The 57,671-nt window shown below is 34.0% G+C and carries 49 protein-coding genes, 2 pseudogenes and 1 riboswitch (1 of these 52 running past the window's edge); of the genes and pseudogenes, 34 read left to right on the forward strand and 17 right to left on the reverse strand.

The window, feature by feature from the left end; genetic code table 11:
* Positions 1-182 precede the first annotated feature (182 nt).
* The 6 genes from HNS40_RS08700 (at position 183) to HNS40_RS08725 (ending at position 6,441) form a co-directional block, all read left to right on the forward strand.
* Positions 183-965, forward strand: coding sequence for a mechanosensitive ion channel family protein (locus HNS40_RS08700; protein WP_216664165.1), 783 nt, complete (start codon positions 183-185; stop codon positions 963-965).
* Between the two features lie 145 nt (positions 966-1,110).
* On the forward strand, positions 1,111-1,884 hold the full coding sequence (locus tag HNS40_RS08705) for a radical SAM protein (RefSeq protein WP_172279761.1): 774 nt from the start codon (positions 1,111-1,113) through the stop codon (positions 1,882-1,884).
* Between the two features lie 145 nt (positions 1,885-2,029).
* A complete protein-coding gene (locus tag HNS40_RS08710; protein WP_172279763.1) occupies positions 2,030-3,016 on the forward strand; it encodes a hypothetical protein in 987 nt (328 codons plus the stop codon).
* Between the two features lie 84 nt (positions 3,017-3,100).
* Positions 3,101-4,084: a bile acid:sodium symporter family protein gene (locus HNS40_RS08715; protein ID WP_172279765.1), complete on the forward strand. Its 984-nt coding sequence runs from the start codon at positions 3,101-3,103 to the stop codon at positions 4,082-4,084.
* 2 nt (positions 4,085-4,086) lie between these two features.
* The gene (locus HNS40_RS08720; protein ID WP_172279767.1) at positions 4,087-5,412 is read left to right on the forward strand and encodes a 1-acyl-sn-glycerol-3-phosphate acyltransferase; all 1,326 of its coding nucleotides are present in this window, start codon (positions 4,087-4,089) and stop codon (positions 5,410-5,412) included.
* A gap of 105 nt (positions 5,413-5,517) precedes the next feature.
* Positions 5,518-6,441, forward strand: a complete 924-nt coding sequence (locus HNS40_RS08725) for a ribonuclease Z (RefSeq protein WP_172279769.1) — start codon at positions 5,518-5,520, stop codon at positions 6,439-6,441.
* Between the two features lies 1 nt (position 6,442).
* Here HNS40_RS08725 and HNS40_RS08730 read toward each other — a convergent pair whose 3' ends face one another.
* Positions 6,443-6,859, reverse strand: coding sequence for a transposase (locus tag HNS40_RS08730; RefSeq protein ID WP_172279771.1), 417 nt, complete (start codon positions 6,857-6,859; stop codon positions 6,443-6,445).
* Between the two features lie 141 nt (positions 6,860-7,000).
* On the opposite strand from HNS40_RS08730, the gene trxA (HNS40_RS08735) reads away from it, so the two are divergent.
* The 5 genes and pseudogenes from trxA (HNS40_RS08735) to HNS40_RS08755 all read left to right on the forward strand — a co-directional run bounded on the left by trxA (HNS40_RS08735) (position 7,001) and on the right by HNS40_RS08755 (position 10,889).
* Positions 7,001-7,522: a thioredoxin gene (trxA, locus tag HNS40_RS08735; protein WP_172279773.1), complete on the forward strand. Its 522-nt coding sequence runs from the start codon at positions 7,001-7,003 to the stop codon at positions 7,520-7,522.
* A 67-nt stretch (positions 7,523-7,589) separates the two neighbouring features.
* Positions 7,590-7,946: pseudogene (gene trxA, locus HNS40_RS08740) on the forward strand (thioredoxin); the annotation flags it as partial.
* A gap of 76 nt (positions 7,947-8,022) precedes the next feature.
* On the forward strand, positions 8,023-8,649 hold the full coding sequence (locus HNS40_RS08745; RefSeq protein WP_172279777.1) for a WbqC family protein: 627 nt from the start codon (positions 8,023-8,025) through the stop codon (positions 8,647-8,649).
* A gap of 67 nt (positions 8,650-8,716) precedes the next feature.
* Positions 8,717-10,192: a hypothetical protein gene (locus HNS40_RS08750; RefSeq protein ID WP_172279779.1), complete on the forward strand. Its 1,476-nt coding sequence runs from the start codon at positions 8,717-8,719 to the stop codon at positions 10,190-10,192.
* A gap of 4 nt (positions 10,193-10,196) precedes the next feature.
* On the forward strand, positions 10,197-10,889 hold the full coding sequence (locus HNS40_RS08755) for a DUF554 domain-containing protein (protein WP_172279781.1): 693 nt from the start codon (positions 10,197-10,199) through the stop codon (positions 10,887-10,889).
* Positions 10,890-10,942: 53 nt separating this feature from the next.
* Here HNS40_RS08755 and HNS40_RS08760 read toward each other — a convergent pair whose 3' ends face one another.
* The 4 genes from HNS40_RS08760 to HNS40_RS08775 all read right to left on the reverse strand — a co-directional run bounded on the left by HNS40_RS08760 (position 10,943) and on the right by HNS40_RS08775 (position 18,165).
* Positions 10,943-11,224, reverse strand: coding sequence for a Dabb family protein (locus HNS40_RS08760; RefSeq protein WP_216663760.1), 282 nt, complete (start codon positions 11,222-11,224; stop codon positions 10,943-10,945).
* Between the two features lie 2 nt (positions 11,225-11,226).
* A complete protein-coding gene (gene miaA / locus HNS40_RS08765) occupies positions 11,227-12,159 on the reverse strand; it encodes a tRNA (adenosine(37)-N6)-dimethylallyltransferase MiaA (protein WP_172279785.1) in 933 nt (310 codons plus the stop codon).
* A gap of 3 nt (positions 12,160-12,162) precedes the next feature.
* Positions 12,163-13,584 carry an HD domain-containing protein gene (locus tag HNS40_RS08770; RefSeq protein WP_172279787.1) on the reverse strand — a complete coding sequence of 474 codons (1,422 nt, stop codon included), beginning with the start codon at positions 13,582-13,584 and terminating at the stop codon, positions 12,163-12,165.
* Between the two features lie 81 nt (positions 13,585-13,665).
* Positions 13,666-18,165, reverse strand: coding sequence for a translocation/assembly module TamB domain-containing protein (locus HNS40_RS08775; protein ID WP_172279789.1), 4,500 nt, complete (start codon positions 18,163-18,165; stop codon positions 13,666-13,668).
* A gap of 93 nt (positions 18,166-18,258) precedes the next feature.
* Between HNS40_RS08775 and tsaD the strand changes: the two genes are divergently transcribed.
* Positions 18,259-19,278 carry a tRNA (adenosine(37)-N6)-threonylcarbamoyltransferase complex transferase subunit TsaD gene (gene tsaD / locus HNS40_RS08780; RefSeq protein WP_172279791.1) on the forward strand — a complete coding sequence of 340 codons (1,020 nt, stop codon included), beginning with the start codon at positions 18,259-18,261 and terminating at the stop codon, positions 19,276-19,278.
* 94 nt (positions 19,279-19,372) lie between these two features.
* Positions 19,373-19,831, forward strand: a complete 459-nt coding sequence (locus HNS40_RS08785) for a low molecular weight protein-tyrosine-phosphatase (protein WP_216663789.1) — start codon at positions 19,373-19,375, stop codon at positions 19,829-19,831.
* Positions 19,832-20,375: 544 nt separating this feature from the next.
* On the opposite strand, the gene HNS40_RS08790 is transcribed toward HNS40_RS08785, so the two are convergent.
* Both HNS40_RS08790 and glmM read right to left on the reverse strand, forming a co-directional pair.
* Positions 20,376-21,125, reverse strand: a complete 750-nt coding sequence (locus tag HNS40_RS08790; RefSeq protein ID WP_172279793.1) for a DUF3575 domain-containing protein — start codon at positions 21,123-21,125, stop codon at positions 20,376-20,378.
* A gap of 90 nt (positions 21,126-21,215) precedes the next feature.
* Positions 21,216-22,610, reverse strand: coding sequence for a phosphoglucosamine mutase (gene glmM, locus HNS40_RS08795; RefSeq protein WP_172279795.1), 1,395 nt, complete (start codon positions 22,608-22,610; stop codon positions 21,216-21,218).
* A 100-nt stretch (positions 22,611-22,710) separates the two neighbouring features.
* Between glmM and HNS40_RS08800 the strand changes: the two genes are divergently transcribed.
* Together HNS40_RS08800 and HNS40_RS08805 are read left to right on the forward strand one after the other, a co-directional pair.
* Entirely contained in the window at positions 22,711-24,120 is a 1,410-nt protein-coding gene (locus HNS40_RS08800; RefSeq protein WP_172279797.1) for a tetratricopeptide repeat protein, read from the forward strand.
* Positions 24,121-24,183: 63 nt separating this feature from the next.
* Positions 24,184-25,089 carry a DUF368 domain-containing protein gene (locus HNS40_RS08805; RefSeq protein WP_172279799.1) on the forward strand — a complete coding sequence of 302 codons (906 nt, stop codon included), beginning with the start codon at positions 24,184-24,186 and terminating at the stop codon, positions 25,087-25,089.
* Positions 25,090-25,212: 123 nt separating this feature from the next.
* Here the strand turns inward: HNS40_RS08805 and HNS40_RS08810 are convergent.
* The 5 genes and pseudogenes from HNS40_RS08810 to HNS40_RS08830 all read right to left on the reverse strand — a co-directional run bounded on the left by HNS40_RS08810 (position 25,213) and on the right by HNS40_RS08830 (position 29,599).
* A pseudogene (locus HNS40_RS08810) lies at positions 25,213-25,778 on the reverse strand (YdeI family protein).
* 161 nt (positions 25,779-25,939) lie between these two features.
* A complete protein-coding gene (locus HNS40_RS08815; protein ID WP_172279801.1) occupies positions 25,940-26,494 on the reverse strand; it encodes a hypothetical protein in 555 nt (184 codons plus the stop codon).
* 202 nt (positions 26,495-26,696) lie between these two features.
* Positions 26,697-27,482, reverse strand: a complete 786-nt coding sequence (locus HNS40_RS08820) for a prolyl oligopeptidase family serine peptidase (RefSeq protein WP_172279803.1) — start codon at positions 27,480-27,482, stop codon at positions 26,697-26,699.
* 62 nt (positions 27,483-27,544) lie between these two features.
* Entirely contained in the window at positions 27,545-28,486 is a 942-nt protein-coding gene (pip, locus tag HNS40_RS08825; RefSeq protein ID WP_172279805.1) for a prolyl aminopeptidase, read from the reverse strand.
* Between the two features lie 297 nt (positions 28,487-28,783).
* Positions 28,784-29,599: a hypothetical protein gene (locus HNS40_RS08830; RefSeq protein ID WP_172279807.1), complete on the reverse strand. Its 816-nt coding sequence runs from the start codon at positions 29,597-29,599 to the stop codon at positions 28,784-28,786.
* A 277-nt stretch (positions 29,600-29,876) separates the two neighbouring features.
* Between HNS40_RS08830 and HNS40_RS08835 the strand changes: the two genes are divergently transcribed.
* From HNS40_RS08835 to HNS40_RS08910, 16 genes are all read left to right on the forward strand, one after another.
* A complete protein-coding gene (locus HNS40_RS08835) occupies positions 29,877-31,364 on the forward strand; it encodes a DUF5723 family protein (protein ID WP_172279809.1) in 1,488 nt (495 codons plus the stop codon).
* 175 nt (positions 31,365-31,539) lie between these two features.
* Positions 31,540-32,091, forward strand: coding sequence for a DUF4251 domain-containing protein (locus HNS40_RS08840; RefSeq protein WP_172279811.1), 552 nt, complete (start codon positions 31,540-31,542; stop codon positions 32,089-32,091).
* 157 nt (positions 32,092-32,248) lie between these two features.
* Positions 32,249-32,448, forward strand: a riboswitch (cobalamin riboswitch).
* A gap of 103 nt (positions 32,449-32,551) precedes the next feature.
* Positions 32,552-33,820: a T9SS type A sorting domain-containing protein gene (locus HNS40_RS08845; RefSeq protein ID WP_172279813.1), complete on the forward strand. Its 1,269-nt coding sequence runs from the start codon at positions 32,552-32,554 to the stop codon at positions 33,818-33,820.
* A 187-nt stretch (positions 33,821-34,007) separates the two neighbouring features.
* The gene (locus tag HNS40_RS08850) at positions 34,008-34,310 is read left to right on the forward strand and encodes a hypothetical protein (protein ID WP_172279815.1); all 303 of its coding nucleotides are present in this window, start codon (positions 34,008-34,010) and stop codon (positions 34,308-34,310) included.
* Between the two features lie 8 nt (positions 34,311-34,318).
* The gene (locus HNS40_RS08855; RefSeq protein ID WP_172279817.1) at positions 34,319-34,684 is read left to right on the forward strand and encodes a response regulator; all 366 of its coding nucleotides are present in this window, start codon (positions 34,319-34,321) and stop codon (positions 34,682-34,684) included.
* Between the two features lie 16 nt (positions 34,685-34,700).
* On the forward strand, positions 34,701-36,875 hold the full coding sequence (locus tag HNS40_RS08860; protein ID WP_172279819.1) for a chemotaxis protein CheA: 2,175 nt from the start codon (positions 34,701-34,703) through the stop codon (positions 36,873-36,875).
* A 4-nt stretch (positions 36,876-36,879) separates the two neighbouring features.
* Positions 36,880-37,323 carry a chemotaxis protein CheW gene (locus HNS40_RS08865; RefSeq protein WP_172279821.1) on the forward strand — a complete coding sequence of 148 codons (444 nt, stop codon included), beginning with the start codon at positions 36,880-36,882 and terminating at the stop codon, positions 37,321-37,323.
* 27 nt (positions 37,324-37,350) lie between these two features.
* Positions 37,351-39,009, forward strand: a complete 1,659-nt coding sequence (locus HNS40_RS08870; RefSeq protein ID WP_172279823.1) for a methyl-accepting chemotaxis protein — start codon at positions 37,351-37,353, stop codon at positions 39,007-39,009.
* Positions 39,010-39,051: 42 nt separating this feature from the next.
* Positions 39,052-39,873, forward strand: coding sequence for a protein-glutamate O-methyltransferase CheR (locus tag HNS40_RS08875; RefSeq protein ID WP_172279896.1), 822 nt, complete (start codon positions 39,052-39,054; stop codon positions 39,871-39,873).
* A 1-nt stretch (position 39,874) separates the two neighbouring features.
* Positions 39,875-40,726, forward strand: a complete 852-nt coding sequence (locus HNS40_RS08880; RefSeq protein ID WP_172279825.1) for a sensor histidine kinase KdpD — start codon at positions 39,875-39,877, stop codon at positions 40,724-40,726.
* Positions 40,726-41,196, forward strand: coding sequence for a chemotaxis protein CheD (locus HNS40_RS08885; RefSeq protein ID WP_172279827.1), 471 nt, complete (start codon positions 40,726-40,728; stop codon positions 41,194-41,196). Before HNS40_RS08880 ends, HNS40_RS08885 begins: the two co-directional genes overlap by 1 nt.
* A 1-nt stretch (position 41,197) precedes the next feature.
* Complete coding sequence (locus HNS40_RS08890) at positions 41,198-42,265, forward strand: chemotaxis response regulator protein-glutamate methylesterase (protein WP_172279829.1); 1,068 nt, start codon at positions 41,198-41,200, stop codon at positions 42,263-42,265.
* Positions 42,265-43,794 (forward strand): response regulator, encoded by a 1,530-nt coding sequence (locus HNS40_RS08895; RefSeq protein WP_172279831.1) that lies wholly within the window; start codon positions 42,265-42,267, stop codon positions 43,792-43,794. Before HNS40_RS08890 ends, HNS40_RS08895 begins: the two co-directional genes overlap by 1 nt.
* 205 nt (positions 43,795-43,999) lie before the next feature.
* Entirely contained in the window at positions 44,000-46,000 is a 2,001-nt protein-coding gene (locus HNS40_RS08900; protein WP_172279833.1) for a tetratricopeptide repeat protein, read from the forward strand.
* A 4-nt stretch (positions 46,001-46,004) separates the two neighbouring features.
* Complete coding sequence (locus HNS40_RS08905; protein ID WP_172279835.1) at positions 46,005-46,628, forward strand: nitroreductase family protein; 624 nt, start codon at positions 46,005-46,007, stop codon at positions 46,626-46,628.
* 10 nt (positions 46,629-46,638) lie between these two features.
* Positions 46,639-47,643 carry a M28 family peptidase gene (locus tag HNS40_RS08910; RefSeq protein WP_172279837.1) on the forward strand — a complete coding sequence of 335 codons (1,005 nt, stop codon included), beginning with the start codon at positions 46,639-46,641 and terminating at the stop codon, positions 47,641-47,643.
* A 120-nt stretch (positions 47,644-47,763) separates the two neighbouring features.
* Here the strand turns inward: HNS40_RS08910 and HNS40_RS08915 are convergent, their stop codons facing one another.
* On the reverse strand, positions 47,764-49,104 hold the full coding sequence (locus tag HNS40_RS08915; protein ID WP_172279839.1) for a PhoH family protein: 1,341 nt from the start codon (positions 49,102-49,104) through the stop codon (positions 47,764-47,766).
* Between the two features lie 663 nt (positions 49,105-49,767).
* Here HNS40_RS08915 and HNS40_RS08920 point away from each other — a divergent pair.
* From HNS40_RS08920 to HNS40_RS08930, 3 genes are all read left to right on the forward strand, one after another.
* Positions 49,768-50,130 carry a VF530 family DNA-binding protein gene (locus tag HNS40_RS08920; RefSeq protein ID WP_172279841.1) on the forward strand — a complete coding sequence of 121 codons (363 nt, stop codon included), beginning with the start codon at positions 49,768-49,770 and terminating at the stop codon, positions 50,128-50,130.
* Positions 50,131-50,382: 252 nt separating this feature from the next.
* Positions 50,383-51,009 (forward strand): class I SAM-dependent methyltransferase, encoded by a 627-nt coding sequence (locus HNS40_RS08925; protein ID WP_172279843.1) that lies wholly within the window; start codon positions 50,383-50,385, stop codon positions 51,007-51,009.
* 93 nt (positions 51,010-51,102) lie between these two features.
* Positions 51,103-51,816, forward strand: a complete 714-nt coding sequence (locus tag HNS40_RS08930) for a pseudouridine synthase (protein WP_216663712.1) — start codon at positions 51,103-51,105, stop codon at positions 51,814-51,816.
* Between the two features lie 94 nt (positions 51,817-51,910).
* On the opposite strand, the gene HNS40_RS08935 is transcribed toward HNS40_RS08930, so the two are convergent.
* The 4 genes from HNS40_RS08935 to HNS40_RS08950 all read right to left on the reverse strand — a co-directional run.
* Positions 51,911-54,709 carry a T9SS-dependent choice-of-anchor J family protein gene (locus HNS40_RS08935; RefSeq protein ID WP_172279845.1) on the reverse strand — a complete coding sequence of 933 codons (2,799 nt, stop codon included), beginning with the start codon at positions 54,707-54,709 and terminating at the stop codon, positions 51,911-51,913.
* A 376-nt stretch (positions 54,710-55,085) separates the two neighbouring features.
* A complete protein-coding gene (locus tag HNS40_RS08940; protein ID WP_172279847.1) occupies positions 55,086-55,625 on the reverse strand; it encodes a peroxiredoxin in 540 nt (179 codons plus the stop codon).
* 21 nt (positions 55,626-55,646) lie between these two features.
* Complete coding sequence (locus HNS40_RS08945) at positions 55,647-57,074, reverse strand: TlpA family protein disulfide reductase (protein ID WP_172279849.1); 1,428 nt, start codon at positions 57,072-57,074, stop codon at positions 55,647-55,649.
* Positions 57,075-57,087: 13 nt separating this feature from the next.
* A protein-coding gene (locus tag HNS40_RS08950; protein WP_172279851.1) for a DUF1684 domain-containing protein crosses the window boundary here: on the reverse strand, positions 57,088-57,671 show its 3' portion. The gene runs 28 nt beyond the window's last position; 584 of the gene's 612 nt are visible here — the last part of the coding sequence; its start codon lies beyond the right edge, outside the window; its stop codon occupies positions 57,088-57,090.

Here is a 57,671-nt window from a genome sequence, read left to right on the forward strand (position 1 = left end):
CTTCTTTTGTTGTAAATCTTTCTTTAAACGTCTGTCTATCAATGTTTTTTAGTATCCTCATCGTTCCTGAATTTGAATACAATTTACAAAATAATATACTCATATACAACTATTTGTGAACTAAATGGGTAACCCTATTAAATAATATTGACATTAATAAGATTAATGACCAAGCTATGACAATGGTTATGGAATATGGACCTAAATTACTTTTGGCTTTTGTAACCTTAATGATTGGTCTTTGGATCATTAAAAAATTAGTTGCTGTAGCCTCTAAAGGAATGAATAAAGGAGATACAGATCAAACTCTGGCTCCATTTGTAATCAATCTTATCAGTTGGGTCTTAAAGATTCTTTTATTCTTGAGCGTAGCTTCAATGATAGGAATAGAAACAACTTCATTTATTGCTATATTCTCAGCAGCTACTTTAGCTATTGGTTTAGCATTACAAGGAAGTCTTTCAAACTTTGCGGGAGGTATTATTCTGCTTATTTTTAAACCTTACAAGGTAACAGATCTTATTGAAGCCCAAGGACATTTAGGTGTGGTAAAAGAAATTCAGATTTTCAATACCATCCTCTTAAATCCTCAAAATAAAACCATCATCGTACCAAATGGAGCAGTGGCTGGAAATAGCATCATTAACTATACCACCGAAGGTAAGTTAAGAGTAGACTTAAGTGCTGGTATTTCTTACGAATCAAATATTAAAGATGCTAAAGATGTATTAATGAAGGTTCTTCAAGACCATCCAAAGGTTTTAAAAGACCCAGCTCCTTTTGTTGGAGTTAGCGAATTAGGAGATAGCTCCGTTAATTTTGCTGTTCGTCCTTGGGCAAATGTAGCAGATTATTGGGATGTATATTTCGGAATCAATGAAAAAATAAAATTAGCTCTTGATGAGGCAGGAATTACTATTCCTTTCCCACAAATGGATGTTCATTTTGATAAAGATACGAAGTAATAATAGGAACTGGAAAATTGAAGCTAGAAGTTAAAAAGACTTTAGTTTTAAATAATCTCAGACTTTCACAAATAATTATATAAAGAAGCCTTCACAATAATGTGTTGGCTTCTTTGTTTTTCTTTACTTTGCAAAAAAATATAACATGGGAACTTTTCTTTTTAACGAAATCATATTTGGTCCTGTCTCTAGCAGAAGATTAGGGGTTTCTTTGGGCATTAATTTATTGCCTACCGATTATAAATTTTGCACTTTTAATTGTGTTTATTGTGAATGTGGTTGGACCTTAAAAGCGGACAAAAAAATAAAACTACCTACAACTGAAGAAGTAAAAAATGAACTTGAAAAAGTATTGGAAGAATATGCTGATCAAGGTAAGGAAATCAATTCCATTACCTTTGCAGGAAATGGAGAGCCTACTATTCATCCAGATTTTGCCCAAGTAATTGATGATACTATAGAACTCAGAAACCTATGGATGCCAGAAGCTAACATCTCGGTACTTTCTAATGCTTCTCAGCTCAACAAAACAAAAGTTACTGACGCTTTAAAAAAGATTGACCAGAATATTCTAAAACTCGATGCAGGAACAGAAGAAACTTATCGATTGATCAATATGGCTCAGGAGCATTTGAAGTTTGACAAAATTGTGGATTACTTAAAAAGCTTCCAAGGAAACCTGATTATTCAAACTCTTTTTATAAGAGGAAGTCATAATGGTAAGAGCTTTGACAACACTACTGAGGAAGAAGTAAATGCTTGGCTTCAACTATTAAAAGAAATACAACCTGAATCAGTGATGTTGTATCCAATTGAAAGAGACACTCCTGCTGAAAGCTTAGAAAAAGTTAGTCAAGAAACGCTAGAACGAATAGCAGCCAAAGTAGAAGCCATTGGAATTAAAACTGATGTTTATTAATAATCAATGAGTGGGTTTATGAATAAATTAAGGATATAAAGAAGGATTTAATGAATGAATTGGTAAATGAAGGAGAGAGTGATTTCAGTCTGTTCTATCCTTCTATCACCAATACATCCAGTAATTAAAACAAAATATTGAGTGCATGAAAAAAGTACTTATTGAATCCTATCAATGTGAGAATATTGGAAAAACTATTGCCGCATTAGATTTTAAGGAAAGCTTTTTAGAAAGAGACTTTTTAACTATTAATGTATCTGATGAGCTCAAAACAGCCATGTATTATTATGCAGTTGGAATTTGCCACCAGACTTATCACTTGGCAAATCCAGAACTGAATCTATATGGTTGGGATTTTTTAGAATATGGATTTATTGATATTGCCAAAAACAGACCTCAACTTTTAGAAGCTGATTATCTCGTCCAACTTTCCACTGCTCAGCTCGCTAAAGAAATCCGTCCTTTCTTCGCTCCTCAAAACATTGCAGAACAATGTACACTTGATAATATTGAAGAAAGATGTAGTTTTTGGATTCATATGGCAGAACTTATAAAAGACTCTGGTTTATCACATTTAGAGTATATTCAAAAATCGAATGGAGTTCCTAACTATTTCTATAAAAAGCTAAAACATACCGTGGCTTATTCTGATCATTTACAAAAGAAAACAAGTTTTTTAATGAAACTCTTAGAGGATGCAAAATTGATACAGTTCTCTAATCATCAAGATTTGATTCCGATAATGGATTATCACATGCAAAGGGTATTGTTGCGAACAGGATGTGTAGAAGTTTTAGATAATGACTTAAAATTTGCTTTACAAAACAAGCTAAGATTGCAAAATGAACAAGAATTAAGAGTAGCCTGTATTTCTGCCATGAAACAGATAGCCCAACACTCTGGCTACTCAGTTTTTAAGATGAATGATGTTTTTTACACAATGGGACGTTCTTGTTGTAACCAAGAAGCTCTCTGTCAAAAAGGGAGTTGCGAAAAAGCACCTTGTACATTGGCATTAGCAGTAGAACTTGATCAGCACCAACAATGTATTTTTGAAGCCTGTTGCAAAGGGAAAAACGACGAAGACTATCGAAAATACTGGCAACCCCAAGTTAATACTCATTATTACTAACACTTGGGATTTGCTTAGCATTAGTAACTCATCATCAATTTATTTTTTTTTGCTATCTTGCATCTGTTTTTAGACCTAATATTTATGACAGAATCACTCGAAGCACTAGATCACATCCGATTAAACTTTAGTCCTTCAAGCCTTCATGCACTCAACATTGCCATTGGTTTTGTTATGTTTGGTGTGGCTTTGGAGATAAAACTCAAGAGCTTTAAAGAAATCCTATATTCCCCAAAACCAGCTATTATTGGTGTTATCTCACAGTTTTTACTTTTACCCGCACTTACCTTTTTGCTCATCATTTTACTCAAAGACTATTTATCACCTAGTATGGCTCTAGGAATGGTTTTGGTGGCGGCTTGTCCTGGTGGCAATGTTTCAAACTTTATATCCTCATTGGCCAAAGGAAATATTGCACTATCAGTGAGTTTAACTGCAATTGCAACTGTTTCTGCTATTATATTTACTCCTCTAAATTTTGCTTTTTGGGGTGGTATGGTCATCAACTTCTTTGAAAACCATAACGCAGGAAATCTAATCAGACCATTGGAAATAGATATTTTTCAAGTCTTCCAAACCATATTTATCATTTTAGGATTACCTTTATTTATGGGGATTTTAATCAATCATAAATTCCCTGATTTCACTAACAAGATTACGGGAACTATTAAAAAGCTTTCCATTATCATATTTACAGCTATTATCATTTTAGCACTAGCCAAAAACTTTTCTCATTTTACCAATTCTATACAATACATCTTTATCATCGTCCTTATCCATAATGCTTTAGCTTTAACCAGCGGTTATGGATTAGCTAGTATATTCAAGCTTTCAAAGCCAAATAGACGCAGTGTAAGTATTGAAACAGGAATTCAAAACTCGGGATTAGCTTTGGTATTAATCTTTAATCCCAAAATATTTCCTCCAGAATTAGAATTAGGTGGAATGGCCATCATTGCTGCCTGGTGGGGAATTTGGCATATGATCGCAGGCTTGACCCTTGCAAGCGTATGGGGAACTTCGTTTACTTTTTTCGGTTTGAGAAAACCTTTACTAAATAAAGACTAAGAATGGGTATCAATAAAGTTGACCAAAAATCCTTTAGATATAAACTCCTCTGGAATACTATCAAATTCTGGCATGAACTATATTATCATCAAAAGATAGAAATCACCAACCAAGACCGGGTTCCTGCTGAAGGAGCTATAGTTTTTACGCCCAATCATCAAAATGCTTTGATGGATGCCTTGGCTTTACTGTTCTCGGTAAAAAGGACAGTGGTTTTTCTGGCTAGAGCTGATATTTTCAAGAAAAAATCTGTTGCTGAAATACTATATTTCCTTAGAATCTTACCCGTTTATCGCCCGCGAGATGGACAGGGAGAAGTAAAAAAGAATTTAGAAACTTTCAAGAAAACTAGCGAAGTATTGCAGAAGAACCTCGGTATTACTATTTTCCCAGAAGGTACACATACTGATAAGCAAAGCCTTCTTCCTCTAAAGAAAGGATTTGCTAAAATTGCCATGCAAACAGAAGAAGCTAATGATTTCAAACTTGGAATTCAGTTAATTCCTGTAGGAATAAGTTATAGCAATTACACCCAATGTCAGAGCACTTTATCTATCAACTTTGGCCATCCCATTCATTTAGCTGACTATTATGAGGAATACAAAAAGAAGCCTGCTATTGCTTTAAATCAGATAAGAGATAAAATGAGTGAATCATTAAAAGAAAATATGATTCATATAGAAGATGATGAGAACTATAATGCAGTAGAATACCTAATGACCGCCTATGCCAAAGAAATCCCCTTTCCACAAAAAGGTACAAGTAGAATTTTAGTTGGGCAAGTTTTCTTAAATAAGCTCGAGTCATTGAGCGAATCTCAATCAGAAAAATTTGAAGAATTGATTAAAAACACCAATGACTTTCTTAAGCTATCTTCTAAATTCAATAAAAGACAAAAAGCTTTGTGGCCTAAATATAGTATCACAAAACTATTATTAAATACCTTAAGGTTTATCATTTTATTACCTTTACTATTACCTTCTGCACTTTTACACTTACCCACTCAATTACTCTCGCACCTACCCTCTAAATTTATTGGAGACGAACAGTTTCATAGTACTTTTAGATTTGTACTGGCTTTCATTATTCTACCTATCACCTTTACTATTGAGGCTATTCTTCTAAATATTTTTTATGATGACTTCTCTTTATTTTATTTTTTCATAGCTTATTCAATATCCCTAATATTCATCTTGCTCAATGTAAATTGGCTCAGAAATTATTATGGAATTTTTAAAATCTTCATCTTTAAAATGTTTAATTCTAAAAAAGCTGAAGGCATAGAAAAACTAATCAATAGCATTAAATTGTTAATTCAAGAGTTGTAGCAGAGCTAAATTACAGTAATACAAAATAATTAACATTTTCAAACAATTTTATAAAGGCTTAAAGTAAATGAAATGCATACTTTTGTGAACACATTCGCATAAACTATGGAAAATTTTTCGGTTACCATTTTAGGAAGCAGCTCTGCCTCACCCACTTCTAGGAGAAATACCAGTAGTCAATTGGTCAATTTCTATCAGAGGTATTATCTGGTAGATTGTGGAGAAGGAACTCAAATTCAACTGCGCCGTAATCGACTTAAAATGTCCAAAATCAACCACATTTTCATCAGTCATTTGCATGGAGATCATTTCTTTGGATTAGTAGGTCTTATAAGCAGTTTAAATCTTTTTGGCAGAACAAAAGAACTTCATATTTATTCCGACCTAAGAATTAAAGAAATTATAGATATACAATTGGAAATATCAGAAACAGCACTTCAATTTGAAATCATATACCATCCGATCAATTTGAAAGAAAAAGAATTGATTTTTGAAGACAAGAAATTAGAAATTTATAGTTTTCCTCTAGAACATAGAGTACCAACTTGTGGTTTCTTATTTCAAGAAAAAAAATCCTTCCCAAATATCAAAAAAACCATCATTAAAAAGTACAAGCCAAGTATCGATGAAATTAATAAAATAAGGTCAGGTGAAGATTATATACTCGATGATGGAACTGTTCTCCCGAATGACGAAATCACAAATGAAGCTCCTGCTCCTCGCTCCTATGCCTATTGTTCCGACACCAAGTATTTCGAAAACTTACACCACTATTTTAAGGGGGTAGAATTGCTTTATGCAGAGTGTACTTTTATGAAAGACCTACAAGAAGTCGCTACTAATAAATTCCATATGACAACAGAGGACTCCAGCAAATTGGCTAAAGAGTCTGATGCTCAAAAATTAATGGTTGGACATTTTTCGGCCCGATATAGAGATTTAACGGAGTTTAAAGATGAAATGGAAACACTTCACCCTGGAACTATTTTGGTTAACGATAATGATACTATAAATATAAGAGAAGATTAGATTATTTATTGAACTCTACCTTACGAAATACATTCAATTCACCTTTTCCATCAATACATTCCGTTATTTTTTTCTTAAATTTCCAACAAGTCATTTGACGAATTTCCATTATCCGACTGATTTCATGGGAAGAAATGTCAGGTTTCTGACAAACTAAAAATGCTAATTTAAAAGCTTCGGGAAGAGAAATCTTACAACCATGAAAAGCGGTATTTGCAGTAGCCGATTCTTGAGTTTTACATTTGGTACAGCGTCGAGAATATGCTTGTCTTCCATCGCAACTATTTGTATGCCCGCACTTTTTACAGACAAATCCTTCTGACCATTTTTGCTCAGACAGATAAGCTAAACAAGCTTCCTTTGTGGAAAAATGCTTATCAAACTGCTCATGACTCATGTTTTTAAAAGTTGGCATCATAATACTGACATATTGTCGGCAAAATTAATAAAAAAAATCATGGCATCATAATTGAACTAAGAAAAAAGTGGTATTAAAGCGATTTAAAATAATTTTAGTATTTTTGCAAAAACTTAAAAAAACAACAAAAACATATTGATAATGAAGAAAGTAGGAATATTTGCTCTTGCAGCACTTTTTGGATTCGTGAGTATAAGCTGTGATAGCACGGCAGCAGAAAAAAATAGTAATGGTGAAACTCTAAATATTGATGCCAAACCAACAAATCCTTCTCCTGAAGACCATAAAGTAATCGTTTTAGACGAAACTGCATTTAAAGAAAAAGTTTGGAATTATGATGCCAATCCTGATGAATGGCTATTCAAAGGCGATATTCCTGCTGTGGTAGATTTTTATGCAGATTGGTGTGGCCCTTGTAAAAAGATAGCTCCAATTATGGAAAAACTAGCTAAGGAATATGATGGCAAAATTGTTATTTATAAAATAAATACAGATCATAATAGAGAATTGTCATCAGTTTTTGGAATCAGAAGTATCCCTTCTATATTATTTATCCCAAAAGAAGGCCAACCTGCTATGCAAGCCGGTGCAATGAGTGAGCAACAATATAAAGATATTTTTGAAGACTTCTTATTAGGAAATAAGAAAGAAGAAACAAAATAATAGTCTGAAAGAAGACTAAATAAATAAGAAAATAAATTATAAAAAATATAAACAATAAGTAATGGAACATTTAACAAAAGAAACATTTTTAGCCAAAGTATTTAATTTCGAAGAAAATAAAGAATGGAAATTCGAAGGTGATAAACCTTGTATTATAGATTTTTATGCTGATTGGTGTCAGCCATGTAAAGTTCTTTCTCCAATCTTGGATGAATTAAGTAAAGAATACGAAGGGAAAATTGATATCTATAAAGTAGATACAGAAGCTGAACAAGAATTAGCTGGAGCTTTTGGAATCAGAAGCATCCCTTCTATCCTATTTTGCCCTGCTGATGGACAACCACAAATGGCTCAAGGAGCTCTTCCTAAGGAATCTTTAATACAAGCCATTAACGATGTATTATTGAAAAAGACTGAAGCATAAGACTTTAAGATTTTAAAATATATTTGTATATAAGAGATGTGGCTATTAATTTCGCCACATCTTTTTTATTTGATTTATGAACGTATTATCCACAGCATATTTTCCACCCATAATCTGGATGGCCTATCTTCATCAAAAGAAAAACATTTCTATTGATGCCAAAGAAACCTATCCCAAACAAACCTATCGTAATCGTTGCCAAATAGCAACAGCAACTGGGATCATGAATCTTTCAGTTCCAGTAAAAAAGCCCAATGGCAATCAAACCATCACTGAAAATATTGGATTTGAAGATCAACAAAAATGGCAATGGCAACATTGGAAAAGCATAAAGACTGCCTACGACTCCTCCCCCTTCTTTCTTTACTACCAAGATGATATAGAGGAGCTTCTTAAAAAAAAATATTCAAGCTTGATTGAGTTAAACGAGACTATTATAAAAGACTTAACCAGTTTAATGAATCTGGATATAGAAATAAAGTATACCCATGACTTTGCTCCCATAGAAAGTGGAAAAGTAGATTTACGCTTCGATATTCATCCAAAGAAAGATTTAAAAATAAAATTCCCTAAATACTACCAAACCTTCGATGATAAATTGGGCTTCATCCCCAACCTTTCCATCCTTGACTTGCTCTTTAATTTAGGCCCTGAAAGTATACTATATTTAGAAAGTATTAATCTCGATGAAATAGACAAATAAAATCGGCCTCTACACAATAAACAAAGGCTTTTCACGTATAAAGAATAAGATTAACTTTGCTCCAATTATGAAGACAAAAAAAACACTCAATATATTTATGATAAGTGCCTTATTAGCTCTTGTTATATTCACTTCCTGCAGAAAAGATGAAACCATTAGTTCGGATCCATCTTACAAACTAAGTTTTTCAACAGATTCAGTCTTGTTTGATACAGTATTCACCACAATGGGTTCTGTTACAAAGAGACTTATGGTATACAACCCCAATGAGAATAGTGTTGTCATAAGCCGAGTAAAATTAGCTGGGGGTAGTAATTCGCCATATAATATAAATATTGATGGAGCTTCTGGAACTTCAGTCAGTAATATAGAAATAGGCGGAAATGATAGCATATACGTCTTCGTCAGGGTAACGGTAGATCCTGTAAATGACAATCTACCTCTAGTAGTGAAGGATTCAGTGATATTTGAGACCAATGGAAATGTACAAGATGTAGATTTGGTAGCTTGGGGACAAGATGCACATTTTATTGTTGCTGATCAACACTTAAATGGCCTTCCTCCTTTTTCATACATTGCAAAAGAAGGTGAAAATATACATTGGACCAATGACAAACCCTATGTGATTGTTGGTTATGGTGTAGTTGATTCTGCTGCTTCATTAACTATAGATGCTGGTTGTAAAATTCACTTCTATAATAATGCTGGGATGTGGATTTATAGATATGGAGCCATACAAGTGAATGGGAGTTTAGAAGAACCTGTCATGTTTCAAGGCCTTCGTTTAGAGCAAGAATACCAAGATGTTCCAGCTCAATGGGATAGGATATGGATTAATGAAAGCGATGTAAACTCTGAATTTAATTATGCCATTATTAAAAATGGAACTATCGGAATTCAAGCAGAAACACTAAGAACTGGATTAGGCAATACATTAGTTCTGAATAACACTCAGATTTTAAATATGCAAGGCTGGGGCATTTTTACACGATTCTATCAGATAGAAGGTAATAATGTGATAGTAGCCAATGCAGGAAGTAGCCTTTTGAATTTGACTACTGGTGGCTCTTATCAGTTTAAGAACTCCACTTTTGCCAATTATTGGGGATATGATGTGAGAAAAGACCCATTACTACATATTTCAGACTATTTCATTCTACAAAATGGCAATGAGCAATTGGTTTATACCGGTGATTTAGAGAATGCTTATTTCGGTGATTGTATTTTTTATGGAAGCCTAGAAAATGAAATTCTTCTTGACAAATATCCTGAAAGTACTTCCCTATTCAATTATAACTTCGATTATAGCCTTCTAAAAACACCTAATACCAACGACGAATACTTCACCAATTGTATTTTCAATAAGGATCCCATATTCGTAAACTCAAATGTTAACGATTATCATATTGATTCTCTTTCTCCTGTAAAAGCACTAGGAATACCTATGGGAAACACCATTGATTTAGATGGCATAGAAAGAGGTGAAACACCCGATTTAGGTGCTTATCAGTGGGTACCTGTAGCCGATGAGAAACTTTGGTAATAATATGACTGGAACCTTAGTAAATATAATTGCAATCATTATTGGAAGTAGTATTGGATTACTTATCCACAAAAGCCTTCCAGATAGATTGGTGAAAGTCACTTTCCAGATCATGGGCTTGTTCACCTTGGTTTTAGGAATGAAGATGGCCTTAGAAAGTCAAAATCTCTTGGTCTTGGTTTTTAGCTTAATTCTAGGCGGAATTGCTGGGACAGCATTAAAAATTGATGATTATGTACAAAGCCTTAGTGACAAATTAAGCGCTAAAGTGGGCGGAAAAAACGAGGATTTCTCTAAAGGATTGATCACTTCATTTTTACTCTTCTGTGTTGGCTCCATGACCATTATTGGTGCCTTGGAGGAGGGCATGAACGGAGACCCTCAACTTTTATTGATTAAATCTCTTATGGATGGATTTTCGAGTATAGCACTCACTGTGGCTTTTGGTTTAGGGGTAATGTTTTCTGTGATTCCTCTGCTTATCTTCCAAGGTGGACTCACCTTATTGGCAGCTTGGCTGGGCTCCTTTCTTCCTGAGATCTATATTATAGAAATAAGTGCGGTAGGAGGACTTATTTTACTCGCTCTTGGACTCAATCTTCTTGAAATTACCAAAGTTAAAATCGTAGACTTATTGCCAGCACTCTTATTCGCTCCTCTGATTCTCTGGTTATATGGCTTTATGCCTTCTTTTTAATATAATGATTGAATACTTTATTGTGACAATTGTTGAATATTCGAATTCTCGCATTAAACCCAATAATCAACTACTCTAGATTCTTCTACTACTTCTTTGATATAAGCTAGAACCTCGAGATGCTCGGGATGCACTCTATATTCCTCCAGTCCTGCTTCATCTTTAAAGCTGGAGCTCAAAACTATATCCATTGCTGCTGGACGAGTAGAAAAGTTTAATCCCACTTCCATTTTCTGCAACGCAGGAATGTGATTCTGTAAGTCGTTTAAAAGCGATGCTAGTTTTTCTAATCTTTCCTGTTTTAGTTCAGCATCTACTGCTTTTAATTTCATCATGACTATATGTTGGAGCATGAGATTGTATTTTTAAGATGAGTAAATAATTTTTCTTTTGCGGCTAAATCATCCATATCCAACCATTCAATATCTTCATTTTTGGTGAACCAAGTCATCTGGCGCTTAGCATATCTTCTGCTATTGGTTTTTACTTTATCCACAGCCCACTCGTAGGTCTCCTCTCCATCTAACCATTTAAAAAACTCACGATATCCAACTGTATTCAATGCATTTAAATCTTTCCGAGGATATAATTGTTTGACCTCCTCTAAAAGCCCTTCAGTAATCATTAAATCTACTCTAAGGTTGATTCTATCGTAAAGTTTGGCCCTATCCTGCTTTAAACCAATCCATTTTATATCAAACCCGCGTTTCTTCTTGGTTCCAAGTCTTAACTTAGAATACTTATCTCCAGTAGTTAAACATACTTCTAAAGCTCTTTTTATCCGGTTTGGATTTTGCAAATCTACTTGCTTATAAAACTCAGGATCATATTTTCTAAGCAACATCCTCAATCCTTCAACTCCATCGTTTTGAAAAACCTCCTCTAAATATGTTCTGGTTTCTTCTGATGGATCAGGTAATTCATCTATACCATAAGCCAATGCATTTAAATATAAGCCAGAGCCTCCTACCGCAATTAACACATCTTGCTTCTCAAAAAGCTTGTGGATTTTAGTAAGAGCTTCCATTTCGTATTTATGAACATTATAAGGCTCTGCGATGCTGATATTCTGAATAAAATGATGAGGAGCTCCTGCTAATTCTTCAGAGGAGGGTACGGCTGTACCAATACACATTTCTTTATAAAACTGTCGTGAATCAGCAGAGATGATTTCAGTTGAAAAAAGTTGAGCGAGTTCTATAGCAAAACGAGTTTTACCCACTGCTGTAGGTCCAGCAATAATGAGGAGCTGTTTCTGAGGAGCTTTCATGGTTTATTTCTTCTTTAAGCCTAATTCCTCAGCCTTTTGAATCATAAACTGAAAAGCGGCTTCATATTCATTGGGAATATCACCATCAAGAATAGCCTCTCTAATGGCATTTTTGATAATTCCAACCTCACGGCAAGGTTTTATATCAAAGGTTTCCATAATCAAGTCCCCATCCACCGGAGGCTGCCAGTTTCTCATTTTATCTTTCTCTTCTATCTCTACCAGCTTTTGTCGCACTATCTGAAAATTATTCAAATATCTCTTTACTTTCTCATGATTCTTTGAAGTAATATCAGCCTCACAAAGTGTCATTAAATCATCAATATCATCACCAGCATCAAATAAAAGGCGTCGTACAGCAGAATCTGTCACAATTTCTTGAGATAAAACTATAGGTCGTAAATGAAGTCGCACCAATTTCTGAACATACTTCATCTTTTCATTCAATGGTAATTTAAGCTGTGCAAAGATTTTCGGAACCATTTTAGCGCCCAGAAATTCATGCCCATGGAAAGTCCAACCATTTCCTTTCTCAAATCTTTTTGTGGCGGGTTTGGCTATATCATGCAATACAGCAGCCCAGCGCAACCACAAATCATTGGTATTGGGAACGATATTATCTAAGACTTGTAATGTGTGATAGAAGTTATCTTTATGACCAACCTTATTCTTGATATCCACACCTTTGAGCAATAACAATTGCGGAAAGATATATTTCAACAAGCCACTCTTATCTAATAGTTTAAAACCAACGGAAGGTTTATCAGCCATAATGATTTTATTCATCTCATCCATCACCCTTTCTTTAGATACAATCTTTATTCTTTCCGCATTTCGAATAATAGAATTAAAAGATTCCTCTTCTATTCTAAATCCCAATTGGGTAGCAAATCTAATGGCTCGCATCATTCTTAAAGGATCATCAGAATAGGTTACATCTGGTTCGAGAGGCGTTCTTAGGATTTTATTCTCTAAATCGGAGATTCCATTAAAAGGATCTACCAATTCACCATAATTTTCTTCACTTAAGCGAAAAGCCATGGCATTTATAGTAAAGTCTCTACGGTTCTGATCATCAATAAGTGTACCGTCTTCCACGATGGGTTTTCGGCTATCCCTTCGATAACTCTCTCGTCGAGCTCCCACAAACTCCACCACCAATTTCTTAGAATCGTCTTGGTATTTAAACATGGCGGTTCCAAAGTTTTTAAAGACTTTGACTTTAATGTCCTCCCCTATTTCTTTAGCTGTGGCTTCTGCCAGTTCTATTCCGCTTCCGATTACGGTAATATCTACATCTTCTGAAGGTCGACCTAAATAAAGATCGCGGACAAATCCTCCAATTACGAAGGCTTCTACATTTAACTGAGAAGCCGATTTTGCAATGGTTTTAAAGATGCTATGTTCGAGTTGTTGATGAACCACTTGATATCTGTATTAATATAATTTGCAAAAGTAAGAAACATTGGGGATTGATTTCGTATAGATTCTATAATAGAATCCTAATTATTGAGGAGTTTCCTTTACTCCATCCTCCTCATTTTTCACGGCATTCAATTCCGCTTTATTCTTTTCTTCTTCTTGCTTTTTTCTTTCTCTTCGCTTCTGATTTTGAAACAGCTCTTCTAAATTATTAAATTCTTTGCGATAGAATATACCAACTCCCTGAGTATAAGGCGAAGTATTATCCAATAAGTCAACAGTGTTGGTTCTGTTAAAAGCTTTCAGTCTAAGTCTACCGTCTTTAGTGATTTTTACCTCCACATTGATATCTCCCACTATACTGGAAGTATTTGCTGTATTGGGATTATCCTGCACATTCTGATAGCCAAAATTCCCATCTATAGTTACGCGTTCATCAAATAACTGCGTACTTAATGCAACTTCTACTTCTTCATTGGTCAAATCCCCTCCAGGCCGATAATTAATACCAATGTCCACATCTTTACTAATTTGCGACAACCAGTTACTTACCTGATTAGCAACAATTTGCAAGGATGTCCCACCTACAGTATTGGCTAAATCACTATTCCCAGTTCCAGTTGTAAAACTAAAAGTATTGAGTACTAAAAGCGACAGCATCTGCTGTGACATTTCAGAAGGATTCGTTGTGTCAATCTTAGTAAAAACATATTGTTTTACTTCCTCAGTAGAATTCGGAAGGTCGAACCTAAATTTCACATTTGGATTCATAATAGGACCAGTAAGCCCAATCATACAATCCACAGGAACTCTATTTCTATAGGAGGAATCTTGATCTAAGCCCAAACTATTTAGGCTAGTTTTTACCGTATATTTTGCGGTCATCCCCAAGGTACCATTATATGGGTCACCAGTCCAGCTAATGGTTCCTCCTTCATTGAGTACAAATCTACGATTCAACAAGTTTCGAATTTTAAAGAAGAATACCCCATTCGACACTCTATAATCACCTGACATTCTAAAATTTCCAGTTCTAGAAAGGTTCATGTTTAAATCGCCAGAACCTTGAGCCTGTATGAGGCCCAACTGTGAAGGAAGTGAAATATTCACATTAGCCTCCGGAGTAATAGATAAATCCATATTCAAAGAAAATGATGACAACTTTGGCTTAAATTGTTTTGCATTTTGGGCCTCTGTGGTATCTTTACTATTTTTGAAAACAATAAAGCTATTATCAGAAACGCCAAGAGATGTATTTATAGGAATACTGATATTGGTTCCGTTTTTTGAGGTAGCATCTATATCTAAAAATACATTGTCGAATGGTCCACTTATGGCAATTTCACCATCCACTATAGCTTTTCCATAAAACAACTCATTCATTCCTTTTGAAGTGTTTAATGCCACAAAATTGATAGGCTTCACTTTTAAATTAACTCCAAAATTACGAAGCCGTTCATGACTTAGTCCGCCTTGTAATACTGCCTTATTACCCACCGTATCAAATAAAACCACTTCGTTAAAGCCTAGCATTTCATTGTCCAAATTCAAAGTTCCGGATAATGAGTACAAAGTATTTAGGTATTTGATTCTAAATTGAGTACGTGCTAAATCTAAACGTCCAGATAAGTTTGGTTTTAAAAAATTTCCTTTCAACCTAATTTCACCAGTAGCTCTTCCTTCCAAATCAGATACAAATTCTTTTAAAAAAGGATTTAGAAAATTAATGCTAAGGTTATGAACAGACACATCCATATCTATCTGATTATCTATCTCTTCTGGATAATAGAAACCTTCTAGATAAAGAGGCTTAAAACTTCCTTTGCTACCTTGCTTTTCCAAGTTGATATTTAAAAACACAGATCGATCTGTATTCCACGTAGATTTGATTTCAGCATCTCCTAAATGCTCCTCGTTTAAAGTAAAGTCGACTAATTTCAAGTTGGCTAAGAAATTGATATTATTATAAACATCTATCAATTCGAAGCTTCCCGTTAAAAAGCCTTTAAATGCGAGTCCTGCTTGAGCGGTGAGAATATTAAGAGTAGAAATATTAAAGTTCTTAAATTGCATTAAAAAGCTCTCATCTAGGGTATCAGAGATAGCACCATTTATTAATACGCTTTGGTGGGCAGACCGAAACTCTAAGCTATCGAATACCAAATCATTATCAATCAATGTCAAATGACCATTATTGGTGGTACTCCAAACTGAATCATAAATCACCATATCTGCATTTTCTAGAAAAACATCAATTTTATCCGTATTTTTCAAAGCAGCTAAACCATTAATTTTACCCTTATTCAATGCTTCTGTATTTAAATTATACCAATTGATATTAAAAAAGGCACTGTCTTGATTCAGCTTTACGTTTAATAATAATTGATCTAGTCCTAATTTAAGAGTATCTGATTCTGAGGGTTCTTTTAAAACCAATTCATTTACATAAGCCATGGCAAAGACATTTTCGGTATCTGAATAAAGGTTAAATGTTGGGCTTACAAAACGAATATCATTTACTTTTAACTCACTAGAAGAGGTTTGAATATTAATAATTTGATTTTCGGAGGAGAAAGAACCTTTTAAATTAATACTATCTTTAATATATAATTGTGGAACAAATAAATCCGTTAATACCTGAGTATTAGAAACAGTGAAATCAAAATCAAAATCTTCTTTTATCAACTCATCAAACTCCTCTTCAACTATCTCGAAATCTGACATATAATTTCTTGTAAACTTCTCAAAGGCTTGAGGAAACCTAGCTAAATTATATACCCCATATAAACCTCCATTCAAGAAATCAGAGCTCACTTTAATAGATTTAGCCTCCTCTAAATCTTCATCTATTTTAGAGATTACATAAAGACTATCCATAGAATAATTCTCACCTAGATAATAAAAATCAGTTGAATCAATATTTATATTCCCAAGGAAGGAATCTATTTCATTACCAGTAAAACTCATATGTATATTAGTCGATAAACTGGCAGACGTATCTATCGAGATTAAACCCAGCTGAGCTAGTTTTACATGTCTGAGTTGGGCATCAAAATCAAAAACAGGATGAAGAGAATCGAAATTTATCAAACCTCTAAAATCTGTCTTTATTAATTCATCAGTAATATGGAAAGCACCTTCAAACTGATTTTCCTTTACAAATGCATCAATAAAAATAGTCTGTAATTCATTACCTCGAAAGCTCAAACTATCTACTCTACCAGTAACATTTGACTCAACAGTAGCTAAGTTTAAGCCTTTTCCTCGAAGTTTAAAATCAAAATTGATCTTACCAAAATCGGATTCTAATTCAATAAACTGACCTAATTGGAAATTTCGTGCAGAAAAATCACCTTTATAATAAACGATTTTTTCTTCTGTATTATTTGTAAACTGAAGGTCTGTAGCCAAAAACCCCATGCCTGAATACAAGTCTATTTTGGATACAAAATCGTTATAAAAACCTGTAAAACGACCTTTTATTCTAATATCACCTAACTTTTCAATTTCTTGAGGAATACTACTTAACTTCTCGCCATTTGGCAAGTTGAAACTTTGAAGGTCTTTTAAATCTGTCGATAAATCTTGAATCTTTAGTTTAATAAATGTCTCATAAATATTTGGTAGGCCTGTCATTTGGAGGTTGCCCTTAAATGAAGTGGAAGTTCCAAAAGACAGCTTCAGATTCTCTCCTTTCATATTCCGTATTGGTCCTTTCACGCGCCCCTGCAGACGAAATAGGTTGTTCATCCCACGAGTTTCTGGAGCAAAATATGCAATATCCAACATGTTGATTTGTGAAGGATGAACATTGGCCTCTATAACTACCCCATTGATAAAATCTAGATAAGCTATCCAGCTTGGATAAATAAATTTTAAATCAAGATGCGCATTAGAACGCGGCGTCAGTAGATGAGCATCTTCTATGATGAGATGGGTAGAGCTTACAGTAGCTTGGCCATCCAAGTTAGTGAGCACAACGCCACTTCTATCCTTTGCACTCAAGTGCAAAACATGCCCTATTATACTATCATCAACGATATGGATATCTTCAATTTCTATATTGATTTGAGATATATCGAGGTGCTGATAATCCATATAAGGTAATGTTTTTATAGTATCCTCCTCAACTCTATACACAAAACGAGAATTTTCTATTCTAATATGGTCTAAACCAATTTGAATGGGATTTCGTGCAATTGTGTCTGCTATTTCAATTTTCGAAATCGAATCCTTATCATCTACTTCACTTTGAAAGAGCCTATTAATATTTAATCCATCGTCTTCTTTATATTGAACGAGGTTAACAAATGCGCTATCAATAAAAATATCGTTGATTGGAATTTCTGATAAAAAAGGTCGGAAAATATTATAGTCAAAATAAATCTGCTTGGCAGTAATCATAGGATTGCTTTGATGATCATTAATATAAACATCATTCAAACGTACTTTAAAGAAGGAAGTAATATGTACTTTATCAATCCACACCGAAACACCAAGCTTCTCACTTAAAAAAGAGGAACCTGCATTGGCAATAAAAGATTGCACTCTAGTATTCTGTAGTACAGCCAATAACAGCCCCATACTAAGAATAAATATTAGGATAATCCTAAGTAGTACATATATAATTCTCTTAACCAATGAAAGAATGTATTAATTTTGCCAAAATTTTATAACATGAGTACATACATTTTAGGTATTGAGTCATCTTGTGATGACACATCCGCGAGCGTCATCAAAGACGATGTGATATTGTCCAATATCATTGCCAATCAAGAAGTTCATCACAAATATGGTGGTGTAGTTCCAGAATTAGCTTCACGTTCGCATCAGCAAAATATCATACCTGTGATAGATCATGCACTTAAGGAAGCAAATATAAATAAAAATCAGCTCAGTGCTATCGCTTTTACAAGAGGTCCAGGCCTTTTGGGGAGTTTACTAGTTGGAACCTCTTTTGCCAAGTCTTTTGCCCTTGGATTAGACATCCCATTGATTGAAGTTGACCACTTACAAGCACATATTTTAGCTCATTTTGCTCAAAAACCAGAACTAAGAATTGATGTTCCAGAATTCCCTTTCCTATGTTTAACAGTATCTGGAGGACATACTCAAATAGTTAGAGTGGATGATTATTTCAAAATGACTATTTTAGGACAAACCATTGATGATGCAGCAGGAGAAGCATTTGACAAAACGGCTAAAATTATGAGCTTAGGATATCCTGGAGGACCAGTTATAGATAAATTAGCAAAAATTGGGGATTCAAAAAAGTTTTCTTTTCCTTTTCCACGAATTCCTGAACTAAATTATAGCTTTAGTGGTCTTAAAACTTCAGTTTTATATTTCTTAAGGGATGAATTAAAAAAAGATGATGACTTTATAGAGAAAAACAAAGCTGATATTGCCGCTAGTGTTCAATATAGCATCATTGAGATATTAATGAAAAAACTGGTATTGGCATCAAAGCAAACAGGGATTAAACAGATTGCAGTTGCTGGTGGCGTTAGTGCAAATAGTGGTTTGAGAGCTGCCATTAAAAATGGTGAAGAAAAGTTTGGATGGAAAACATTTATTCCAGCATTTGAATTTACTACTGATAATGCAGCAATGATAGCCATTTCTGGATTATTCAAATTTCAACAAGGAAAATTTACTGATCAGAAGGCAACTCCATATGCTAGATCCAATTTTTAAAGCATAAATCGTTTGCAAAGAATGCTCGAATTGTAATAGACTTTGATAGCGTCAACATCCCACACTCTAACAGAATTACTAAAACCCAAAACAGATGAAGATTTTAATGGTATGCTTAGGAAATATCTGCCGTTCCCCAATGGCAGAAGGTATTATGCGAGATAAGATTAGTGAGTATGATATTGAAGCTCAGGTAGACAGCTGTGGAACGGCAAACTACCATGTTGGCGAATCTCCCGACCATCGTGCTCAAAAAACCTTAAAACAACATCAAAGCGATATTTCTATGCTTCGTGGGCGACAGTTTCAGGTGAACGATTTTGACAAATTCGACCTGATCTTCACTATGGATGAAAGCAATTATACAAATATCAAAGCTTTGGCCAGAAATGAGCAAGACGAAGAGAAAGTGGAAATGATTATGAACATGGCTTATCCTAATGAAAATATTCCAGTTCCGGATCCCTATTATGGAGGTATTAATGGTTTTGAAGAAGTTTACCAGATGTTGACTTTGGCTTGTGATCAAATTGCAATAGGTATTAAAAATTAAAGGTGTGAAATATCACACCTTTAAACACAAACCATAATTAACCAAAAAATATTAATATAAATTAATGCTCAAATATACATTCAAATCCTATATGAGTCAAGGAAAAACATTAAATTTTCTTAATAAATATTTACAAAACTTATAAAATACTAGTGTTTAATAGGTCTACATAAGTATTATTTTTTATCACCCTCTATTTTTGTAATTATTTTAGCCCTAAGTACTTATAAAATATTTTCCTATCTCCATAAAGCTTTAGAAATAATTTAGCTTTGTGATTAGACTTTCGTAATTTTTTTTGAATAAACCAGGAGTTTAGGAAATCTCTGATATAGAAAAAGGCGCAAATGAACCTATTTGCGCCTCAATACAAACCATATTTAACCAAAAAATTTAATATGCAGCAAAATTAGGAAATATGAGCATACAAAAAAACCCTTTTTCCATTTTTTCAACAAAATAGAATCAGTCTAATAAAAATATTTTGCAACCAATTGATATTATAACATTTACAATATTTGCAAACGTTTGTTTTTTTTATTTCTTAAAAATGAAATCCAACCATAATCACATACCTAAATCCTACTCCTGGAGCATCGAAACGCCCACCCTTATTTATAGCATCAATATCTACAAATGTTTTCATCCAGGGATACTTTTCCTTAATCCGCTCCTTTATATAATCATAAGCTTCCGATTCCTCATCAATCTCTATTTCCCCAGAAACCTTTACCATTCCATAATAATAGGTAAAACTAGGTCCTATTAATATCATATCGAGTGTTAACCTTTCCCAAAAAACAAATTGATAACCCAATTCAAAACCCAAACTAGTCATTGAAAAAGCAGCATCTATGTCAAAATCGTTTTTAATGACATCAGAATTACCAAAATGCACATTATTCCCAAAAGCATAGCGATAGTAGGTCATATACGGGCCAATATATACTCCATCAGGGGCTTGCCTAGCATTTCTTTTCGATAAATAAAATCGATAATCTAAAGAGGTAGTAAAGCCCAAGCGATTGCCTTTACCAGTGGTAATAACATCATTTGATTTATCAGAAAGAAACTGTGGAAATAGCAAAAGTCCCAAATTAACCGACATACTTTGGTTTGGAGTTATCAACCGCTCATAGCCCAAAGTCAGGTTATTGGTATTAATAATTAATGGTGTTAAATTTAACCTAATGGTATTCTTTTTTTGTTTGTAGGTACTTGAATCAGATGTAGCTTGACCATATGATAAGTTAACCAACAACAATACTAATAATAACAGACTTATTTTTTTCATGATGTGAATTTAGTAATTTTTAGGGTTAAAAAAAACCATTTGTAATACAATAACAGATTACAAATGGTTTTTTTAAGATTTAGTGGTATCTTAAGATTCTCGTAAAATTTCTCCTACGTCAGACATCATTTTCTTAGAAAGGTTTTCCGCCATATTAGTAGAATTGCTTTCTGAATATATTCTAATGATTGGCTCTGTATTCGATTTCCGTAAATGAACCCAACCATCTTCAAAATCGATTTTAACACCGTCTATGGTTGAAACCTCTTCTCTCTCATATTTCTTGGCAATCTTAGCTAAAATATCGTCCACATCCATTTCTGGCTCTAGGTTGATTCTATTTTTTGAGATAAAATAATCAGGATAAGAAGAGCGAATCATACTCACTTTTTCTTTCTTCTCAGCCATTAGACTTAAGAATAGTGCAATTCCAACTAAAGAATCGCGCCCATAATGCAGTTCTGGGAAAATAATTCCGCCATTACCTTCTCCTCCAATGATAGCATTTGTAGCTTTCATCATCTCAACCACATTTACTTCTCCTACAGCAGAAGCTTTATATTCTACACCATGCTTCTTCGAAATATCTCGCAAGGCTCGTGTACTGCTTAAATTGGAAACCGTATTTCCTTTTTTCTTAGATAATATGTAGTCAGCGACAGCTACTAATGTATACTCCTCCCCAAACATTCCACCATCTTCGCTAATAATAGCTAAACGATCCACATCTGGATCCACAACAAATCCAACATCAGCTTTTCTCTTTACTACTTCATCTGAGATTGCAGTTAAGTTTTCTGGTAATGGTTCAGGATTATGCGGGAAAATGCCATTAGGCTCATCGAACATTGGGATGATGTTTTCCACTCCTAGAGCAGTTAATAAGGGAGGTATAGAAATTCCACCAGTAGAATTCACCGCATCAAAAGCCACTGTGAAATTTGCTTTTTTAATGGCATCCACATTCACTAAATCTAGCTCTAAAATCTTTTGAATATGCTTATCAATCTGTGTATCGTCAGTAGATATGGAACCAATATCATCTATGCCTTTGTATTCAACATGACCATCCTCAATGGAATCTAACAGCTCTTTTCCTTCTGCAGCTGAAATAAACTCTCCTTTAGCATTGAGTAGTTTTAATGCATTCCACTGCTTAGGATTATGACTTGCTGTGAGGATAATACCACCTTGAGCTTGCAATTCAATAACAGCCATCTCTACTGTTGGAGTAGTACTCAATCCGAGGCTAATGACCTCCACTCCCATCGCTACAAGCGTATTATTGACCAATGCTTCTACCATTTCGCCACTTAATCGGGCATCTCGTCCAACTAATATTTTTATTTTTTCTTTTCCTGAAGATTTATATATGAACTGAGCATAGGCTGAAGAGAAGGCTACGATATCAGCTGGAGTAAGGCTTTCACCTTGTTTTCCACCAATTGTTCCGCGAAAACCAGATATAGATTTTATTAATGTCATAAGGAGTATTTTGATGTTTGGCGTTAATTTTCGACAAAAATAGAACATTTCCATTTTAGTAGCACCAATTTTCATAATTTTGCGGCCAATAATTTTATTTATGAGCGAAGAATTTGATCAGTTTTCAAGTGAGGACCTACAAAATATGGAAGAGAGATTTTTTCAGATGAAAGAGTCTAAAGGTACTATATACTTTGATGTAGATGAATATGAGGCCCTTATTGATTTATTTTTTGAAAAAGATGATACTGAAAATATAGAAATTGTATTAAACCATGCCTTGGAGCAACATCCTGGCAATTATGACTTTCTATTGAAGAAAGCTCAATTATTTGCCATGTATGGACAGGATGAACAAGGCCTACAGATATTAGATGACCTAAAAGGTTTTGCCGCCGATGCTGATTATTTTATGATTAGAGGTACTTTATTATCTAATCTACAGAAATATAGAGAAGCTATTGAAGAGTACACTAAAGCCCTCAATAGTGGTCAGGATTTGGAAGAAATATATGCTAATATTGCTTTTGAATATGAAAATTTAGAGCAATATGACAAAGCCATAGAGTATTTAACCAAGGTGGTGACCATTAATCCAGAAAACGAAGCAGGATTAAATGAAATAGGAATTTGTTTTGAAATGAGTAACCAGTCTGAGAAATCAGTAGATTATTTCAATAATTTCTTGGATAAACACCCCTACTCTCGTTCGGCATGGTTTAATTTGGCTATTGCATTTAATAGCCTTGGAAAAAATGAAAGAGCTATTGATGCCTACGAGTTTTCATTGGCCATTGACGAAAATCAGCCCAGCGCCTTTTTCAATATTGCCAATATTTATGCCGGACTTGAAAACCACCCGAAAGCTATTGATTATTATCGACGAACCCTATCCAAAGAATCCCCCGATGCCATTACCTATTATTACATGGGCGAATCTTACGAGAAAATGGATAGGTTTGATGATGCCTTAGAAGCCTATTCTAATTCACATCATATCAATACCGGATTTCATGAAGCCTTATTGGGAATGACCAGATGCTACTATAGTATTGGTGATGAAGAGGAGGCCTTCAAGCAATTAGACCTTGCCATAGAAATGGACGAGCCTTTTCCTCTATTTTGGAGCATTAGAAGTTTGAAGCTGGACGAGTTGGGTTTCTTTAAATTGGCTCATACGGCACTCTCCAGACTTGTACGTCAATATCCTGATGAGATAATATATAGTCTGAGTATGGCTGTGCTTTATAATAACCACGACCTGGAGCAATCTATTAGAATCCTCGATGATATTATTAGTGAGCAAACTGATTCTGATAAGCAGGCCTTGGCTCTCTTTCTTAAAAGTCTATATTTATTAAAACTTGGTCAGAAAGAAGAGGGCGTAAAATGTTTTAAGAAAGCTATTGCATTAAATAAAGAAGAGTTTAGCAATCCTTTAATTCAAAGCGAATTAAACAATAACCAACATGACATTTTAGTGGATTTAATCAAAAAACACGATTTATAATCTTCTATAAAAGCATTATACCATCAAATGATTTTTTTGTATCTTTATTAGAAATTACATTATATGAAAGAGTTTATCAGTCTGTTTTTTAAAGGAATGGCAATGGGAGCTGCCAATGTAATCCCTGGAGTTTCGGGAGGAACCATCGCATTAATCACAGGAATATTTGAGCGATTAATCAATGCTATTAAATCCTTTAACCTGAATGCCATAAAGTTATTGTTTTCAGGAAAGATAAAAGCCTTTATCGAACATACTGACCTTTACTTTTTAATTGCTCTTTTCTCGGGTGTGGCCGCATCAATTATATCTGTAGCTAGGCTTTTCGCTTTTCTATTCGAGAATTACCCCGTTTATATTTGGTCTTTCTTTTTTGGATTAATTATTGCCTCGGTTATTTTTGTGGGCAAGACTGTGGAAAAATGGAAAATCAGTGTAATTATCTCTTTCATCATTGGAGCTATTGCTGCCATGAGTATTACCCTCCTCACTCCTGCTTCAGAAAATGATGGCTTTATATATTTGATGCTTTGTGGTGTGGTGGCTGTTTGTAGTATGATACTTCCCGGATTATCTGGCTCTTTCGTTCTGATACTAATGGGTAATTATCAACTGGTGATGATTGATGCCATCAACGATATGAGACTCGATATTTTATTACCAGTGGTATTAGGTGCTATGGGTGGTTTATTGGGATTCTCCTATATCCTTTCTTGGGTTTTTAAGAAGTTTCGCGACCAAACCATCAGTACCTTAACTGGATTTATTTTAGGTTCTTTAGGTATCATTTGGCCTTGGAAAGAAGAAATCATCAAAAACTTCAGTGGCAAAGAAAAAGTGGTGGGTTACGATTATCACCTTCCAGCTTTGAATATGGAATTTTTCGTAGCATTAGGGCTGATAATAGCTGGTTTTGTAGTGATTTGGTTGATGGAAGTTCAGGCTTCTAAGAGTGGAAAGAGTGAGTAGAAGTATTTCTTATCAAGATGTATTTCAATACCGTCTGCCCTGATTTTTTATTCGAGAATCCACACTATCCCAAAATGCTTGGGATAAAAACAACTTAACCTTAAGATTTAGCCGTTTTTATTATCAATAGTATTTGTCAATTCCACCAAATCCTTTAATTAGCTTATTCTCTTTTGTCTTTTCAATGAAGTTATTCAATCGTTTATCAAATTCATCAGGCCTTTTCTGACACTGTCAATTTATGCAATTCTGATTCGCTTATATGGTTCTGAAAGAATCTGATAATTCTTCCAAACCATCTTATCTACTTTTAACTTTTTTATGATGTCTTCCGGAAATACGAATTCCTGTTGAATTATTTCTAAAACCTTATTCCTAACGGAGTCGTGAATCAAATGGTTTTCAAAAAGCCATTTTAAACGTTCAACATTTGGTTGTGAGAAAGACGAATACTTTCGTCTTTTACAAAATCTTTGAATAGTAGTCTCATCATTTAGTGATTTAACCGTGCTGTCAATCCATCCAAAGCAAAGCACTTCTTCAACCGCATCATTATACAAAATTCGTATCTTGCCTGTCTTCTTTAATGGATATTCCAACCAAATATCATCTTCGACCTCAAAATTTGTTTTGAGCCAATTTCTCCATTCTTTTCTGTCAATAAAGTATTTTGTTGATATATCGTTCATTTATTTAATTGCTGCCAAGGGCTGTTTTCATCTAAAAACCAACGAAAATCCGAAATTCTGACCAAATATAAGGCCTTTTATTTTGTCATTCATTAATTCTCTTTCGTATCTAGCTTATCCAAAACACGACGCGTACCAAAACCTACTACTATGCATTTTTTTTATTTTGTCATAGCATACACTTGACATGGTTTTCCTGTCGAAGTATTTTTAATATCGATCTTAATTTTGATCTTGGTTATTAATTCTGCAATAGACTGGTTCATAAAAATATTTTCAACAACAAAGCAGCCATTAGCCTCACATTTCTTATCGAATTTTATATGCTCATTGCCATGATTTCCAATGCCACAAGCATCTATTAAAATAAATCTTGGCTTTAAAGACAAAATAAAATCAAGAACCTTTTCTGATAGAAAGGTATTTACTTCACCGTATTCTTTTGTGCCATATCCAAATTTATTCAAGACATTTGTATAGAGAATAAAAGCTTTACCTTCCATATCCATTTTTTCCAATTCATTTATTTCAGGCATATGCTTAAAACACTTAATTAATTCCACTTCTAATTCATATACAGATTCACTGGGTGAGGCTGTATAACAATCAATATGTGTACCAATATGTCCTAAAGCATTTACAGAATCCGATTGTGTTTTCGCCCATAAATATGACGGATGCTCACTAGATAGTTCTAAACTTAATTTATGTATCAATACTTTTTCTTTTTAATTGCCCACAAAATTCAAATTCTTTTTGCGGGCGTATTAATATATCCAGTTGGCATTAGCGGAGTAAAATCTTCTTCAGCTGTACAAAATACCAACCATTATTACAATTCATTATTCCCTAGTTTTATTCTTTCAAAATGAATTAAACAAAAACAAAAATGCATGGAGAACACAGTATTATGATGCCTTACTGCTTTTTCTTCTGTCGAAACAACCACTCTATCATTAAAGGATCGCTATAAGCCGCAATCCATGAGAAATGCCCTACTTCAGGATAATAAGTAAGTCCGGGATGCGCACCAACATCTATCAAGGCCTGCAGCATATCCACAGAATACTGAGGATCAACCGAAGTATCCTCAGCTCCATGAAAAATCCAGATTGGAATATCTTTAATTAGAGGAGCGGTGGTCGGGTCTCCTCCGCCACAAACGGGAACTGCTGCAGCAAATAAATCAGGGTATCGAGCCATGGCATCAAAAGTACCTAAACCTCCCATTGATAATCCTGTAATATAGATGCGTCTTGTGTCTACGGAATAGTCTTTTATAAGTTGTTCGATGAGTTGAACAAGTAATTCCATAGGCTTGGTTGGGATATCTTGCATTTGGATGCTGCCACTTGTTTCATCAAAAAGAAAGTTGGCCCAGCTTTCACCTGAAGGACATTGAGGAGCCACCACAAATGAACTATGCATTTTCATTTGTTCACTAGTGGCAAAATTCTTCACTCCCCATTTTAATTGTGCCTCGTTATCGTTTCCCCGCTCACCAGATCCATGAAGAAAAACCACCAAAGGAAGCTCGCGCATGGTATTATAATCTGGAAATAGAAATCTATAATTCAGTGTATCTTGTCCACTAACAAACTTCTCTAAACTAAAAAGTGAAGGCTGAGCGTAGCCAGTAAAAGAGTTAAATAAAAGAATTTGTGCTACGATAAATACCCATATTATTAAGGAAGACGTTTTCATGCTTTCTGGTTTTGAAAATGTTCAATTTTATTAAAACTCACCTCATGTAAATAGCTTTAATATTAAGCTTTTTTAGTAGTTGTAGTAATTCTTTTCAATTCACTGATAAGGTTTTTTTTAGTTTCTATATCAGAAGAAGAATGCCCTGCATTAGTTATATTCAATTTTGAATTATTTAATTTGGAATGCAATCGAAATGCTTGTGTTGGTGGACAAATAAAATCGTATCGTCCTTGTACTATGGAAGTTTTAATATGGGCAATTTTATCAATATTATCCATGATATAATCTTCAGGAATGAAGCAGTTATTTTTAATATAATAAGCCTCGAGTATGGCCATAGATTTAAATGATAAGGTATTTAAGGAATCCTTAGGATCTGCTATTTTATTGATGGTATAAAAAGACATCTCATAATAAGCCCATTCGTAAGCATATTTATCACTCCTCTCTTTATTGTTCGATAGCATTTGTTCCAAATAGTAATTCACCGGATTTTCTCCTTCGGGTACTAATTTGGCAAACCGGTCCCAAACATCTGGAAAGAATTCCTTTATTCCCCCATTTATATAATGATCCAATGCATATTTATTGGCTAGCCATATTCCTCTCAACACCAAACCCAATACTCGTTCGGGAGAATGGATGGCATAAACCAATGCCAGTGTACTTCCCCAAGAACCACCAAAAACATAGACCTTATCAAAACCCAAATCATCCAGTATTGTATTTATATCTCCAATGAGGTCTTGTGTAGTATTGTTCTCAACGGAGCCAAATGGTTTACTTCTAGACGTTCCTCTCTGATCGAAAAAAATAACATTATACCTTTTTTTATTAAAGAATTTCTTGTCTTTATCTGAAAAACCAGCTCCAGGTCCACCGTGCAAAAAAAGCACAGGAATTCCTTTGGGATTTCCATATAACTCAAAATACAAGGAGTGATTATTAGAAATTTCTAGATAGCCTTGTTTGTATGCTTGATCATTTTTTTGTGTTGTCATAGTTTAAGATTATAATATTTGATTTTATTTGAGTGATTATATCCACCAAAAGTATTATATTTCTTGTAAGAGTCTATTAACTCTTAGTACCAGAAGTATCCACATCATCAATTCAGATACAACATGGAACTTTTGTAAATTTAATAAAATATTTTATGTGATAAAAAGGTAATAAAATACCTTTACGTATTCTCTAATATCAGTACTAATTCATAATCCTATTCTTTATTTGAATTTTATTTATTTTCAGAAACCAGAAAGAAAGTATAACAATCAATCTAATTATAATAAGTCAGACTACAAATCATCTATTAAAAGCTTAGCTGCGGCCACGGTCACAGAAACTTGATAATAAAAGCCTAAGTTTATTCCTGTTTTAATAGAACTGGTAAAATAATCTAAATATAATTCATCATTATTAAAGGGTAAACATAAATATTTGAGCTTGTTTTCGTCTTTTTTTAGTTTTTCACAAATAGTTAGAATAGCTTTTACCTCTTGACTTTTAACATCAACTAGCAACCTATAATCATATTGATATACCTGCTCAAATGTAGTTTTCATGAAAGGTAATAACTCATAACCATCTAAAACCTTATTTTTTTTTACTACTGAATATTCTTCAGTGAGAAAAGCATATTCAGTTTCATTTGTCTTTATTACACTTGATGTAAAACTAAAAACATTTGGTATCTTACTGCGAAGAAGACGGATTGAAGTATTAAAAAGGATACTTGATTTTGAGTATCTTAAATTTTGTACATCTTCAGCAAATTCATTCATAAGTTCCTCATTATTTATTGGCATACATAGGTACTGAACCTTATGTCTTTTATTATCTTTCCCTTTAATTATTATTAAGACTGCTTTTACTTTCTGAGTATTAACTTTTTTAAACAATTGGAATTCGCAAGAGTACTCATCATTATTTGCTATTTTGTTTGGATATATCTTATAACCATCTAACATTCCAAAGTTATTTTCTTCATTATACTTTTTTGTAAGAAACTCATATTCTTCATTTGTTGTTTTAATTGAACTTTCTTTTTTAACACTTTGGGCAAAAGAAATAATAGATATGAGCAATAAAATGATTGTATTTATATTCTTCATTAATGATAATGGCTTATGCTTGTTGGTTTTAAATGTTTGCTAAATTCGAATACAAAAGTGTATTTCAAATTTAACTCTATCCAGCAAAATTAACTATTCAGTTCAGTTACTCAAAATATATACTAATAAATATACATGTTAAATCTTACCAAATAATTCCACTTCATGCTCTCACAAACCAAAAAAATCACTAACTTTAATTGCTTTATTAATATTTAGAATACTAATTTTCAATTATTTCGGTTTTAAATGAAGTACAATTATTGGAAAGATTTTAATGCGAAAAGGACTTATCATCATATTAATCAGTTGGGTTTTCATAAACCAAGCTTCCACACAAGAAATGGCAGGCTTGGTTCATTCTAATCATGCTGGTACCGATGTGCTATTTTATAACCCAGCAGGCATGCATCATCAAAAAGATTGGCTTTCGATACATTTGATTACTGCCGATATTTTTCTTTCCAATGATTATCTATATTTGTCCAAAGAGGAATTCAAATTCTTTGACCTCATTTCCGGCAACTTAGATATACCAATGCATCCCACAGGATATAGTAATGGTGAAAGGCCATTTTACATCTACGATAAAACGGCGAAAACAAGACTCGATTTCGATATTAAAATACAAGGCCCTTCAGCCATGTATGTCAAAAACCAGCATGCCTTTGGTATATTTACAGCGGCTAAAAGCTTTATGCATATCAGAAATATTACTAAAGAACTCGGAAAAACCATTTACTATGGTTTTGGTTACGGGCCTCAACATGATGAAGCTTATAATATTAAGAGTTTTAATACCAGCTATATTGGATATGGAGAAGTTGGTATTAGTTATGCGTATCAACTCAATCAACTTTTATTTAACAATTGGAATTTTGGGATTAGTATAAAAAGATTATTTGGTGTGGGTGGAACCTATTTTCATGCCGCAAGCTCAGAATATAATGTGGTAAATGATACTACTCTCGATATTTATTCTCTAGATGCGAATCTGGGTTTTGCCTTCCCCTCTGATTATGATACGGATGAATTTCCATCAGGGGCTCTAATAAACGGGAAAGGCTGGGCTTTTGATTTAGGTGTAGAATATCAGGCGTTACTAGACAGGCAAGGCAAAACGCAAACGACAAGAACCTGTGGGCAAAGACATTACGATTATAAATACAGAATCGGGGTGAGTTTAATGGATATTGGATATATTAGTTTTAAAAATAATGCCCAGCTTCACGAATATGCAAATACAGACTATACCTGGGAAAACATAGATACTTCCAAATACGAAAATTGGAATGCATTTATTCAAGACATCAGCTATCGTTTTTATGGAGATCCGAATGCCACCTTAAAAGATACCAAATTTAAAATGTGGCTCCCCTCCTCTTTAAACATCAATGCAGATTATAATTTCGAAAATGGAATATATGCCAATGCTAGCTTTGTATATAATTTTCCTTTTAATGGTAATTATATGCGAAAACCAACCATAATTTCATTGACTCCGCGCTATGAGAAGCCTAATATAGAAGTAAGCTTACCCCTAAGTCTTTATCAATGGAAATATCCGAGAGTTGGCTTGGCAGTTCGCTTGTACTATTTCACCATTGGTAGTGATTATTTCACCTCCTTAATGGGTTGGCACGATTTCAATGGAATGGATTTATACTTTTCTATTAAAGTAAACATAGGCAAAGGAAGCTGCGAGAAAAGAAATAAAATTAATCCTTGTGGTGACGCATTTAATAAGTTCCCTTGGTCGAAATAAAATTATTGAGAGCTCTGAATTTGAAACTTAAGGGTTATTTTTTATTGTGTCTTTGAAATGGAATAAGTCAACAGTGAACAACTAAAAGTTAATAGTTGTAGAACTATTAGCTACTAGTTATTAACTTCAGACTGTAAACTAAAATTCCCTACTTTTATAAACTAAATAATCTATCATGAAAAAATTCATATCAATACTCATTATTTTGGCTTTTTGTTTTCAAGTAAATGCTCAAGAAACCAAATCAAAAAAAGAAATTAGAGCTGAGAAAAAAGCTCAAGAAAAAGCTGAACAAGATGAACATAGGTTGGTTCAGGAACAATGGGTTCTGGATACAACTTTTGTATTGGAAGCTCAAAGAGTAACAAATAAGATTGGGGAGGTTTTTCAATTAAACTCCACTATCAATTTTGTATATGTGAATAATGGGAAAGCTACTATCCAATTAGGTTTTGATCAGTTAGTGGGTTGGAATGGTGTAGGTGGTATGACCATAAGTGGAAGAATCACTAAATATGAAATAGAGGATGAAAAGAAAAACAAACCCATCTTCATCAGAATGAGCATACAAGGCTCCACAGGAATGCAAGACCTCACCATTTGGATCAGCAGCAATGGAAACGGAGAAGCCACCATAGTAGATATGAGAGGGAATAGAATTCAATTCTCTGGTGATATTGTTTCTGTAGATAAAACTCGCACTTTTAAAGGCATGGAACTTTACTAAATGAATCGTTAACAGTGAGAGCTAGCAGCAAATAATTGTTGCAAATAAGTGATAGGTTTATATAAACTATTATCTATTAATGAATAACTATCATTTTCGTTATCCTTACCTAAATAAAATTTTAATTTTAACAATATCCTTCCAAATATTTATATAATTTCGCAGCCATGTTGACGGTTCTCTCCAAAGATTTCTGAGGAGGGTGAAAAGGGAATCCTGTTTAATTCAGGAGCTGTTCCCGCAGCTGTAAGTCTATAACATTTGAGACTCTTAATGCCATTGTATCTTTTATAGATATGAGAAGGCCACTCAAAATAAAGACAAGCCAGAAGACCTGCCCAAAACACGAATTTCAAAGCTTTCGGGATAAAAGCTGTAGATCGATGGACCTTCCATTTTTCTTCAATCGTTCCTGTGAGTTTTGAGGAATAAATTTTATTTATCCTTAAAACAATTTAAAATGAAAAAAAATTACTTTTTGGCTCTATTATTACAAGCATTTGTAATATTAGGAATAGGGCAATCTGTCAACCAAATCGTGGTGGGCAATGGCGGAATTTATAATAATGACGCCGACCATGTGATGGTCACTGGTATAAACCCAGAAACCTATACCTCCACCCTTATTGGTGAAGTGGTAAAAGAATCCATGCAAGATTTAATAGTGGTTGGTGATTATGCCTATGTGGCTGCGGAAGACAGCTTGGCAAAGTTTAACCTGATTACCAATACTAAAGAAATAGCTATCTATCATGGTTATTTAAGTAGATTATATTATGCCAATGATATGATTTATGTGAGTTTAAGAAGTGATGCAACAGGTGTTCCTGCTGATGGTAAATATTTAAAAGCCTTCGACATGAATTTGAACCTAGTATATGAAGCTGAAGGAATTAGTACTGATGCTGCAGGAATGCTGATGTATGAAGATTCCTTATACGTTGCAGTTTCTGGTGACTGGGCAGCTACTGAAGGGAAATTGGCAGTAACAAATAGTGATTTAAGCTTTGTAAGAGAAATAAACTTAGGTACTGATGCCGTAGGAATTATTGATTTATTTGAAGGAGAAAACGTTATTTATAGCGTTAATAAATCACCTTATGGTGCCACAACAGGTTCTATTTCTACCTATAACATTGCTACAACTACTTGGAACACTCAATCACTTAATCATGTGGTTGGTAAAGGTGTTAGAAAAGTCGGAGACCTCCTCTATTTGGGTTTAGATTATGGTATTGGTTCATATGATTTATCAACATCAACGGTTGTTAATAATCAAATTATTGCAGACCCAGGTTCAGCCAGTTACATCAATATTGCTGCTGCTGTTTTTGATGAAATCAATGAACGTTTTTATGTGACTATTACCGACTATTTTTCCCTAGGTGAGGGAAGGGTTTATGATATTGATGGGACTGTTTTAGGAAACTTTGAAGCCTCTGTTTCAGCTGAAGCAATGGCAATTCATTATGCCAACAACACAGGGCTTTCCACTCTAAAAAACAATAGCTTAAACATTTATCCTAACCCTTGTCAAAACTTCATTCATATCGGAGCATATCAACAATTGAATTGGATAGAGATTTATAACCAAACAGGTCAATTGATCAAAAGAATACATAATCCTCAATCTTCTTTTATTGAAGTTAACGAGCTTAAAGCAGGAATTTATTTTATAAAAACTCAATCACAAAGTGGCATTCATGCAGCTAGGTTTTTGAAAAAATAAGAGAATCGAATAAAAAATCAAGGCTTTATTTAGCATGATTTCATAAGAAAAGAAAATACACGATTAATAGGCTTCCACAATCATTTTGTGGAAGCCTTTTTTTTAAGAATAATTTTACAATTATTGGACATTCTAATTATTTTTCATATATTTACCTAAGAGATTTTATAGAAATTTAGAACTCGAAATGAACAATTATAAGCTAGAATACCAAAAAGATGAGAATAACCAAATGAATCAACTTACCTTTAGTGGTGAGCTATCCTTCGGTCATATTCAATATATTAAAGATGAAACAGACGAATATACCCGTGTAAACAAGCCCCTTCAACTGATCATTAAAGATGTGGAAATGCTTGATTTAAGCTTTATTCAGTTTATTATTGCCTTAAAAAACCATCATCCAGAAAATAAAATCACATTAAATATTAATGATGAAATACTAGATCTCATCAAAGTATCTGGATTTTACGAAATATTAATATCATAAAATAAGAGATGAAGAAGACCATAATAATCGTTGATGATTCAAACAGTATCAGGAATTTAGTGGAGTTTACTCTAAATAACGCTGGATTTCACGTGATTTCTGCTACCAATGGCAAGGAAGCATTAGAACTATTTAATGGACAAACAGTGCACCTTTTACTCACTGACCTTCATATGCCCATCATGAGCGGAATGGAATTAATAGCAGAGGTAAGAAAACTTGAGGAATACAAGTATGTACCCATCCTCTTTTTAACCACTGAAACTCAAGTAAGTATTAAAAAAGAAGCCAAGGATCTTGGAGCAACGGGGTGGATAGTGAAACCATTTAATGGAGACAAATTAATTACTACTATTAGAAAAGTAATCAGATAATTAGAAACCTATGGAAATGGACGAACTCATACAAGGATTTCTAGATGAAGCTAATGAACTCATAGTCAACATTGAGGATTCTCTTTTCAATTTAGAAAAGCAACCTGATGACCAAGAAGCTATAGCCTCTGTTTTTAGGGTCATGCATACCTTAAAAGGTAGTGGTGCTATGTTTGGCTTTTCATCTGTATCTTCTTTTACCCATCATCTAGAAAGTATATATGAGCAAATTCGTTCCCACAAAATCAAGCTTTCTAAAGAAATTCTCAACCTTACCTTCGAATCTATCGATCTTATTAAAAAGCTTTTAGAAACGACTGAAGCACCTACCGCAAGTGTAAAATTAGAATATGACCGACTTATCACTGAATTCGAGATTATTTGTAATAATCATCCTGCTCAAGAAGCGCCAATTAAGGCTTTAGAAAAAATTGAAATCGATCAGACTCCAACATATTATATCTGTTTTGAACCTAACGAAGGTATTATGCAAAACGGAACAAACCCTTTATACCTTATTGATGAACTGATTTCTTTAGGGAACGGAAAGGTATTTACCCACATTGAGAATATTCCCAATTACAGAAATTTATTGGTGAAAAACTGCTATGTAAGTTGGGAAATTATCTTGAATACAAAAGATGAGCTGAGCGATATTTTAGATGTTTTTATTTTTGTTGAGGATGAAAGCAAAATAGAAATACAAAAAATTAGTGATATCAATTTATTAAGACACCTTGAGTTTGTCGAACAACTACCCAAATACATAGGAAGTAGCGAAGGAAGTGCCATATTAGAATTACAAGAATTTGCTTCACAACTAGAAATTTCTCAAGCAAATAACACAGCCTCCAATGCTAAACACATAGCTCCCATTATAGAAGAATCATTAGAATTAAAACTTGAGGAGGACAAAAAAGAAGAAATTACTAACCTAGCCAAAGACATAGACCAAAAAAATGAACAAGTAAAAATAGAGGAGCCTAAAACAGCTGAAACCGTTGTTAATCTAACCACAACCACTGAAACTTCAACAAAAAGCAAAGGTAGTTCTAGTATCCGAGTAAGCAGTGATAAAGTAGAAACATTAATCAATTTGGTGAGTGAAATGGTAACCATTCAAGCACGCTTGAGCCTTTTGTCAAAAGAAGCACAAAATCCAGAGATTATAGAAGTGGCCGAAACCTTAGAGAAACTTACTCGTCAACTTCGTGATAATGCCTTTGAGATCAGCCTAATTCCTATTTCTAGTTTAGTCACCAGATTTCAACGCCTCATTCGTGATTTATCCAAAGAACTAAATAAAGAGATTGAATTTATTGCCGAAGGAACCGATACGGAATTAGACAAAACTATTATCGAGAGCCTAGCGGATCCATTGATGCATATTTTTAGAAATGCAATAGATCATGGCATAGAAAGTACCGAAGACAGGTTGAAATCTGGTAAAACGGCAAAAGGCACCCTCAAATTCAAAGCATATTATTCGGGCACCAGTGTTTATATTGATATTATAGATGATGGGCAAGGAATAAACACCGAGAAAGTAAAAGCTAAGGCTCTATCACAAGGACTAATAAATGAGAAGCAAAACCTCAGCACAAAACAAATTAACGAACTCATTCTTTTACCTGGGTTCTCCACCGCAGACAATGTCACCGATATTTCTGGGCGAGGAGTAGGCATGGATGTGGTGAAGAAAAATATCAATAAAATACAGGGTGAAATTGAAATCAATTCAGTGCTAGGACAAGGAACAACATTTTCATTAAAACTTCCACTCACGCTTTCTATCATCGATGGGCTATTGGTAAGAATAGATAAAATAGAATATATCATTCCAATCTTGGTGATTAAGAAAGTATCACCAATGAGACACCAAAATGTTTCCAGTGCATTTAATAATACCATCATAATTGATGGGGAACAACTACCTTTCTTAAACTTAAGGGAAGAGTTTAATATACAAACCAAAGCACCCGATTTAGTAGAAGTTGTAGTAGTGAACTATGGGAGTAGGCAAGTTGGAATTATCATTGATAGAGTGATACGAGAATCACAAGTGGTGGTAAAATCCATTGGCAAACACTTTAAAGACCAAGAAATAATTTCTGGTGCCAGTATTATGGGTGATGGAAGTGTGGCTTTGGTTTTAGATACAAACAAGATAATAGATAAATACTCAAGATAATTTTATGAAAAAGCTTTCGTCATATCTAACCTTTCAACTGGGAAAAGAGAAGTTTGCTGCAAATATTGCAAATGTACTCCATATACTTGGCGTTCCTCAAATTACTGAACTACCCAATTCCCCTGCTCATATTAAAGGTGCTATCAATTTACGTGGAAAGGTACTTACTGTAATTGATCCTCACATGAAATTTGAAATTGAAAGTCAAGAAATCACCAAAAACTCATGTATTGTAGTCTTAGAAATGGAATATGAATCGGATAGACTGGAGATAGGAGCCTTAGTAGATTCCGTTGACAAAGTGATTGAAATAACTGAAAATGAGTTATTGCCTCCTCCTGATTTAGGAACAAAATTTAAATCAGAATATATTGAAAATGTCATCAATATAAATGATGAATTCATTATGGTACTCAATATAAAAAATGTCTTTACTTCAGAATATTAATATTAAAAAAATAGAAAACTACATCATATGAAAAATCTAAACGTTTCAACCAAGTTGATCATCCTTATCATTACCATGGGAATTATGGGAACATTTGTTGGAATTTTTGGCATTAACAAAATCCAACAAACTAATGTCAAACTCGAACAAACCTATAAAAACGCTTTGATCCCATTTCAGTATCTGAAAAACATTTCAGATGTGTATGCTATTGAAGTACCCAAAACAGTGGATAAAATATATGCTGGCGAACTGAGCTGGTTGTCAGGAAAAGAAAAAATTGAATTAGCCTTAGAAAATGCAAATCTTCAATGGGCAGAATTTAAGAAGCTCCCTAAGCAAGAAAGAGAAAATATGATGGTTTCAGAACTAGAGCTTCAATTTATTAGTGCTCAGGCAAATCTCGAAAACCTCAGACAAGTCTTGATTTCTAGAAATTCTGATGCCCTGAAAAATTACAATACCAGTAGCTTGAATTTGGTCATCACACCTATTAGCAGAAAAATTCAAGAACTCAGTAAGTTTCAAATTGAAAAAGCAGGTGTGATTTACGAGAAGAGTCTCGAGAATTTCAGGACAGCTGTCATTACCTTTATCATTATCCTATCCATAGGTGTGGTAGTAAGTATGCTAATGGCTATCTACATATTAAAAGGAATCAATAATTCTTTAAAAACAGCAAACGATACCATCGATAAATTATCCAAAGGTGATTTAAGTGTGGTCATTGAAGAGCAAGGCGATTATGACTTTGGAAGGTTGATAAATAATCTACGTCATTTATCTGAAAGACTAAAAGATGTTTTGGTCACTGCTCAAACAGCCAGTGCCAATATCGCCATCACAAGTCACGAGATGAGTAGCAACAGTCAACAAGTAAGTCAAGGCGCCACAGAACAAGCCGCATCAGTAGAAGAAATGGCCGCTAGCATGGAAGAAATTTCTAGTAATATTCAACAGAATACTGACAATGCACAAAAAACTCAAAAAATATCATCTAAAGCAGCAGTAGAAATTGAGGAGGGGAGCCAAAATATCAATATCACTGTAGATAGCATGCAAACTATTGCTGAGAAGATCAGCATCATCGGTGAAATTGCCTTCCAAACTAATATTTTAGCATTAAATGCAGCTGTGGAAGCCGCACGGGCAGGTGAACATGGAAAAGGATTTGGAGTAGTTGCTGCCGAAGTGGGTAAACTAGCCGAAAGAAGTAAAATTGCTGCAGCAGAAATAGACGAGCTTAGTAAATCGGGTGTAGATATTGCCTTAAAATCGAAAACCATGCTTTCCAAATTTGTTCCAAGCATTGAGGAAACTTCAAAACTTGTAGAAGAGATTAGTAATGCCAGTGTAGAACAAAATGCAGGTGTGGAACAAATCAATGATGCCATTCAAATGCTAAACCAAGTGACGCAACAAAATGCAGCCTCAAGTGAAGAAATGGCAACTGTTTCAGAACAACTAAGTGCTCAAGCCGAACAACTTAAGAAAACTATTTCTTTCTTTAAATTAGGAGATGCAGTTGATATTCCTTCTGAGCAATATAATCAGCAACGTCCAACCAAATTTATTGAACCCAGTCGTCAAACTTATAGTCCACCAAATAACACCTATAAATCAGAAGGATTTGATCTAGACCTGTCTAAAGGGGATAAAATGGATGATGACTTCGAAACATTTTAAACTGTGAACTACCAAACCAAATCAACGGCATATAAAGCTCAAATGAGCCTGCTTGAGTTCAGGAAAATTAGTGAATTTATCCAAAATAACTTTGGCATCAAACTCCCCGATCAAAAAAGGATCATGGTTCAGGGACGTTTGCATAAACGGCTGGCTACATTAGAAATGACCAGCTTCGGGCAATATGTTCAATATCTATTTTCAGAGGAAGGCATGCGAAAAGAAATCCCTGTAATGGTTGATTTGATCTCTACCAACAAAACCAATTTCTTCAGAGAAGCTGTCCATTTCAATGTACTTACAGATGTGGTATTAGAGGAATTTACCAAATCTAAATCATATAGCACATTTAGAGTATGGAGTGCTGGTTGCAGTAGTGGTGAGGAAGTCTACACTTTAGCCATAGTCATTAATGAGTATTTACAAAATCACAAAGGTTATAATTACCGCCTGTTTGGAACTGATATTAGCCGTAGAATGCTTGAAAAAGGCAACAAAGCCATATACGATACTAGAGATGTGGAAACCATCCCCTTCCATCTGAAAAAAAAGTACTTACTCAAACATAAAAACAAACAGATTCAAAAGATTAGAATAACACCAGAGCTTAGGCATAAAGCGGATTTTGCCTATTTGAATTTCATGGATCAAGAATATAATGTAAATCAGATGTTTGATGTGGTTTTTTGTAGAAATGTTTTGATATATTTCGAGAAAAAAGTACAAGAAGAAGTCATCAGAAAAATACTAAAAAACACAAAACCAGGAGGATACCTCTTCCTTGGACATTCAGAGTCTATTAATGATATGGACCTACCTTTAGAAAAAATATCTCCAACTGTGTTTAAGAAAAAAAAGCAATAATATGGATACAGAACAACATAACGAACAAATATCTAGACTTAAAGAGGAAAATGATTATTTGATGAAACAATTAGAAAAGACCAATGAGAAGCTCAAAGAATCTGATGCTTTCAAAAGTCATTTCATCTCCAATATCACCAATGAAATCATTAATCCATTTGCATCCATATTAGGTATATCAAAAAATATAAGCCTTCTCGACGAAAAAAGATTAAGCCAGATACATAGCATGTCAAACCTTATTTATAATGAAGCTTTTGACCTTGATTTTCAATTGCAAAATATTTTTTCCGCTGCTAAAATAGAATCTGGCGAAATGAATATGGAATTATCCTCAATAAATCCAACGGAGATAGTAGAAGAAATAATAGAATCCTTAAGATTTAAATCGGAAAAGAAAAATCAATACATAGAACTTGAAATCGATAACCATCTAGCATACAACCTAGTCACTGATAAAGACAAATTTCAAATCATAATTAAAAACTTAATTTCCAATGCCATTATATTTGGTTATGAGAAAACCAAAATTAGTGTAACTATGAAACAAGTTGAAGAAAAGTTAATGGTACAAATTTCCAATATAGGCGACCAAATGGATGAAGAGGAATTGAATCTCATTTTCGATAGGTTCACTAAATTAGACAAAACCATCAACAGCATAAATCAAGGGCATGGCTTAGGCCTTAGTGTGACTAAAGCGTATCTTGAATTTTTAGAGGGCGAAATAGAAGTCTATAGCAATGAAACCGAAGGTAATGTGTTTAAAATATTTATCAGTGCTATTGCTAACGACGAAGATACTTTGATTAGAGAGGACGATTTATTTATTGATGATTCAGAACTTTTTTAATGGGAGATCAGTCAAAAATATTCATCTATCCAGGAAAGCTTTTCGCATCGAAAAGCCCCATCCTCCTATCCACTATTTTGGGGTCTTGTGTAGCAGTTTGCTTATACGATGACGTGAAAAAAATAGGTGGAATGAATCATTATATGCTGCCTCTTTGGAATGGAGAAGGCTTAGCATCTCCCAAATATGGGAATGTAGCTATAGAAGCATTAATTACAAAAATGTTATTCTTTGGATGCAAAAAAAGAAATATAAAAGCCAAGGTTTTTGGTGGAGCAAGCGTTATCAAAACCAACCACGATTTATATAATATTGGAGAGAGAAACATACAATTAGCAGAACATATTCTAGAAAAAGAAAATATAAAGATAGTAGCCAAGTCTGTAGGGGGATTTCATGGGCGGAAAATATTAATGAGTACCGATAATTTTCAGGTAAGACAGAAATACATCGAAAAGAAAAACTTTTAAGATGAACTATTCAAAAACCATAAAAGTATTGATAGTAGACGATTCTATAAGCATTAGAAATCTATTGGAATCCTACCTCTCTCATGACCCTAAAATTGAAGTCATTGGCAAAGCAGCAGATCCATATCAAGCTGCAGAAATGATTAAAAAACAAATTCCAGATGTCATTACATTAGATATTGAAATGCCGAGAATGGATGGACTTACTTTTTTAAAAAAAATCATGACTCAACACCCAATTCCCGTTATTATAGTATCCAGCTTAACAAGTAAAGGTGCTAAAGCAACTATTAAGGCTTTAGAATATGGAGCTGTAGAAATTCTTCAGAAACCTATTCAATATGGGAATACCAAAGAGGAAACCATTCATTATTTAACTACTAAAATTAAAGTAGCCCATTTTGCCAGAGTAAAATCTCGTAAATCAAAATCTTACGATGTGCTTCCTAAACTTTCTGCGGATGCCATATTGAAGAAAAAATCCTTCTATATCAACCAATCTACTACTGATAAAGTGGTGGCTATAGGAGCCAGTACAGGAGGAACGGAAGCCATATTAGAAGTTATAAAAACACTAGACACCAATACAACAGGTATTGTTATTGTTCAACATATTCCAGCACATTTTACTAAAGCATTTGCAAACAGACTTAACGAAATTTGTCCTTTATTTGTAAAAGAAGCGGAGAATGGCGATTTTATCAGAAATGGTTTAGTTTTAATTTCTCCAGGCGATAAACACATGGTAGTAGAACACATGGCTGGTAGAAATAAAGTGAGGTTAATGGATGGCCCACCGGTAAATAGGCACAGGCCATCGGTGGATGTATTATTTCGTTCCATGGCTAACAAAATAGGACATAAAGGATTGGGAGTTTTACTAACAGGCATGGGTGATGATGGGGCACAAGGTCTTTTAGAAATGAAAGAATCAGGAGCGCAAACCATTGCACAAGACGAAAAATCATGTGTGGTTTATGGTATGCCACGAGAAGCCGTAAAGCGGAATGCCCAATTATATAGCATGAACCTAGTATCTATAGCAGAATTTATAAAGAAATTCAGATAGTGAACACTAAGAAAAAAATATTAATTATTGAGGATGACCCTAATATCATTGCATTTTACAAAAGTGCATTGAAGGAAAAATACGCCTTGATGATAGCAAAGAATGGGAAAATCGGCCTCACTAAAGCCTGGGCCAATAGCTTCGACTTGATACTCCTCGACATTGAATTGGGAGACATTAGTGGCATCACCATTTGTGGGAAACTAAAAAAGCATCCAAGCACTAACTTAGTGCCTATTATTATTGTTTCTGCCATTGAAAAAGTGGAAAGCACTATTGAGTCATTTAATAGCGGAGCTTCCGATTTCATCAAAAAACCTTTCCATCCAGAAGAACTCATCAAGAGAATCGAAGTCCATTTAAAGATGAACGAGATGAATCTCAGGCTAAGAAACCAAGCAATGGCCACTCGTAAATCAAAAACGGAATTCTCTCAATTTATCTCCTCCTTGGCTCATGAGCTCAGAAGCCCATTGAACTCTATCATAGGTTTTTCAGAAATATTAAAGGACCCCAAATTAAACCAAGAAGACAAAAACAACTTCCTACGTTTCATTAATCAAGGAGGTCAAAACCTTTTAGGCTTACTCAACGATTTAATTGATTACTCTAAAATAGAAGCAGAAAATCTAAGTGTTCATTTTAGTAAGGTAGACCTAAATAAAGAACTGAAGGAAATGACTAATCATTTCATAGATGATATGCACAAGCATGGACACATTGATAAAGAACTAATATTCAATCCAATAAAAACAGAGGGCTCTGTTTTTATTTATACTGACATTGTTCGTTTTCTGCAAATCATTAAAAACTTTATCGAAAATGCCATTAAATATACAGCTGAGGATGGCTGTATAGAAATTGGTTTCAAATTAGAAAAGAATAATGAAATCAAAGTTTTTGTGACAGATGATGGCATAGGCATGAGCTCTGAGGAACTAGAAAGTCTATTTAGCATGGATAGCTATAGTGGAGGACTGATTCAAATTAAAAAGTCTGGAAAAGGTTTGGGAATGGCTGTTTCTTATAAACTTAGTGAACTTATTGGTGGTAGAATTGATGTTCAAAGTACAGAGGGTTTAGGTAGTACTTTTAGTATCATCCTTCCACTCAACTTTATGGATGAGGAAAAAATAAACCAGATACAACAAGTTCAAAGCTATGACTGGAGTAATAAACTCATCTTAATTGCTGAAGATGTTATGGTGAATTATCTGTTTTATGTGGCGCTATTAAAGAAAACCAATGTAAAACTCATTCATGCTAAAAATGGCTTGGAGGTTTTAGATTTATTAGAAGAATATTCTCCTGACCTCATTTTAATGGATATGGTGATGCCTAAAATGGATGGATTGGAAGCTACTTTACAAGTAAGAAAGTATTATCCTATTATTCCAATTATTGCACAGAGTTCCATTGCGAGTAGAGAGGACAAGGAAAACATTTATAAGGCCGGCTGTAATGATATTATTACTAAGCCTATTAAACCACAAATTTTATTGGATAAGATCAATCGGTTTTTTGAATAGAGATTGGTATAAATCAGTTCATTTCGGTTACTTTAATAATTATTCTATTTCTCTAAACGTGCCCTAAGGGGCTTGTAAAGTCTAATTTCAAATGGCCGAAGTTTAGGGAAGCTGACAGTATAATCACAATTTCGCTAAAAAAACATAAATTCTATTTATAATTCTGAAATTGAATTAATTTCGCCTATCAAAACTTTTTTCAATAATGAATATGCGAAAAATCATTATTTTTATTTCTTTCCTAATCATAGGAGCTACTAGCTTTGCCCAGGTGAATACCCAGCGGTTTTTAGCTATGGGGCGAACCGACCTATTCAACGATAATTATTCGGAATCCATAAAAAACTTAACTACGGCTATTAAAGCTGAACCTGACAAGTTTGAGCCCTACTTTTTTAGAGGGTTAGCTAAATATAGCTTGGGTGATTACGAAGGTGCCATTTCTGATTTCACTAAATCTATAGAAATTAATCCCTATTTCAGTTATAATTACCAATACAGAGGAATTTCAAAATCACAGCTCAACAAATTCCATGAAGCTCTAAAAGATTTTGCCCTAGCCATTCACCGTGGACCCAATAACTCCGATGTATTTGTGAATAGAGGAACCACCAAAATCCAGCTCGACATGTACGAGAATTCTCTACATGATTTTGATACCGCTATTATCCTGGATAAGAAAAATGAGTTGGCTTATATCAATAAATCATATGCCTTATATAAACTGGAGCAGCATGATGCAGCTTTAGACCAAATAAATAAAGCCATTCGCCTTAACTATTTAAACAAAACGGCCTACCAAAGACGTGGAATGCTCAAGTTTGAAATGGAGAAATATGAGGACGCCATATTCGATTTAGAACTGGCCATGAAATTAGATGATGAAGACCCCATACTCTATTTCTTTAGAGCCCTAGGTAGATATAACTTAGGTGATACTATAGGAACATATGCTGATTATGAAAAAGTTTTAGAATTGGATCCCAATAATGCCCTAACTTATTATAACCGATCTATTTTAAAAACGGAGCAAAAGGATTATAAAGGAGCTATTAAAGATTTGAATAAGGTGGTGCAGATCAATAAGAGTAATATTTATGGCTGGTATAATCGAGGTGTAGTGAAATACATGTCTGAGAATTACAAAAGTGCCGAACGTGACTTCACTAAAGCCATTGGCTTATTTCCAGACTTTGCTCAAGCTTATTTAAATCGTTCTGCAGCACGTCATGAGATGAATGATGAAAAAGGTGCTTATGCAGATATGGAATCAGCCAAAGAAATAAAAGAGCGTTTTAATAATATGCCTCCTGATAGTATTCCCCTCATGTATAAGGACAGTATAGAATTTACCAAGCTTATTGCTTTTGAGAGTGATTTTAATAATGCAAATGCAGAGGATGGTTATCTACAATTTAAGAATGTATACGTGGAATTGGAATCTAATTTTGTGATTTCTATGTTAGCAAGTGACGAAGATACTTATATCGAAGCCAAAAGAAAACAATATTATATCAAAGAGATCGTGGAGTATAATCAATCGAAACTAGCTGATCACAAATTGGCATTTGGTTTGACTAAAGAAATAAACGAATTAAGTCCAAAAAAATCAGCGGAGATTCTAGCGAGAATGGATTCTACGCTACAAGATAATCCCAATAATCCATTTAACTATCTCTATATAGGAATTCTAAATGAAAGACTTGGGAATTTTGAAGAAGCAGAACGTAGCTATCAATATGCGGTCAAATTGGATCCTACTTTTGGGTTTGCCTATTTAAACTTGGCCAATGTGGTGTATCTCAATATCATGAAAAATCATGAACGAAATATAGAGGCGAAACCCAATATTACTCGACAGGACATAGAAGATATAGAAGAAAAGGAAGAGGTTTATGATATTCCACAGCTAAAAGAAGCCATTAATTATTATAATCAAGCTTTGCAAATCTATCCCAATTTAGGTTTTCTTTATTATAATAGAGGCAACTTACAAAACAAGATGCAAAACTATATGGAAGCCATTGATGATTATAATAATGCCATTAAGCATCAACCTGATATGGCTGAGGCCTATTATAATAAAGGATTAACTTTGCTCCTTCTTAAGGACAATGAAAACGCCTGCCCTAACTTGAGTAAGGCTGGTGAATTGGGAATTAGTTCTTCCTATAATTTAATTAAAAGATATTGCACAAAAAATTAAGATCATGGATAAGTTATTTCAAATTATTAAAGAAAGTAAGAGAGTAAAAACCGTTGTAAGTTTGAATGAGTTAAGCCAACACCGTTGGAGCCCTCGTTCTTTTGATGAAAAAGAAGTAGAGATGGAAAAACTGATGAGTATGATGGAAGCAGGCAGATGGTCGGCTTCAGCATTTAATGAGCAACCTTGGAGATTCATCATTGGTTTCAAAGGTGATGATACTTTCAATAAGATGGTAGATACCATGGTGGAATTCAATCAAAACTGGGCGAAAAATGCTCCTGTACTTATTTTGAACATCTGTAAAAACAATTTCACACACAATAATACTATAAATGACATGGCTAAATACGATGTAGGACAAGCTGTTGCCTCCTATTGCTTAGAAGCCGTTCATCAAGGGTTGACAACTCATCAAATGTCGGGATTCGATGCGAAAAAAGCAGATGAAAGATTTAATTTGGGAGAAGCATTTAGTAGCTTGAGTATAACTGCCCTAGGCTATTTAGGAAAGCCAGATGCTTTACCTGAGGAACTCTTTAAAGTTGAATTACAAAACAGAATGAGAAACCAAATGGAGAAAGTGGTTTTTACTGACGAACTCAACAAAACTCCATTTACTCTTTAAAACTATTTTCATGAAATTTCATTATTCCAGCTTATTTATATCGCTATTCGCATTTGTCATATTAGCCTCCTCTTGTGATTCTTCATCGACTAGTCAGGAAAAGGAAAGTAAAAAAACGGAGGAGGTCAAGAATGTAGTGATTCCTATATTTAATGCTGATTCTGCGTATAAATTTGTAGCGGAGCAAGTGGCTTTTGGTCCACGAGTACCTAATACAAAAGAACATATTGCAGGTGGACTTTATTTGGAGAAAACCCTCAAACGTTTCACTCCTGATGTTTTGGTTCAAGAGTTTCAAGCCAGAGCTTATAATGGTACAGTGTTGAATGGGAAAAACTTCATAGCACAGTTCAATAAAGAAAAAAGCAAGAGAGTTTTATTGGCAGCCCATTGGGATAGTCGCCCCTATGCCGATCACGATCCAGATGAAGCCAATTATCACACGGCCATAGATGGTGCTAACGATGGAGCTAGTGGAGTTGGCGTTTTAATGGAATTGGCACGTCTAATGTCTAAGCAAGCCCCCGATGTGGGAGTTGATATCGTTTTCTTCGATTTGGAAGATTATGGAATGCCAAGATTTGCCGGTGATGGGGATAATGAATCTTGGGCTTTGGGATCTCAACATTGGGCCAATAATCCAATGCCAGTAGGCTATAATGCCAATTTCGGAATCTTATTGGATATGGTAGGCGCTCAAGGCATCATCTTTAAAATGGAACATTATAGCATGTATTATGCTCCACATATCGTGAAAAAAGTATGGAAACAAGCTAGCTTATTAGGCTATGATTCTATTTTTCTTTTTGAAGAAGGTGGTTATGTCATGGATGATCACATCCCCGTAAATCAAGTTATGGGAATCCCAATGATTGATATTATCCATTATCATGAATCCAGCGAATCCACATTTTTCCCTCACTGGCACACCGTAAACGACAATATGGATGCCATTGACAAAAGTAGCCTAAGAATTGTTGGTGAGACTGTAACTTCTGTGGTTTATTATGAATAAATGATAACATGTTAAATTTAAAAAACGCAAGTCATTGGACTCGCGTTTTTTTTGTGTGTTTAGGTCTTTTTGCTTTGTGAACAGCTATTTTATCTCAAACACAAAGAAACTCATAGTAGCTTACAACATCTCATTGGCCAAATTAGCCAAATCACTACGTTCCCCTTTTTCCAGTTGAACATGAGAATAGAGCGGATGTCCTTGGATTTTATCAATCAGATAAGATAAGCCATTACTTTGACTATCTAGATATGGTGTATCTATTTGGTAGATATCACCAGTGAAAACGATTTTTGTTCCCTCTCCTGCCCTAGTGATTACCGTTTTAACCTCATGGGGAGTTAAGTTCTGGGCTTCATCTACAATAAAGAATACATTAGAAATACTTCTACCTCGGATATAAGCCAAAGGAGAAATGACTATTTTCTCATTTTCCATGGCCGCTTTTATATTCTGATATTCTTTATCCCTTTCTGAATATTGATTTCTAATGAATTTCAAATTATCATAAAGGGGTTCCATATATGGTGTAATCTTCTCTTTGGCATCGCCCGGAAGAAAACCAATATCCTTATTACTTAATGGAACTATGGGACGACTTAGGAAGATTTGTTTGAAATCTCTTCTTTGCTCCAATGCTCCTGCCAATGCAAGAAGAGTTTTTCCAGTTCCGGCTATTCCTTGCAAACTCACTAATTTTACTTCCGGATTTAATAAGGCATGAAGCGCAAAAACCTGTTCCGCATTTCGTGGCATAATACGATGAATGGCCTGTTTGTCTATACGCTCTATTCTATCTAAAGTGGGATTATAATACCCCAATACTGAGCTCTTATTACTCTTAAGAATAAAGTACTGATGTGGCTTGATATTTTCAAAGTCTAAATCTTGCCGATCGCAGTATCCGTTTTGATAGATTAAATCGATAACTGCACTATCCACATTATCTACTCTAGCTTTTCCGGTATATAGATTATCTACATTCAGAATCTTTCCGGTTTGAAAATCTTCGGCAGAAATATTTAAAGCTTTTGCTTTTATCCTAAGGTTTATATCTTTAGTGACCATGATTACTGGCCTCTTTGGAAATTCATGCTGCAAAGAAATAGCTACATTCAAAATTTTATGGTCTGCCTTGTTGACTCCATAAACTTTTTCGGCATCCACATTTCCATTTGAAGACTTGGTTTCCATCACTACTTTAAATTTCCCTTTCTGGTCTCCTCCAATTTTTTGCCATTTTGTTAAAGTGCCTTTATCGGAAAGAGAATCCATAATGCGAATAAACTCTCGAGCTTGAAAATTCTTGGTATCATTTCCTTTTTTAAAATTGTCCAATTCCTCTAAAACAGTAATAGGAATAGCTACATCATTATCGTCAAAACTATTAATAGCATCGTGACTATAAAGAATTACGGAAGTATCTAATACGAATATTTTTTTGATTTTAGATTTGGCCATGGTTCTATTTTTAAGTGAATATTAGTTCGCTAGTGTGCTCTAACAACTAGCACCATTTAAAATTAAAAAAAATTTAATAGAGGGGATATAATAATTATTAGGACTTATTAACGGTAAAAAGTTCAAGTAATATCGATACTCATTATGCAAATATCATAATTACAGATATATAAAATTAGTGAAAACGGAACCTCATTTTTTTGTTTTACCAAAGTAATACTTTTTCTACAATTGTAAATGATTTCTTTTTTTGAATATTAATAAATTAAAAATGAATAATCTTTGGTAAACGTATTTATGAAAATCCTATATTTACTAATTATTAGTGAGTTATATCGTAGGGATTTAGTTCAACAATGTATAAAAAAACAACTGAAACACTAGTAAAATCAAAGCTTTTAGCCCACTTCAACTTTCTTGTATCTTGACAGGAATGTGCCGCACTTCCTGCTACTATTCCTAGCCTTTGATTAAAAGCATATGGAGACTGAATAGTAGACAAATGGGATTGAGCTTATTTTGCCTGTAATAATAAGCAAGTAAATAAGAGTTCTAATACAAGAATGGCTAGTTATGAATATCTAGATACCTTAATATTTATCCGGAATTCGGAATTCAAGCAATATCATATTATAAACAAATCTATTAAAACAATCACCAATAATGGATATAGAAAACGATCATAAGACGGAGTCAACTGATGCACAGAAGCAATCGAACGAGCTTTCATATGCAGAACTCAAACCAAAGACCAATGAAGATCTGAATGCTAAAAGACCAGCTAGACGAAAAAGGAGGCAAGCAACCGAAGAACAACTTGCCAACCCTCTACATGGGGTAAAACTGGCTCAGATATTAGAAAGTCTAGTAGAGAATTATGGCTGGGAATACCTGGCAGAGCATGTCAATATTCGCTGTTTCAAATTTAATCCTACCATGAAATCAAGCCTGGGTTTTTTAAGGAGAACGCCATGGGCTCGAGATCAAGTTAAGGAATTCTATGTAAAGATGTTGGAAGAGGATTAAACACGATGGTACGAAAGTATCATAGCTTTATTTTATAAATGAAATTCATTCTAACAATTACCCAATATGGCAGGAAGCCAGAAGTAGATTTACTACTAGCTTCTGACTCCCGACTTCGAACCATGAAACTTGTAGAAACTGAAACACCAAAGTAAATAATTTAAAAAACGAATGAGCCCTATTATTCCAAAGAAATATGCATCTTTGCTTTGACAGAATAGAATTTGTCAAAAACAATATCAAAACCAAAAAATGATTTGTACACTTTGCAGTTCTGAACTAATAAACAAAAAAGATGCATATTATTATCATTGTGATACTTGTAAAGCCTTGGTAAAAGACAAAAAGTATTACTTATCTTCCGACGAAGAAAAAGCAAGATACGAAACTCATAATAATGATGTAAATGATATTGGATATCAGAACTTCACCTTACCCATAACTAATTATGTAACGAAGAATTGCTCACCAAATCATAAGGGATTAGATTTCGGAAGTGGTACTGGCCCCGTGATTTCAAGTATGCTGAAGAAGCTAGGATTTGATATTGAGCAATATGATCCATTTTTCGCGCCCAATCCTAAGCCATTGATTCATCAATACGACTATATTTTGAGTTGTGAGGTATTTGAACATTTTCATCAGCCCAAATTAGAAATTGATAGACTTTTTTCTTTATTGAATAAGAATGGAATACTACTAATTATGACCATGTTGTATATTGAAAATATTGACTTTGGGGGATGGAATTACAGAAACGACGATACCCATGTTTTTATTTATAGAAAGGAAACTATAGAATATATTGCAGAGGAATGGAAGCTAGAAATCGATGTTCTGACTGATAGGCTTATTGTGCTAAGGAAGCTGAGAGAATGAAGATTAGAGTACAAAGTTAGGAGTAAAGAGCTGGAAGTTCAAAGTTAACAACTAGTACTTAAGCGTTGGAATAAATAAATAAATTTACTGCTTTTGAAATTAGAAATATTATACCAAGACGATTACCTAGTGGCTATCAATAAACCCAATGGTCTGCTGGTTCACCGTACCAAGATTGCAAATGACGCCACTGAATTTGCCTTACAAATATTGCGTAACCAATTAGGCAGAAAAGTATTTCCCGCTCATCGCATCGACCGTAAAACAAGTGGTATTTTATTATTCTCCTTGGATGAAAATACCGACAGCCTTATGCAACAACAATTTTCTGAAGGCAAAGTGGATAAAAGATATTTGGCCATCGTTAGAGGTTTTACACCAGATGAAGAATTAATAGATTATCCTCTGAAAAAAGAAAATGGCAAATTACAAGAAGCCATCACCAAATATAAAACTGTGGATCGTAGCGAACTTGAAATTCCATTTTCGAGGCATCCAACATCTCGTTATTCGCTTTTAAATGTGGAGCCTTTAAGTGGTAGAATGCATCAGATTAGAAAACATTTGGCTCATATTCATCATCCCATCATAGGCGACAGACCACATGGTTGCAATAAGCAGAATAAACTATTCAAAGAAAAGTGGAATATGATGAGCATGATGCTGCATGCGCGTTCGATTACATTTTTTCACCCTATCACTAATAAGAAAACCAATATTATTGCTCAACCTTCAGAAGAGTTCTTAAGGACCACTCAATTCCTTGGATTAAAAAATGATACTTTCAGAGATTTATCAAATCTATGAGCTAAGAATTTGAAATTCAGAAATAAAATCAAAAACAAGAAAACAAAAATCTGATTTATAGAAGACTAAATCGCTAGCCAATTGAAAGAAATTCCTATTTGGATAGCCACACTTTTTTTGTGATTTGCTGATGCTCTGTAATGAGTTTTATTACATAAATTCCGGAAGTCACATTATGATATTTATTAATCACTTCTTTTTCATAATCATAAGATGCTATCAACTTACCTTCAACAGTATATATAGAATATGAAAAGGTGTTGTTTTCAGAAAGTTCAAGTGTGTTTTTTATAGTTAATGCTCCTTTACTTGCAAATATCAGCCAGGTATTATCTGCTAATTTTTCTTCTATGCCAACACCCTCGGCAAACACAATTTCGAATCTGTTTTCAATTACGTTGTCAGTATTATAGAAGTTAAGTTTGGTATATTTCCTTAAATCATAATAAGAACTTGTTGTTTTGTCGTATAAATTAATTGGCTGGTCTTCCTCAAAAGAGTCTATACCATGAAATGTTAGCGAGTAGCTTTCTTGTTTTCCAAACCTGATAGACATGTCATACCTTCCTTCGATCATATTGACAGGTAAAGTATTGATGCTATAATCATTGTTCTGAAAAGAGAGCCATGCATCTGCAATCTTATCATTATTAGAGGTGAATTTTATAGCATCATAATGTCCATCATAATCTGATGTTGCTTTTTCATGAAACTTCAAAAACACTTTATCCGTCACCCCATAACTTGTTGAAGTTTCAACTACTAATTGGTTTAGTTGCTCCTTAACTTCTGGTTGATATTCATCATAAATCTTCCCTTTATTTGATTTATAATACAAATGTGAGCTATCAGCAACCCTTGAATCTGGCGTAAATGTGATATCTAAATTGGGCTCGTTTACGTGAATAAAGAAAGCTTGTCCGGCTGGGATAAACCTAGATGCTGTTCCAACTCCATTATTATAAAAGATATACTGACCATTCTCAACATCCCAATAATGTATGGCTTTATCTATTCCTAATGGTAAATTATCTTGAATCACTCCCCAATCCATTGATGCGGTATACGGATTTCCAACTAAATTATAACCTTCCCATCCAGCTCCACTTGTAAAATCTAAATTTTGAATAGTGACATCACCCGTATTCAGCTTTCCAGTTACATTGACAGTGTGACCAAAATTATCTAATAACATAAGAGCATAGCCTTTACCAGCTGATAGAATTTCGTCGGTAGTACTAATGTATGCCCAATTACCAACTGGTTCATCCCAATATTTTAAGTATTGATTCATTAAATCTCCTGATTGAAAATCAGAAACAGCAGGAGAAAACAAATGCCATATTCCATTATCTGGGATTCCACTAATCGTAGCCATATATCTCTCAACCTTTGCATCTCCAATTACTGTTCCTTCAGGAATAAAAGTTGCCGCTCCAGCCGCGTCCGATTCAATACTAAGAGTCGCTCCACTAGCAACAGTAACATCATTCGTGACTTTTAAAATATTGTCAGATGCAACAGTGAAATTAGCACCAGGTTGAATAGTTAGGGTGTTGAAAAAGTATGGGAAGCGGTAAAGAGCCCAGCTGGGTGAGTTCGCACTTCCTGAAGGAACGACTACATTGGCACCAGCATCTGGAACAAATGAAGTTCCTTTACTAGAGACGGTCCAATTTTGATAATTATCCCAGTCGGTATCATTTTGGCCATTCCAATAATAGTATTCATTATGAATACCAGGAGTAACATCATAATAATTTGTGGCGTAGGCCGTACTAATAATCCATTCGTCTAAAATCATTGAATTCTGGTCTTCTATAATATTCGCTTTCCTAACTGCATGTTTATTAATATATTCCCATTCCTTCCCTGTACCATCAGCTTTTATTACTCCATAGGTATCCAGCCTAGTATAAGCTGCTTTATTCCTTTTGTAAAGCAGTATAATGGCATCAGTGCCATTTAACCATGAAGGATCAATTCCACCATCTGATTGATTGGCAGTAAAGCCATAAGTTCTATAGAAATCAATGGCATTAGGTGCATAAATAAACTTTTCGCCTGGTTCGATGGACCCCACAAGGTTAATTCTTTGTGTATTTCTATAGAATCCTAAATAATAGCTTGTTAAATCAATGGTTTCATCACCTGCATTATAAAGCTCAACAAACCTACCTTCCGCCTCATTTACTGGGTAAGCCACTTCTGAAATCAACAACTTCCCTCCTCCTATTGTATTGGATTCGTCAATTGATACATTATCAATATACCAAGAATCGCCATCATCATTAGTCATAACAAAAGCAATATAAACACTTTGTCCATCAAATGCACTTAAGTCTATTTCTCTTAATGAATATGCAGTTGAAAATGAAGATTCTCCATAACTAGCAATGATGTTAAAATCAGAATGCAAGCTTTGAGAATTGGTGGAAATCCTTATACTATAATCACTTCCATATTCAGTAGTATAATCTTGCTTTTCAAAGAAAGATAAGGTTGAAATCGACCCAAGGGTAATTAATGGACTTACTAGCCAATCTTCAAGTATTGTTCCACCTATATTTTCCCAATATACCATGGCTCCATTTTTGTCATAACCACCATTCTTATTAATATCCCAATCATAATTTATACCTGCCCCATTAATACCTCTATATGTGATCCAGTCGGTTGGCGGGAAAGTTCCATTGTCGAAATATTCTAAAAAAGGTAGAATATAACTGTTTTTTTGCTTTGTCTGCTTATTGGCTGAATCATTTTGCATCGATATATCTGAAGATTCAGACTGAGTTTTATCATTGTCTATTTTCTGTCCAATAACATTTTGTGCATTTAAGGAGGTGAAAAAAAGTATGAAAACTAATAAATCAAATATTCGCTTAATCATAGATAGTTTGTTTTACATTCAACGCATAAATTTACATCTTAATGCAACTCTCCATCCGAACTGTTTATATATTAGACGCTTAGACTCACAACTCCATATTATGGACATTGTGCGGTTTTTGGAATATTTTGATAGAATGGCTACCTGAAGGACTTTGTCCTATTTTTGGAAAAAACAAGAGATATAAACAACCTGCTGATTTTATAATTTTAATTACCAAAACAGATTGTTTTTTCTAATATTTACCGTAGAAAAAGACTTGATTTGCTCATTAGTACTTGAACTAGATACTTATATCATTATCCTAGAAAACTAATAACTTATTAATTGATGTATGAAGGTTATTGGTTAAAATCCGATATGATTTTGGTTAAACCTAATTACCATTTTTCTTAAGTTCCTGAAATATCAATTCTTTCATCTCATTAAACTCATCGAGCTTAAAAAGACGTGTTAAAGCTATAATTTCGCCCTTTTTATTGATGATGATGTTTCTGGTAACTCCTGCTCCTTCTTGGGCATATTGATGAAATATGGAACCATCCTCATCATATCCTAAAGGATAAGTAATTTTCATATCCTTACCGAATTTGTTTACTGTTTCTGGACTTTCTTTAAAATCCATCCCTATGACCATAAAATCATCATTTTTTAATTTTTGCCAAATGTCTTTCTCTATAAATGGCATTTCCTTACGACAAACACTACACCAACTGGCTGTGAATTGCAGCATGATTACTTTATCTCTATTTTCAGATAATTTAAATGTAGTCCCATCACTTAGTGTAGTTTCAAAATTGGGAGCCATATCCCCTACCTTTACTATGTATTGATGCTCGTAAACTTTTTGTGCTTGTGAACTGAAAACAAAAAGGGATACAATAATTAGAAGGATGGTTTGTGTTGATCTAGTCATTACTTTCTGGTTTAGAATCCTCTAATCTTTTTCTTCTCGCATTTTCTTATGATTTTCGATAAATTCGGGTAATTGTTCACTAACCAATCGTTTTGCAATAATCTTCTTGTTTTTATCTAAAACCACAATAACTGGCGTTGTAAAAATATTATAGAGTTCATGATAATCTGTGGTATAGGATCTAGGTCCATTCACATTAATAAAATTCATCTTCTTCTCACGTATATACTTTTTCATATCTGCTAAATTTGAATCTGCGCAAACAGTATATACTTCAACATCCAATTTCTCAGCGTATTCATTATAGAATTCTACCAATTTTGGAGATTCCTTTTTACAATGCCCACATTGTGGATCCCAGAAATAAATAATGGTATACTCATTTTTAATATCGAAAAGACTCTGGGGTTGTAGATTGGTATCTTGCATTATCATATTCTTTGCCAAATTACCAATTAAAACCACTCTCCTTTTATCGGATTCTTCAACAATGTTTTTAATCACATCTTCGTGCAACCAAGGTGCTTTGCCTTTAGAAAAGTAATTATCGGAAAGATAAACTAAAATAGCATCATGCCCCATTATTTGACTCTCGTCAAACTTTACTGTTAAGTGCCAAAGTGTAAACTTATACAAATCGCCTGTTTCGTTCATTTGAGACAAAAGATGATCGATTTCATAAATAATACTATCTGCATCTTTACTTACCACTTTATCAAAATAAGTATCTAATTTTTTATGAAAGACTGGTGTTCTGATTAATCTATCATCACCTAAATCAACTGCATCCCAATAATGAGCTTTATAATAACGGAAAGGATAAGAAGAATCTTTACTTCCATCGGGTAATGTTAATAAAGTGTCAGGAAAAGAAGCTTCTTTAATCAAACCAAAAAACTTAGCCAAAAAAGTTTGAGGATGATCCTTTATCAGGTTCTCTTTATAATCATTCATTTCGGTGTTAATCACCTGAATTTGGTCACGAATTATCTGAGTGGAATCAGAACCTTTTTCCAATGCTCTTAGACGAGCATTTAATGGTTGTAATTTTTCGTATAGTTGAGACGAGTATTTCAAGTAGTCATAAAACAATACATTTTCAGCACTGTTGGTCACTTCCATATTTGCGATATAGTCTGGTCCATTGCTCTCCAACTTTAGGTCTCTACTATCAGAAACTAAGAACTCTAAAATGCTTTTCTTAGACTGATCGACCACAATATATAGTCCACCATCAAGTTTTTCATCTTTCTGAAAAACAAAACTTCCTTTGCCTTTTACATAGGCAGTATCGGCCAAATAGGTTTTATCGCCATAATAATTGGCAAGATAGAGAACAGAATCAGCTTTTTCTTTAAGTTTTACTTCAAATTTATATTTGTAATTGACTTGGGATAAACCCAAAAAAGAGATACTTATCAATGCAATTAATAAACTTATGTGTTTCATACTATTCGTCATTTTAGTGTACATCAGGATATTTTTTCTCCCCTGCATTTATAGCAATTGGTAATGAATTCTCGCGGGGAGGAATTACACAACTCCATCGGTGATTATAAGCACAATAAGGATTATAAGCCTTATTAAAATCGACAATAAAAGTCTTGGTTTCAGGGATTTTAAAATCGATATAGCGGCCTCCTCCATAAGTTAATACCGTAGAATTATCATCAGTAAATGGCAAGAATAGAAAATCTTTATACAAGCTATCTTTTTGATGATTAATATTTTGATATGCTTTTAATCGAAACTTTTTCCCATCAAGCTCAAATACTACATTCCCAAATACTTTATAATCTGGTAATCTATCAGTGGATGTTTTTAGCTTAATAATCGCTCCAGTATCTTCATATTCTAGATGAGCTTCCACCATGTATTTTTCATCTATTTCAAAATATTCAAGACCAATAAAATGGTCAATCTGATCACTACTTAAAGGGCTTTTATCAATGACTCTAAAAGTACTATCCTTTGAAAGGCGATCTTTAATAATCTCATCTTTATAAGCTTGTCGGTTAGGCTGACAAGAAATAGAAGAGATTAATA

It is taken from the genome of Lentimicrobium sp. S6, from assembly GCF_013166635.1.
Taxonomy (GTDB): domain Bacteria; phylum Bacteroidota; class Bacteroidia; order Bacteroidales; family UBA12170; genus UBA12170.

Bases quoted from the DNA above. Each gene is read 5' to 3' on its own strand.
- HNS40_RS08705 (WP_172279761.1), top strand. From the start codon at position 1,111: ATGGGAACTTTTCTTTTTAACGAAATCATATTTGGTCCTGTCTCTAGC.
- HNS40_RS08750 (WP_172279779.1), top strand. From the start codon at position 8,717: ATGAAGACAAAAAAAACACTCAATATATTTATGATAAGTGCCTTATTA.
- HNS40_RS08790 (WP_172279793.1), bottom strand. From the start codon at position 21,125: ATGAAAAAAATAAGTCTGTTATTATTAGTATTGTTGTTGGTTAACTTA.
- HNS40_RS08870 (WP_172279823.1), top strand. From the start codon at position 37,351: ATGAAAAATCTAAACGTTTCAACCAAGTTGATCATCCTTATCATTACC.
- HNS40_RS08925 (WP_172279843.1), top strand. From the start codon at position 50,383: ATGATTTGTACACTTTGCAGTTCTGAACTAATAAACAAAAAAGATGCA.
- HNS40_RS08800 (WP_172279797.1), top strand. From the start codon at position 22,711: ATGAGCGAAGAATTTGATCAGTTTTCAAGTGAGGACCTACAAAATATG.
- HNS40_RS08720 (WP_172279767.1), top strand. From the start codon at position 4,087: ATGGGTATCAATAAAGTTGACCAAAAATCCTTTAGATATAAACTCCTC.
- HNS40_RS08835 (WP_172279809.1), top strand. From the start codon at position 29,877: ATGCGAAAAGGACTTATCATCATATTAATCAGTTGGGTTTTCATAAAC.
- HNS40_RS08805 (WP_172279799.1), top strand. From the start codon at position 24,184: ATGAAAGAGTTTATCAGTCTGTTTTTTAAAGGAATGGCAATGGGAGCT.
- HNS40_RS08935 (WP_172279845.1), bottom strand. From the start codon at position 54,709: ATGATTAAGCGAATATTTGATTTATTAGTTTTCATACTTTTTTTCACC.
- HNS40_RS08910 (WP_172279837.1), top strand. From the start codon at position 46,639: ATGAAATTTCATTATTCCAGCTTATTTATATCGCTATTCGCATTTGTC.
- HNS40_RS08880 (WP_172279825.1), top strand. From the start codon at position 39,875: ATGGATACAGAACAACATAACGAACAAATATCTAGACTTAAAGAGGAA.
- HNS40_RS08915 (WP_172279839.1), bottom strand. From the start codon at position 49,104: ATGGCCAAATCTAAAATCAAAAAAATATTCGTATTAGATACTTCCGTA.
- HNS40_RS08875 (WP_172279896.1), top strand. From the start codon at position 39,052: ATGAGCCTGCTTGAGTTCAGGAAAATTAGTGAATTTATCCAAAATAAC.
- HNS40_RS08900 (WP_172279833.1), top strand. From the start codon at position 44,000: ATGAATATGCGAAAAATCATTATTTTTATTTCTTTCCTAATCATAGGA.
- HNS40_RS08945 (WP_172279849.1), bottom strand. From the start codon at position 57,074: ATGAAACACATAAGTTTATTAATTGCATTGATAAGTATCTCTTTTTTG.
- trxA (WP_172279773.1), top strand. From the start codon at position 7,001: ATGAAGAAAGTAGGAATATTTGCTCTTGCAGCACTTTTTGGATTCGTG.
- HNS40_RS08760 (WP_216663760.1), bottom strand. From the start codon at position 11,224: ATGATGAAATTAAAAGCAGTAGATGCTGAACTAAAACAGGAAAGATTA.
- HNS40_RS08830 (WP_172279807.1), bottom strand. From the start codon at position 29,599: ATGAAGAATATAAATACAATCATTTTATTGCTCATATCTATTATTTCT.
- HNS40_RS08730 (WP_172279771.1), bottom strand. From the start codon at position 6,859: ATGATGCCAACTTTTAAAAACATGAGTCATGAGCAGTTTGATAAGCAT.
- HNS40_RS08850 (WP_172279815.1), top strand. From the start codon at position 34,008: ATGAACAATTATAAGCTAGAATACCAAAAAGATGAGAATAACCAAATG.
- HNS40_RS08885 (WP_172279827.1), top strand. From the start codon at position 40,726: ATGGGAGATCAGTCAAAAATATTCATCTATCCAGGAAAGCTTTTCGCA.
- HNS40_RS08745 (WP_172279777.1), top strand. From the start codon at position 8,023: ATGAACGTATTATCCACAGCATATTTTCCACCCATAATCTGGATGGCC.
- HNS40_RS08890 (WP_172279829.1), top strand. From the start codon at position 41,198: ATGAACTATTCAAAAACCATAAAAGTATTGATAGTAGACGATTCTATA.
- HNS40_RS08700 (WP_216664165.1), top strand. From the start codon at position 183: ATGGTTATGGAATATGGACCTAAATTACTTTTGGCTTTTGTAACCTTA.
- HNS40_RS08840 (WP_172279811.1), top strand. From the start codon at position 31,540: ATGAAAAAATTCATATCAATACTCATTATTTTGGCTTTTTGTTTTCAA.
- HNS40_RS08865 (WP_172279821.1), top strand. From the start codon at position 36,880: ATGAAAAAGCTTTCGTCATATCTAACCTTTCAACTGGGAAAAGAGAAG.
- HNS40_RS08820 (WP_172279803.1), bottom strand. From the start codon at position 27,482: ATGAAAACGTCTTCCTTAATAATATGGGTATTTATCGTAGCACAAATT.
- miaA (WP_172279785.1), bottom strand. From the start codon at position 12,159: ATGAAAGCTCCTCAGAAACAGCTCCTCATTATTGCTGGACCTACAGCA.
- HNS40_RS08715 (WP_172279765.1), top strand. From the start codon at position 3,101: ATGACAGAATCACTCGAAGCACTAGATCACATCCGATTAAACTTTAGT.
- HNS40_RS08905 (WP_172279835.1), top strand. From the start codon at position 46,005: ATGGATAAGTTATTTCAAATTATTAAAGAAAGTAAGAGAGTAAAAACC.
- HNS40_RS08775 (WP_172279789.1), bottom strand. From the start codon at position 18,165: ATGGGGCTGTTATTGGCTGTACTACAGAATACTAGAGTGCAATCTTTT.
- tsaD (WP_172279791.1), top strand. From the start codon at position 18,259: ATGAGTACATACATTTTAGGTATTGAGTCATCTTGTGATGACACATCC.
- HNS40_RS08860 (WP_172279819.1), top strand. From the start codon at position 34,701: ATGGACGAACTCATACAAGGATTTCTAGATGAAGCTAATGAACTCATA.
- HNS40_RS08710 (WP_172279763.1), top strand. From the start codon at position 2,030: ATGAAAAAAGTACTTATTGAATCCTATCAATGTGAGAATATTGGAAAA.
- HNS40_RS08920 (WP_172279841.1), top strand. From the start codon at position 49,768: ATGGATATAGAAAACGATCATAAGACGGAGTCAACTGATGCACAGAAG.
- HNS40_RS08855 (WP_172279817.1), top strand. From the start codon at position 34,319: ATGAAGAAGACCATAATAATCGTTGATGATTCAAACAGTATCAGGAAT.
- glmM (WP_172279795.1), bottom strand. From the start codon at position 22,610: ATGACATTAATAAAATCTATATCTGGTTTTCGCGGAACAATTGGTGGA.
- HNS40_RS08755 (WP_172279781.1), top strand. From the start codon at position 10,197: ATGACTGGAACCTTAGTAAATATAATTGCAATCATTATTGGAAGTAGT.
- HNS40_RS08725 (WP_172279769.1), top strand. From the start codon at position 5,518: ATGGAAAATTTTTCGGTTACCATTTTAGGAAGCAGCTCTGCCTCACCC.
- HNS40_RS08940 (WP_172279847.1), bottom strand. From the start codon at position 55,625: ATGACTAGATCAACACAAACCATCCTTCTAATTATTGTATCCCTTTTT.
- HNS40_RS08845 (WP_172279813.1), top strand. From the start codon at position 32,552: ATGAAAAAAAATTACTTTTTGGCTCTATTATTACAAGCATTTGTAATA.
- pip (WP_172279805.1), bottom strand. From the start codon at position 28,486: ATGACAACACAAAAAAATGATCAAGCATACAAACAAGGCTATCTAGAA.
- HNS40_RS08785 (WP_216663789.1), top strand. From the start codon at position 19,373: ATGAAGATTTTAATGGTATGCTTAGGAAATATCTGCCGTTCCCCAATG.